We start from the raw sequence: 44,236 nt of genomic DNA on the forward strand, positions 1-44,236 counted from the left end.
CTGGGCGTGCTGCTGTTCCTGACCGGCCCGCGCCAGACCCACCAGCGGCCGCTGCTGTACGGCACGCTGGCGCTGGCGATCAACGTGCTGCGCTCGGTGCCCTTCATCATCCTGATGATCGCGATGATCCCGCTGACGCTGTGGGCGATGGGCACCTCGCTGGGCGTGCGCGGCGCGATCCTGCCGCTGGTGGTGGGCGCGGCGCCGTTCTATGCGCGGCTGGTGGAAACGGCGCTGCGCGAAGTGGACCGCGGCGTGGTCGAAGCCAGCCTGGCGATGGGCGCGACCACCTGGCAACTGGTCACGCGGGTGCTGTTGCCCGAGGCGCGGCCGGGGCTGATCGCCGGCGCTACGGTGACCACCATCGCCCTGATCGGCTTCACCGCGATGGGCGGCGCGATCGGTTCCGGCGGGCTCGGCGACCTGGCCTATCGCGACGGCTACCAACGCTCGCACGCCGACGTGGCGCTGATCACCGTGGTGGTGCTGCTGTTGCTGGTGCAGGGGCTGCAGATGCTCGGCGATCGGCTGGTCGCGCATTACAGCCGGCGCTGAGTGCGCAGTGCCTTGCATCGCTCTTCTGTAGGAGCGGCTTCAGCCGCGACCGGGTCTATCGGTGAAGCGGTCGCGGCTGAAGCCGCTCCTACAGAAAAGCCAGGCAGCCTTTTCTCCGCGCGCAGCGGCTGGGTCTGCTAGCTTGCCCGCAGTGCCGTCCGCGTCATTCTCATTCCCCACGTTTCCGGATTCCCGCCCATGACCAAACTCCCGCTTCGTCTGCTGCTCGGCGCCGCCGTGCTCGCCCTGGCCGCCTGCGGCAAGTCCACCTCCGCGACCGACACCGCGCGGCTCAGCGTCGCCGCCACCGCGGTGCCGCATGCGGAGATCCTCGAGGTGGTCAAGCCGCTGCTGGAGAAACAGGGCGTGACCCTGGACGTGCGCGTGTTCAACGACTACGTGCAGCCCAACGATCAGGTGGTGCAGAAACAGATCGACGTGAACTACTTCCAGACCGAGCCGTACCTGGATGCCTACAACCGCGATCGCAAGAGCGATCTGGTCACCGTGATCGGCGTGCACATCGAGCCGTTTGGCGCCTATTCGCGCCGCTTCAAGTCGCTGGCCGAGCTGCCGCAGGGCGCCGACGTGGTGATTCCCAACGATCCCAGCAACAACAGCCGCGCGCTGATCCTGCTCGACAAGGCCGGGGTCATCAAGCTCAAGGATCCGGGCAATGCGCTGTCCACCCAGCGCGACATCGTCGCCAACCCGAAGCAGCTGAAATTCCGCGAGCTGGATTCGGCGATGCTGCCGCGGGTGCTGGACCAGGTCGACCTGGCCCTGATCAACACCAACTACGCGCTCGACGCCGGCCTCAATCCCACCCGCGATGCGCTGGCGATCGAGAGCAAGGACTCGCCGTACGTGAACTTCCTGGTCGCGCGCGCCGACAACAAGGACGATCCGCGCGTGCAGAAGCTGGCCAAGGCGCTGACCAGCCCCGAGGTCAAGGCCTTCATCGAGCGCAAGTACCAGGGCGCGGTCCTGCCGGCGTTCTGAGCGGAGCCCGCGCATGCCGCTGTTGCTGGCCATTCCCCTGGCGATCGTGATCGCGCTGGCGGTGACCGCGGTGCTGTTGCCGTTGTCGCTGCTGCAGCGTTTCCGCTATGGCACCTCGCGGCGCCAGGCGCGGGCGTGGCTGGCCAGCGTGCAGTTCTGGTCGGCGCTGGTGTCGAGCCTCGTGTTGCTGGGCTTCGCGTTGATCGCCGCGCACTGGTGGCCCGATGCGGCGATGTATGCCTGCATCGGCTGGGTGGCGGGCCTGGGCCTGGGCGCGCTGGGCATCTGGTTGAGCCGGTTCGAACCGCTGCCGCAGGGCCTGTACTACACGCCGAACCTGTGGCTGGTGCTGGCGTTGACGCTGCTGGTGGTGGCGCGCATCGGCGCCGGTCTGCTGCAGGGCTGGCGCAGCATGAGCGAAGGCGCGGCCTGGCCGGCGCAGGGCTGGATGAGCCACGCCAGCCTGCTTGCGGCGGCGGCGCTGTTGCTCGGCTACGCGTGCGCGTATGCATGGCTGTTGCGGCGCAAGGTGCGCCATTTCGATCGCTATCGCGGCTACGACCGTTCGCCGCGCTGAGCCGCGCGCGCGCAGACGCGCGAAGCCACAAAACAAACGGGCCCGAAGGCCCGTTTGCATGTGACGCGGAGCAGGCGTGCTTAGAAGCGCGCGCCGACGCCGAAGCTGACCAGCCACGGATCCAGCTTCAGGTCCTGGCCGGTGCCGCTGCCGGCGACCTGCACTTCCGGACGCGAATGCATGTAGCGGGCATCGGCGCGGGCGAACCAGGTCGAGTTGATGTTCATGTCCACGCCGACGGTGCCGATCGCACCCTTGGCGGTGTCCAGGCCGACGTGCTGGCCGCTGGCCGACAGGCCGTCGATCTTCTCGTTGCTGAAGTTGGACTCGTAGTAACCGACGCCGACGAACGGACGGAACACGTTGTCCGCCTGGCCGAAGTGGTACTGGCCGCTCAGCGCGATCGGCTGCTGCTCGACGGTGCCGACCTTGCCCACGCCGCTGGCGCTGACGCGGTGGTTGAACTTGTCGGCGGCGCCCCACAGTTCGACGGCCCAGTTGTCGTTGATCAGCCAGCTGGCGCTGATGGTCGGGGCCGGGCCGCCGTCGACGTCGAGGCCGTTGGCCGGCTTGGAATGGGGGTCGAGCAGGGTCGCGCTGCCGACGACGGCAAAGCGCTTGCCGGATGCGGTGTCGCCGTCCTGCGCAAATGCGGCAGGCGCGAACGCAAGGGCGGAAACGACAGCCAGGCTCAGGATTTGAATGGACCGCATGGGAATCTCCTCAATCTTTTTTTTGTGGGGCCACAGGAGTGGGCGCGCACACCGTATCGATGAGAAGATGAATCGACGCCGACCTCGGCCGAGCGGATGCAGGCATCGTTCAGACACCGGCGTTGGATGCTTGAAATAACGAGGTTTTAAGACTTGGCGATGTTCACCCAGATGCGCGCGACGTGACGATGCAGGACGTGTTGCAGGGCCTGCCTGCGCAGATTCGCGACGATTGCCGGGTGCTGATTCTCGGCTCGATGCCCGGCGCGATGTCGCTGCAGCACGCGCGCTACTACGCGCATCCGCGCAATCGCCTGTGGCCGTTGCTGGGCGCGCTGTGCGGCTTCGATCCGCAACTGGACTACGCCGCGCGGTTGCAGGCGATGCAGGCCTGCGGCGCGGGCCTGTGGGACGTGATCGGCCAGTGCCGGCGCAGCGGCAGCCTGGATGCGGCGATCGTGCGCGGCAGCGAAGTGCCCAATCCCTTGCCCGCGCGCATCGCGCAGTTGCCGCAGTTGCGCGCGATCGCCTGCAACGGCGCGGCGGCGGCGCAGGCGTTCGCGCGTTTCGTGCAGCCGCAGCTGGCGCCGCGCGAACCGCCGCTGACGGTGCTGGCGCTGCCCTCGACCAGCCCGGCCAACGCCGCGTTCTCGCTGCCGCGGTTGCAGCAGGCCTGGGCGCCGCTGCAGGTCTGGCTCGCGCCGCCGTCGGCGGCGCGCTAGCGGAGGACCACTCAGTGCAGCGCGCGTCGCGCCGGCGCGCGCAGCCGTAGCCACAGGGTCTGCACCAGCAACACCGCAGCCAGCGCCAACGCCACCCACGCCGCGCTGCGTGCGCCGTCCAGGCCGCTGCCGGCCTGCTTGACGTAGACCGCGGCCAGCGCCCACAGCGCCGCCGCGACATAGGCCAAGTTGCCGCGCATCGCCCGGTTCAGGCCGAGCAGCAGCGCACCGGCCAGCGCGAACAGCACCAGGCTCCACGGCAGCATGTGTTCGGTGGACAGCCAGCGGTAGGCGACGATCACCTGCGCGGTGTTGAGGAAGGCGGCCAGCGACAGCCAGCCGGCGTGCAGCGACAGCGGCAGCCAGGCCCACAGCGCCTGCCACGGCTCGGCGCGCGGATCGCGCGACAGGCGCAGCGCGGCTAGCGCCAGGCACCCCAGCGCCGCCCAGATCACCGCCAGCGCCAGCAGGAAATGCTGCTGCGAGAACACCGGCATCCACAGCGCGGTCAGGCCGAAGCCCAGCGCCGCCGGCAGCCGCACCTGCGCCAGCGCGCTGTCGCGCCGGCGCCGCGGCGACAGCTGCCACAGGCCGAAGGCCAGGTCGAGCAGGAAGATCGGGCCCCAGATCGCGAACGCGTAGCCGGCGGCGACGATCAGGGTCGGGTAGCGGTCGGAGATCGCGCCGTTGGTCGGGCCGAACGCGCCGCGTTGCGAGAACCAGGCGACCAGCGGCATCGCCAACGACATCAACAGCACGAACGCACGCATGGCGGCACTCCGATCGGGGTGCGGCGCATGCTAGGCGCCTGCCCGTGAAGGCGGCGCGCCGCGCGTGGCGGCGATGACCCCCGGGACAATGCGCAGGCGTACAGTCCGCCGCGAACGCCGCAGACACGCGCTTCCCGGTGCCACGGCGCGCCCGCTGCGGGTTTTTTTGCCCGGCAAAGGTTGGCGCTGCGGCTGCGGGCCGCCACAATAGGGGTTTCCCCCTCATTAGTTGCCGGAGTTGCCCGCATGGCCGAAATCAAGGAAGCACTTGTCCCCGATATCGGTGACTACAGCGACGTCCCGGTAATCGAAGTGCTGGTGGCGGTCGGCGACACGGTGAAGAAGGACCAGAGCCTGGTCACCCTGGAGTCGGACAAGGCGACGATGGAAGTGCCGTCGCCGTTCGCCGGCGTGGTCAAGGAGCTGAAGGTCAAGATCGGCGACAGCCTGTCCGAAGGCAAGCTGGTGGCCTTGATCGAAGTGGCCGAGGACGGCGCCAGTGCCGCCGCACCGGCGCCGGCGGCCGCGAAGGCCGCGCCAGCGCCGGCCAAGCAGGAGCCGGCCCCGCCGGCGCCGGCCGCGCAGCAGGCGACCAAGCCGGTCCCGGCAGGGAATGCCGGCGGCGGCATCGTCGAGGCGCGCGTGCCGGACATCGGCGACTACAGCGACGTGCCGGTCATCGAAGTGCTGGTCGCGGTCGGCGACACCGTGGCCAAGGACCAGAGCCTGGTCACCCTGGAATCGGACAAGGCGACGATGGAAGTGCCTTCGTCGGTGGCCGGCGTGGTCAAGGAACTGAAGGTCAAGGTCGGCGACAGCCTGTCCGAGGGCAAGGTCGTGGCGCTGATCGAAGTGGCCGGCGCCAATGCCGACGCGCCGGCGGCAGGCGCGATCCAGCCCAGCGCCGAGACCGGCGGCGGGGTGGAGCCGGTCCCGGCTTCGGCCGCGCCGGACAAGCTCGCGCAGCGCGAGATCGCCCAGGTGCAGGGCTCGGCGCCGGCCAAGGCGGGCGCGTCCGCGCCGTCGGCCGGCACCCCGAGCAGCCCGCCGGTGGAGTTCAACGCCGACAGCGTGCTGCCGCAGAAGGTGCCCTACGCCAGCCCGGCGGTGCGCGTGTTCGCGCGCGAACTGGGCGTGGACCTGTTCCAGGTCAGCGGCACCGAGCACGGCGGCCGCATCACCAAAGACGACGTGCAGCGCTACGTCAAGGCCGCGCTGGCGGGCGGCGTGCCGGCCGCAGCGGCTGGCGGCGCGCCGTCGGCCGGCGGCGGCAACGGCCTGAACCTGCTGCCGTGGCCGAAGGTGGACTTCGCCAAGTTCGGCGAGGTCGAGGTCAAGCCGCTGTCGCGGATCAAGAAGATCTCCGGCGCCAACCTGGCGCGCAACTGGGCGATGATCCCGCACGTCACCCAGTTCGAGCAGGCCGACATCACCGACCTGGAAGCCCTGCGCGTGGCGTTGAACAAGGAGAACGAGAAGGCCGGCATCAAGCTGACCATGCTCGCCTTCCTGCTCAAGGCCAGCGCCGCGGCGCTGAAGCAGTTCCCCGACTTCAACGCCTCGCTGGATGCGGCCGGCGAGAACCTGACCCTGAAGAAGTACTTCCATATCGGTTTCGCCGCCGACACCCCGAACGGGCTGGTGGTGCCGGTGATCCGCGACGTGGACAAGAAGGGCGTGGTCGAGCTGGCGCGCGAGAGCGGCGAACTGGCCAAGAAGGCGCGCGACGGCAAGCTCGGCCCGGCCGAGATGAGCGGCGGCTGCTTCTCGATCAGCTCGCTCGGCGGCATCGGCGGCACCGCGTTCACCCCGATCGTCAATGCGCCGGAAGTGGCGATCCTGGGCGTGTCCAAGTCGGCGATCCAGCCGGTGTGGAACGGCAAGGAATTCGCGCCCAAGCTGATGCTGCCGCTGTCGCTGAGCTACGACCACCGGGTCATCGACGGCGCCGCGGCGGCGCGCTTCACCACCTACCTGAGCCAGGTGCTGGCGGACATGCGCCGCGTGCTGCTGTAAGTCCTGCCGCAACGGCGCCGCGCCCGGCGCGGCCCGTGTTTCCCCCACCCGCGCGCGCCGCGTCCATCGCGGCGCCGCCGTAGAACTGCAATCGCCCGCCGGCGTGCCGGCCGGGCCACAGGAGAAGCTGCATGGCGGTCATTGAGGTCAAGGTCCCGGATATCGGCGACTACAGCGAGGTTCCGGTCATCGAAGTGCTGGTCGCGGTCGGCGACACGGTGAAGAAGGACCAGGGCCTGCTGACCCTGGAGTCGGACAAGGCCACGCTGGAAGTGCCGTCGGCGGCGGCCGGCGTGATCAAGGAGCTGAAGGTCAAGCTCGGCGACGTTCTGTCCGAGGGCGCGGTGATCGCGCTGCTGGAGACCGAGGACGCCGGCGCTGCGCCGGCCGCCGCGCCCGCGCCGGCCAAGGCCGAGGCGCCGGCCAGCAAGCCGCCGGTGGCGCCGTCGCATCGCGCCCCGGCCGAGCCGCCGGCGCCCAAGCCGGCGCTGGCCAGCGGCAAGCCGGCCGACATCGAATGCAAGATGGTGGTGCTCGGTGCCGGCCCCGGCGGCTACACCGCCGCGTTCCGCGCCGCCGACCTGGGCCTGGACACGGTGCTGATCGAGCGCTACGCCAGCCTCGGCGGCGTCTGCCTCAACGTCGGCTGCATTCCGTCCAAGGCGCTGCTGCACGCGGCCGCGGTGATCGACGAGGTGGCCCATGCCGGCGACTTCGGCGTGACCTTCAGCGCGCCCAAGATCGCCCTGGACAAGCTGCGCGCGTACAAGGAAAGCGTGGTCGGCAAGCTCACCGGCGGCCTGGCCAGCATGGCCAAGCAGCGCAAGGTGCGCACCGTCACCGGGGTGGCGTCGTTCGTGTCGCCCAACGAGCTGGAGATCGTCGGCGCCGACGGCAAGACCCAGTTGCTGCGTTTCGAGCAGTGCATCATCGCCGCCGGTTCGCAGGCGGTGAAGCTGCCCAACTTCCCGTGGGACGACAAGCGGGTCATGGACTCCACCGACGCGCTGGAGCTGCAGGAGATCCCCAAGACCCTGCTGGTGGTCGGCGGCGGCATCATCGGCCTGGAAATGGCCACCGTGTACAGCGCGCTGGGCAGCAAGGTCACCGTGGTCGAGTTCATGGACCAGCTGATGCCGGGCGCCGACAAGGACCTGGTCAAGCCGCTGGCCGACCGGCTGAAGAAGCAGGGCGTGGAGGTCTACCTGAAGACCAAGGCCACCGAGGTCAAGGCCGACAAGAAGGGCATCACCGTGTCCTTTGAGGCCGCGGCCGAAGGCGAGCAGCCGGCGCTGGGCGCGACCAGCTACGACCGCGTGCTGGTCGCGGTGGGCCGTTCGCCGAACGGCAAGAAGATCGGCGCGGAGAAGGCCGGGGTGAACGTCACCGAGCGCGGCTTCATCCCGGTCGACCGGCAGATGCGCAGCAACGTGCCGCACATCTTCGCCATCGGCGACATCGTCGGCAATCCGATGCTGGCGCACAAGGCCACCCACGAGGGCAAGCTGGCCGCGGAAGTGGCGGCGGGCGAGAAGAAGGAGTGGGTGGCGCGGGTGATCCCGTCGGTGGCCTACACCAACCCGGAAATCGCCTGGGTCGGCGTCACCGAGACCGAGGCCAAGGCCAAGGGCCTGAAGGTGGGCGTGGCCAAGTTCCCGTGGGCGGCCAGCGGCCGCGCCATCGGCATCGGCCGCACCGAGGGCTTCACCAAGCTGATCTTCGACGAGGACACGCACCGCATCGTCGGCGGCGCCATCGTCGGCGTGCATGCCGGCGACCTGCTGGCCGAGATCGGCCTGGCGATCGAGATGGGCGCCGAGGCCGAGGACATCGGTCACACCATCCACGCGCATCCGACCCTGAGCGAGTCGGTCGGCATGGCCGCCGAGGTCTACGACGGCACCATTACCGACCTGTACATCCCGAAGAAGAAGTAAGCGGCTGGCGCACGCGCGACGCCGACGACGCCCCGTTCGCGGGGCGTCGTCCTGTCTGCGCGGCACCGCGCCGCGATTGCGGAGAATGCGATGCACACGCAGTCGTTGTGTTCCGAACTGCAGGCGCTGCTGGAGCGCGAGCTGGGCCAGGGCAACCGCATGCAGGAGCCGCCGCATCGGACCGACTGGCCCGAGTCCGGCTCGGTGTTCGTGGCCTTGCGGCACGATCTGCGCAGCGCCGTGGGCAGCCTGCCCGCGGCGGTACGCCATTCGGTGTGCCGCGATCCGCACTACGGTTGGCACGACGAGTGCTACTGCGAGATTCACCGGCACCTGCTGGTGGCGGGCGTGACCAAGCCGCCGTGAGCGGTGTCCGCCGCACCCGCGCCGGCATCGCCGTCCAGGCCGCCGCAGGATCCGACCGCCTGCCAACCGGCCCCATAAACGACAAACCCCCGCATCGCTGCGGGGGGTTGCGTTGAAGCTCTTTGCGAGTCCCGAAGGAATCAGAACGCGAAGGTCACACCGGCCACCGGGCCCTTGAACTCCTGCTTCAGGCCGACATTGGTCAGCGAGGCGGAGTTGGAGTCGGTCTCGCGGTCCACGTCCAGCTTGAACCAGTCGTAGCCGGCGAAGATGCCGAAGTTCTTGGTGAAGCGGTACTCGGCGATGGCATTGGCGCGGCTCAGGTCGCCGTCGTACTTGCCGAAATCGCCCCACTTGGTGTTGACGTACTGGCCCTGCACGCTGAACAGCCAATGCTCGTTCGGCTGCGCGGTGAAGCGCAGGCCGACCACCGGCGCGGCGCCGTCTTCGCTCTCGTCGATGAAGGTGCCCGAATACAGGTCGCCCAGGTCGGCGTAGGCATTGGCCTGGACCTTGGCCCACTCGGCGCCGATCTGCAGGCCCATGCTGAACTGCGGGGTGTCGATCACCGAGTAGTCGTACACCAGGCTGGCCACCTGGTACTTCATCTCACCCTTGACGAAGCTGCCGGCCGGCACGGTGACGCCGTCGTAGCTGAGGTTCTCGCCCAGTTCCTCGCGGCGGTCCTTGTCGTACTTGAAGTAGTCGAAGATCAGGCGCTGGCGGGTGCTGATGCGGAACACGCCGTCCACGCGCGGCTCCCATTCCTTGCCGCCGAAGTCGAAGTCCTGCGAACCGGAGATCTCGTTGCCGGCGATGGTGGTGTTGCCGCGCAGGGTGTTGTCGTTGTCCACGTTCATCGCGCCGAGGCGGATGGTGAAGCGGTCGTCGGTGTCGGCGGCGTGGGCGGGAAGGGCGTAGGCGGCGGCGAGCGCGCACGGCAACGCAAGGGCGAGCAAATGTTTCATAGGGGGCGAAGCTCCGTCATCTGGGGATGGATGCGCCGATGGCGAGCGCCACCGCGTGCCGCAACTATCCTTAAAACCGTGTCCACCATCCGTGAAGGTATGGAGGTGGCATCGGTCACGGAATCGCAGGCAAAAAGAAGAGCCCCGGTCGCCCGGGGCTCCATGGGTCCGCGCTGCAAATCGACGAGGATGGGCGCAGTCCCTGCATGATCGGACCGGAGGCGGGAAGAAAAGTTCCCACGCAAATCCCTGTTGCGATGCATCAATGCGGGCCGCGGTGCGGGTCCGCGACGTGCTATCGTTGGCGGCTTGGCTGGATCCGGGGACGGCCGCGACCTTTGGCGGTTGTCTCGCAAATTGTCCCATTGCTATAATTCCGCGGCTCGACGGACGCGAAGACGTCCTCAACCCACCACCAACTGCAGGATTTTCTGTGCTGAACTCCGTTGATGCGGGTCGGCGGCTGATGCTGCGCGCAGCGATTTACCCGCTGGTGGCGGTGGCCGTGGTTTCCCTGGCGTTCCTGCTGCTGGGGCCGAAGTACGCCATGGGCGCTGCCGCAACCGGGCTGGCGACGGTGGCGGGAGGATGGCTGGCGGCACGCACCGCGTTGAGCGGCGGCGTGCAGGCGGCTGGTGCGGCGATGGCGCGGTTGATCGTGGCCATGGTGCTGAAGTGGGTGTTGGTATTCGCGGTACTCGCGCTGGGCTTTGCCTGGTGGCGGCTGCCTCCTCTGGCCCTGTTGGCGGGTATCGCCACCGGGCTGATGTTCCAGGTTCTGGCTCTGGCCAGACGTTGATCGAATCACGATAAAGGCTCAGGACTCATGGCGGGCGAGGAAGCAACCCCTACCTCCTACATCCAGCACCACCTGCAAAACCTCACCTTCCAGGTGCAGGAGGGCGGGTTCTGGCAGGTGCACGTCGATACCCTGGTCATGTCGGTGCTGTCCGGCCTGCTGATGGTGTTCGGCTTCTGGATCGCCACGCGCAAGGCCACCGCCGGCGTGCCGGGCAAGTGGCAGGCGTTCGTGGAGATCCTGCTGGAGTTCGTCGACCGCCAGGCCAAGGACACCTACCACGGCACCAGCAAGCTGGTGACCCCGATCGCGATCACGCTGTTCTTCTGGATCCTGATGATGAACCTCATCAAGATGATCCCGGCGGACTTCATCGCCAAGCCGCTCGAATTGGCCGGCGTGCACTACTGGAAGCCGGTGCCCACCGCCGACGTCAACGCCACCCTGGGCATGTCGATCAGCGTGTTCTTCCTGATGATCTTCTTCTCGCTGCGCTCCAAGGGCGTGGGCGGGATGGCCAAGGAATTCCTGACCGCCCCGTTCGGCAAGTGGATGCTGCCGTTCAACCTGATCCTCAATGTCGTCGAGTGGCTGAGCAAGCCGATCTCGCTGGCGATGCGACTGTTCGGCAACATGTTCGGCGGCGAGATCGTGTTCCTGCTGATCTGGGTGCTGGGCGGTGCCGGCATCTTCGGCGCGCTGGCCGGCGGCGCATTCGGCTTCGGCTGGATGCTGTTCCACCTGCTGGTGATCCCGCTGCAGGCTTTCATCTTCATGATGCTGTCCATTGTGTATCTGAGCCTGGCGGAAGACAGCCACTGACGTTTCTGCTTCACGCGTTTTAAGCAACCCTTCGTTCGATTCACCATCCTCAAGCAACTTTAGTTCTCGGAGAAAACCATGTACTTCGCCGTCCTGACCAACCTCGCCCAAGTCCAGAGCTCCACCGTCCTCGCCGTCGGCATCATGATCGGCCTGGCCGCGCTGGGTGCCGGCCTCGGTCTGGCCATCATGGCCGGCAAGTTCCTGGAATCGGCCGCGCGCCAGCCGGAACTGATCCCGGTGCTGCAGGTGCGCATGTTCATCACCGCCGGCCTGATCGACGCCGCGTTCATCATCAGCGTCGCGGTCGGCCTGCTGTTCGCGTTCGCCAACCCGATGATCGGCGAGTTCGTGTCGCGCCTGCCGCAGGGCGGCTGATCCAGTAGCACCGGCGGACGGTCGCAGCGATGCGGCCGCCCCCGCTGCGGATGAAGGTTCGGACGCGCCCGCCGCGATGGCGGCGCGTCCACCCCGTCACTTTGGCTGAGCGTACCCAATGAATATCGGTCTCACCCTCTTTGCCCAGGCGCTGGCGTTTGCCGGTCTGATCTGGATCGTCGCGACCAAGATCTGGCCGCCGCTGATGCAGGCCATCGAAGAGCGCCAACAGAAGATCGCCGAAGGCCTCGCCGCCGCCGATCGCAGCCAGAAGGATCTGGCGCAGGCGCAGGAAAAGGTCAACGAAGCGCTGAAAGACGCACGCGTCAAGGCCAACGAGATCATCGATCAGGCCCACGCGCGCGCCAACCAGATCGTCGAAGCGGCCAAGAACGAGGCGATCGCCGAGGCCAACCGGCAGAAGGATCTGGCCCAGGCCGAGATCGACGCCGCGGCCAACCGTGCGCGCGAGGACCTGCGTCGCCAGGTGTCGCTGCTGGCGGTGAGCGGTGCGGAAAAGCTGCTCAAGCGCGAAATCGACGCCAACGCCCACAAGGCGCTGCTCGACGAGCTGGCGGCGGAGATCTGAGATGAGCCAGGCCCTCACACTGGCGCGTCCGTATGCCCGCGCCGCGTTCGCCGCGGCCAGCGATGCCGGCAAGCTCGCGCCATGGTCGCAGGCCTTGGCGTTCTCCGCCCAGGTCGCCGCCGATCCGCGCGTGGCGGCGTTGCTGCACAACCCGCAGCTGCAGCGCGAGCAGGCGGTGGCGCTGCTGGCGCCGCAGGTGGCCGACGAGCAGTACGCGCGCTTCCTGAGCCTGCTGGCCGAAGGGCAGCGGCTGCCGCTGCTGCCCGAGATCGCCGGGCTGTACGATCAGCTGCGTGCCGAGGCCGAATGTGTGGTCAAGGCCAACGTGACCTCGGCCACCCAGCTGAGCGACGCGGAGGTGGCCTCGTTGAAGGTGGCGTTGAAGCAGCGCTTCGGCCGCGAGGTCGAGATCACCACGGCGGTGGACGCTTCGCTGATCGGCGGCGCGGTGATCGACGCCGGCGACGTGGTCATCGACGGCTCGCTGAAAGGCAAGCTGTCGCGCCTGCAATCCGCACTGGCCCACTAAGAAGCGGGAATGGCGAATAGAGAAGAGAGAACCCGGCCCGGCGGCGACGCCACCAGCGATTCCCGATTCCCCATTCCCGATTCTCAAAGAAGCTAACCAAACGTCGCCATCCGCCTTCGCGCGGTGGACGATCCGAAGGAAACCAAGATGGCAACCACGCTCAATCCCTCCGAAATCAGCGAACTGATCAAGAACCGCATCGAGCAGGTCAAGCTGACTGCGGAGTCGCGCAACGAAGGCACGGTCACCAGCGTGTCCGACGGCATCGTGCGCATCTTCGGCCTGGCCGACGTGATGCAGGGCGAAATGATCGAACTGCCGAACGAGACCTACGCCCTGGCGCTGAACCTGGAGCGCGACTCGGTCGGCGCCGTGGTGCTCGGCGACTACGAGAACCTGCGCGAAGGCGACGTGGCCAAGACCACCGGCCGCATCCTGGAAGTGCCGGTGGGCAAGGAACTGCTCGGCCGCGTGGTCAACGCGCTGGGCGAGCCGATCGACGGCAAGGGCCCGCTGGGCACCTCGCAGACCGCGCCGGTGGAGCGCGTGGCGCCGGGCGTGATCTGGCGCAAGTCGGTCGACCAGCCGGTGCAGACCGGCTACAAGTCGGTCGACGCGATGATCCCGATCGGCCGCGGCCAGCGCGAGCTGGTCATCGGCGACCGCCAGACCGGCAAGACCGCGCTGGCGATCGATGCGGTGATCAACCAGAAGACCACCGGCATCAAGTGCGTGTACGTGGCGATCGGGCAGAAGGCCTCGACCGTGGCCAACATCGTGCGCAAGCTGGAAGAGAACGGCGCGCTGGCGCACACCATCGTGGTCGCCGCGACCGCCTCCGAATCGGCGGCGATGCAGTACATCAGCGCCTACGCCGGCTGCACCATGGGCGAGTACTTCATGGACCGCGGCGAAGACGCGCTGATCGTGTACGACGATCTGTCCAAGCAGGCCGTGGCCTACCGCCAGATCTCGCTGCTGCTGAAGCGCCCGCCGGGCCGCGAAGCGTATCCGGGCGACGTGTTCTACCTGCACAGCCGCCTGCTGGAGCGCGCCGCGCGCGTGTCCGAGGACTACGTGGAGAAGTTCACCAACGGCGAAGTGAAGGGCAAGACCGGTTCGCTGACCGCGCTGCCGATCATCGAAACCCAGGCCGGCGACGTGTCCGCGTTCGTGCCGACCAACGTGATCTCGATCACCGACGGCCAGATCTTCCTGGAAACCGACCTGTTCAACGCCGGCATCCGTCCGGCGGTGAACGCCGGCATCTCGGTGTCGCGCGTCGGCGGCGCCGCGCAGACCAAGATCATCAAGAAGCTCTCCGGCGGCATCCGCATCTCGCTGGCGCAGTACCGCGAGCTGGCGGCGTTCGCGCAGTTCGCCTCGGACCTGGACGAAGCCACCCGCAAGCAGCTCGAGCGCGGCCAGCGCGTCACCGAGCTGATGAAGCAGAAGCAGTACCTGCCGATGTCCATCGCCAACCAGGCGCTGTCGATCTACGCGGTCAACGAAGGCTTCCTGGACGACGTGCCGGTCAACAAGATCGGCGCGTTCGAGGAAGGCCTGCATGCGCACTTCGCCAACACCGCCGGCGAGCTGATCGCCAAGGTCAACGACAGCGGCGACTGGAACGGCGAGATCGAAGCGGCGTTCAAGAAGGGCATCGGCGAGTTCAAGACCACGGGCAGCTGGTAAGTCAGCAGCAGGGATTCGGGATTAGGCATTAGAGATTCGCAGGAGCGGGATACGGGGGGCTTCGGCCAATCCCGAATCCCGATTCCCGAATCCCACGAGCGGAGCGAGTAATGGCAGGCGGACGCGAAATCAAAACCAAGATCAAGAGCGTGCAGAACACCCGCAAGGTGACGCGCGCGCTCGAGATGGTCTCGGCCTCCAAGATCCGCAAGGCGCAGGATCGGATGAAGACCTCGCGCCCGTACGCGCAGGCGATGAAGCAGGTGATCGGGCATCTGGCGCAGGCCAGCACCGACTACACGCATCCGTTCCTGGTGCAGCGCGACGCGGTCAAGCGCGTCGGCTACATCGTGATCTCCTCCGATCGCGGCCTGGCCGGCGGCCTCAACAACAACCTGTTCCGCAAGATGCTGGGCGAAGTGCGCCAGTGGCAGGACAAGGGCGCCGGCATCGACGTGGTCACCATCGGCCAGAAGGCCTCGGTGTTCTTCCGCCGGCTCAAGGTCGACATGGTTGGCAGCGTCAGCCACCTCGGCGACGTGCCGCAGCTGGAACAGCTGATCGGCGTGATCAAGGTGATGCTGGATGCGTTCACCGAGGGCAAGGTCGACCGCGTCTACCTGGTCTACAACCGCTTCGTGAACACGATGACGCAGAAGGCCAGCTTCGACCAGCTGCTGCCGCTGCCGGCGGCGGAGAACCAGGTCGCGCACCACGACTGGGACTACCTGTACGAACCCGATGCCGCGACCGTGCTGGATCACGTGATGACGCGCTACATCGAGTCGCTGGTGTACCAGGCGGTGCTGGAGAACGTGGCCTCCGAGCATGCCGCGCGCATGGTCGCGATGAAGGCGGCCAGCGACAACGCCAACAAGCTGATCAGCACCTTGCAGCTGATCTACAACAAGGCGCGCCAGGCGGCGATTACCCAGGAAATTTCCGAGATCGTCGGCGGCGCAGCCGCTGTGTAGCCGGGAATGGGGAATGGAGAAACGGGAATGGTCGAAGCAGCAGCGCTTGATCTTCCCATTCCCGATTCCCCTTTCCCCATTCCCGACACCAGATTCGCATAGACATTAGTGGAGTTATCCAAATGAGTCAGGGCAAGATCGTTCAGATCATCGGCGCGGTCGTCGACGTCGAATTCGCGCGTGCCGATGTGCCGAAGATTTACGACGCACTGAAGGTCGAGGGCACGGCCATCACGCTGGAAGTCCAGCAGCAGCTGGGCGACGGCATCGTGCGCACCATCGCGCTCGGTTCCACCGACGGCCTCAAGCGCAACCTGCTGGCGACCAACACCGGCCGCGCGATCTCGGTGCCGGTCGGCCCGGGCACGCTGGGCCGGATCATGGACGTGCTGGGCCGCCCGATCGACGAGGCCGGCGACGTGCAGGCCACCGACCATTGGGAAATCCACCGCGCCGCGCCGAGCTACGAAGACCAGTCCTCGGCCACCGAACTGCTGGAAACCGGCATCAAGGTCATCGACCTGATGTGCCCGTTCGCCAAGGGCGGCAAGGTCGGCCTGTTCGGCGGCGCCGGCGTCGGCAAGACCGTCAACATGATGGAACTGATCAACAACATCGCCAAGGCGCACTCGGGTCTGTCCGTGTTCGCCGGCGTGGGCGAGCGGACCCGCGAGGGCAACGACTTCTACCACGAGATGAAGGACTCCAACGTCCTGGACAAGGTCGCGATGGTGTACGGCCAGATGAACGAGCCGCCGGGCAACCGCCTGCGCGTGGCGCTGACCGGCCTGACCATGGCCGAGTACTTCCGCGACGAGAAGGACGAGAACGGCAAGGGCAAGGACGTGCTGCTGTTCGTCGACAACATCTACCGCTACACCCTGGCCGGTACCGAAGTGTCGGCGCTGCTGGGCCGCATGCCGTCGGCGGTGGGCTACCAGCCGACCCTGGCCGAGGAAATGGGCGTGCTGCAGGAGCGCATCACCTCGACCAAGACCGGCTCGATCACCTCGATCCAGGCCGTGTACGTGCCCGCGGACGATTACACCGACCCGTCGCCGGCGACCACCTTCGCCCACCTCGACTCGACCGTCGCGCTGTCGCGCAGCATCGCCTCGCTGGGTATCTACCCGGCGGTGGATCCGCTGGATTCGACCTCGCGCATGATGGATCCGAACGTGATCGGCCACGAGCACTACGACACCGCCCGCCGCGTGCAGATGACCCTGCAGAAGTACAAGGAACTGAAGGACATCATCGCGATCCTGGGCATGGACGAGCTGTCCGAAGAAGACAAGCAGTCGGTGTCGCGCGCGCGCAAGATCGAGCGCTTCTTCAGCCAGCCGTTCCACGTGGCCGAAGTGTTCACCGGCTCGCCGGGCAAGTATGTGTCGCTGAAGGACACCATCCGCGGCTTCAAGGGCATCGTCGAAGGCGAGTACGACCACCTGCCGGAGCAGGCGTTCTACATGGTCGGCAGCATCGAAGAAGCGGTCGAGAAGGCCAAGAAGATGGCCGAGAAGGCGTAACAGCCGGGATTCGGCATTCGGGATTAGGGATACGCAAAGGCGGGTGTCGGGTTTGATGGATTCGAATGGAGGAGAAGGCGGTGACACCGCTTTGACCAATCCCGAATCCCCAATCCCCAATCCCGCCTCGCGCCAGCGAGGTAACCATGAGCACCATCCGTTGCGACATCGTCAGCGCCGAGCATGAGATCTACCACGGTGAAGCGACCCTGGTGGTCGCCACCGGCGAGCTGGGCGAGCTGGGCATCGCGCCCAAGCACGCGCCGCTGATCACCCGGCTCAAGCCCGGCAAGGTGGTGGTCACCACCGCCAGCGGCGAGCAGCTGGATTTCGCCATTTCCGGCGGCATCCTCGAGGTGCAGCCGCAGGTGGTGACCATCCTGGCCGACACCGCGATCCGCGCGCAGGACATCGACGAGGCGTCGGTGCGCAAGGCCAAGGAAGACGCCGAGCGCATGCTGGCCAACCGCGGCGAGGGCATCGACGTGGCCGAGGCGCAGGCCAAGCTGGCGGAAGTCACCGCGCAGCTGCAGGCGCTGGAACGCCTGCGCAAGAACCTCAAGCACTGAGTCTCGCGGCGCGCGCCGTCTGGCGCAGGCATGCGACGAAGACGCCGGCGGCTGCCGGCGTTTTTCGTTTGTGGGCCACGTCCGCTGTACGCCGTGCCGTTTCGCAGCGGCGAGGAGCGCAGCTGCCGTCTCGCGCGTAGCGCCGGCATCGCCGCAACAGTGACGCGGCGCACGGCGCAGGCTTTATCGCCGCTGACTCGGCGGCGCCGGCGCGCGCCAGGCGCGGCGCGATGCAATGAAAACGTCCTCCGGCTTCGGCAAGATGGCCGCCCGATCTGCGGATTCATTCCCCCACGCAGACGGTTTTTCAGGAGAGACCCGATGACCGCTTCCGTCGCTGCCACACTCCCGCGCGTGCTGAGCGCGCTGCTGGCCGGCACTGCCATGCTGGGCTGCGCGATGCCCGCGCGCAGCGCCACGCCGCTGGAACCGCTGCTCGACCGCATCGTCGAGCGCAACGCGATCGGCGACCAGGTGGCGCTGAGCAAATGGGACAGCGGCAAGCCGGTGCTGGACGCCACGCGCGAAGCCGCGGTGCTGGCCAGCGTGCGCGAGCAGGCGCCGGCGCACGGCGTGGATGCGGACGATGCGGCGCGCTTCTTCGGCATGCAGATCGAGTCCAACAAGCTGGTGCAATACCAGTTGCTGGAGCGCTGGCGGCTGCGCGGCCGTGCCCCCGACCAGCCGCGTCCGGACCTGACCGCGCTGCGCGCGCGGCTGGACCAGCTGCAGGGCGAAATGCTGGACGCCTTGCAGGCCAGCGCCGCGGCGCGGCAGGCGCCGGAGTGTCCCGCGGCGACCGCGCGCGCGGCCGAGGCCTATGCGCTGCGCTGGCAGCTGGACCAGGTCCATCGCACCGCGCTGGTGCGCAGCCTGGGCGATTTCTGCCACTGAGCGAGGCGAGCGGGGCGCAGTCGTCCCGATTGCACCGGCATGCGGCCTGCGCGGTCGAGGGCGCGCGGGCCGCGCCGTGCGCAGCGGCCTGTTTTTTGTAGGAGCGTTCAGCCGCGACGGGCGTTGCCGAGAGTGCCTGTCGCGGCTGAAGCCGCGCCTACAGGGGTGTGCTGCGTGCTGCGCCTTAGCGGTACACCACGTGCCGCCCCACGAAGAACGACAGTACCGCCAGCAGGCCTTCGACCACCGGCTTGGCCAGCCAGGCCAGGCGCAGGCCCAGCGCGTCCACGCACAGCGCCACCAGCCAGGTGCTGAGCAGGGTCATCAGGATCCACACCGCCATGAAGCGGCCGAACCGCTGCCAGCCCAGGCGCGCGCCGTCGCCGCTGGCGAAGGTGATGCGGCCGTTGAGCCAGAAGCCGAGCAGGGCGCCGCAGACGCGGCCGAGCACGTTGGCCGGGATCGGCGGCATGCCGGCGGCGGTCGCCGCGACGAACACGCTCCAGTCGATCAGCAGTTGCAGCAATCCGATCACGACGAATTGACTGCCCTGGCGCAGCAGACTCATGGAAGCCCTGGGTTGGGATCAAGCGCGCATGCTAGCGTCTGCCACGCAGATGTAAATGCCGCGGCGTCGCGACGCCGCGGGCGTTGCGGCACGCTGACGCGGCTGCCTCTAAAATCCCCGTCTGACCCGGAATGGAACTTCCCCATGAGCCTGCCCCTGCACGTCGTGATCCTTGCCGCCGGCGCGGGCAAGCGGATGAAGTCCGCCAAGCCCAAGGTGCTGCAACCCATCGCCGGCCGGCCGATGCTGGCCCACGTGATCGACACCGCGCGCCAGCTGCAGCCGGCGGCGATCCATGTGGTCTACGGCCATGGCGGCGACGCGGTGCGCGCGGCCTTCGGCGACCAGCCGGATCTGCTGTGGGCCGAGCAGGCGCAGCAGCTGGGCACCGGACATGCGGTGCAGCAGGCGATGGCCGAGGTGCCGGATGCGGCCACGGTGCTGGTGCTGTACGGCGACGTGCCGCTGATCCGCGCCGACACCTTGTTGCGCCTGCTGCACTCGCCGGGGCGGCTGGCGGTGCTGGTGGCCGAACCCGACGACCCCAGCGGCTACGGCCGCATCGTGCGCGACGCGGCAGGCAAGGTCGCGGCGATCGTGGAGCACAAGGATGCCGACGACGATCAGCGCCGCATCCGCGCCATCAACACCGGCATCGTCACCGCCGAATCCACCGCGCTCAAGCGCTGGCTGGCGCAATTGCGCAGCGACAACGCGCAGGGCGAGTATTACCTGACCGACGTGTTCGCCGCCGCCGCCGCCGAATTCACCCCGGCGGAGATGGTGCTGGTGGCCGATCCGATCGAGACCGAGGGCGCCAACGACCCGTGGCAGCTGGCGCAGCTGGAGCGCGCCTGGCAGCTGCGCGCGGCGCGTGCGCTGTGCGAGCAGGGGGCGCACCTGCTCGATCCGAACCGGCTGGACCAGCGCGGCCGCGTGCGCGTGGGCCGCGACGTGTGCATCGACGTGAACGTGGTGCTGGAAGGCGAGGTGGAACTGGGCGACGGGGTCAGCATCGGCCCGTTCGTGCGGCTGAAGGACGTGGTGCTGGGGCCGGGTACCGAAGTGCGCGCGCACTGCGACCTGGAAGGCGTGGTCACCGAGGGCGCGGTGATGATCGGCCCGTTCGCGCGGCTGCGGCCGGGCACGGTGCTGGCCGACGGTGTGCACATCGGCAACTTCGTCGAGACCAAGAAGGCGGTGCTCGGCGTCGGCAGCAAGGCCAATCATCTAAGCTATCTGGGCGATGCGACGATCGGCAGCGGGGTCAACATCGGTGCCGGCACCATCACCTGCAACTACGACGGCGTGAACAAGTCGCAGACCATGATCGGCGACGACGTCTTCGTCGGCTCCAACAGCGCGCTGGTGGCGCCGCTGACGATCGGTGCCGGGGCGACCATAGGCGCCGGGTCGGTGATCACGCGCGACGCGCCGGCCGGCCAGCTCACCGTGGCGCGGGCGCGGCAGGCGACGCACGAAGACTGGAAGCGGCCGAAGAAGAAATAGCCGCCAGCGCGCGCCGGGCGGCGCGTGACAGGCATCGCAGCCGCACGCGCGGAGCCGCGCTAAGGTGGCGCGGCTGGCCGGATCCGGCGCCAGCGTCGCAACGCTCCATGGAGGTGTTCGATGTCGGTACGACGCATGCGCTGGTGGGTCCTGGTGTTGCTGGTGGCGGCGAGCGTCGTGCACGCGCAGACCTTCCGCCTGTACCTGGCGCCCGACGGCGACGATGCCGCGGCCGGGACCAGCGCCGCGACCGCCTTGAAGACATTGAGCGCCGCGCAGCAACGGTTGCTGGCGCAGCCGCCGCCGGCCGCGGTGGAAATCGTGGTCGCGCCCGGGACCTATCTGGGCCAGTCGGTACGCTGGACGTTCCGCAACGGCGCGCCGCTGCGCATCGTCGCCGCCTCCGGTGCAGGCACGATGCCGCACTTCGACGGACGCGGCGGCGGCACCTGGTTCACCCTGCGCGGCGGCGGCAACCAGCGCACCCAATTGCAGTTCGTCGGCCTGGAGGTCAGCGACTACTGGATGGCGATGGATCTGGGCAGCAGCAACGCGGCCGCCGACGGCAACGCCGGCAACGAGATCCGCGACATGCGCTTCACCCGCATCGGCGGCATCCACGGCCAGGGCGATCCGGCGTACTCGTATGCGGCGATCCGCTTGCAGAACTCGCGCGACAACGTCATCGCCGACAATCAGTTCAGCGCGATCGAGAACAGCAAGGAAACCTCCGGCTACATCCATGCGCTGTATCTGGCGCGGCATTCGACCGGCAATACCGTCGAGGGCAACAGTTTCACCGACGTCAACGGCGACGTGGTGCGCACCCGCGATGCGTCCGACGATACCCAGGTGCGCGGCAACCATTTCGTGCGCGCCGGCAAGTACGCCGCGTTCTCCGACTGGTTCGATCCGGAGCAGGGCGAATGTCCGTCGCAGGGCGGGCGCTTCGTCGACAACACGGTCGGCGCGGGCTATTACGGCGCGATACCCGCGACCGCCACCACCGGAGCCGACGACGCCTGCGGCGCGCTGGGCACACCGCGCATCGTCGAGAGCGGCACCGTGCACGAGTGAAACTGCGTGCCGCAACGGCCAATCTGCGGCGTGCAGCGCGATGAGGGAATTTGTGGGAGCGACTCCAGTCGCGACGGGCGTTACCGGTAGAGCCCGTCGCGACTGAAGTCGCTCCTACAGTGGCAACATCACGTGGCATCGCCTGGATCGAAATGCGCTAGCTCGCCGATGCCAGCGGCAACGGCACCGCCACTCCGGCGCGATTCCCGCCAGCGCCACGGCCGGCGCCGACGCCGTGCATCGTCGAGCGGCACCGGACACGATTGAGCACGTGTGCACCCTTGTAGGAGCGGCTTCAGCCGCGACAGGCTCTACCGGAAATGTCCGTCGCGGCTGAAGCCGCTCCTACAGGGATGCGTGAGGCGTCATCAGCCCGCCGACGCCAGCGGCAACTGCACCGCCACGCACAGCCCGCCTTCGTCGCGGTTCTGCAGCGACAGGCGGCCGCCGTGCGCTTCGACGATCTCGCGGGTCAGCGCCAGGCCCAGGCCGGTGCCGTTGCGCTTGGTCGAATAGAACGGCATCAGCGCGTTGTGCAGCACGGCTTCGTTCATGCCGCTGCCGCGGTCCAGCACCTCGATGCGCAGCCATTCGGGGCGGGTGGAGACGCGGATGCGCACGCTGTCGGCCGGCGCCAGGCCCTCGGGACTGGACTCGTGCGCGTTCTTGACCAGGTTCAGCAGCGCCTGCTGCAGCTGCGCCGGGTCGACCCGGCTGTGCAGGTCGGGCGCTTCCAGTTCCAGCGCGAACGGGATCTGCTGCTGCAGCCCACTCAGGAACTGCGCCCAGTGCACGGTCTGCAACTGCGGCTGCGGCAGCTTGGCGAAGCGCGCGTAGCCGCGGATGAAGCCTTCCAGGTGCCGCGCGCGCTCTTCGATGGTGCCGAAGACTTCCTCCAGCCGCTCCACCTTCTGCCGCCGCACCAGCTCGGCGCCGGAGTGCGCCAGCGAGGCGATCGGCGCCAGCGAGTTGTTCAATTCGTGGCTGATCACCCGGATCACCTTCTTCCAGGTATGCACTTCCTGGCGGCGCAGTTCGGCGGTGAGCAGGCGGATCAGCAGCAGTTCGTGCGGGCGGCCGTTGAGGCGGAAGCGGCGCCGCGACAGATGGTAGACCTGCTCCTCTTCCGGATCCTCGTCGTCGTCGATGGTGAACAGGCTGTCGCCGCCGCGCGCCACGGCCTCGCGCAGCGCCGGCGGCATGCCCAGCAGCAGGTCGTCCAGGCGCTGGCCTTCCAGCTTCCAGCCGCCGTGCAGCAGCTTGCGCGCGGCCAGGTTGGAGAACACCACGCGGCGCAGGCCGTCGCCGCCGTTGGAGGTCAGCAGCATCGCCACCGGCGTGTTCTGCACCATGGTGTCGAGCATCAGTTCGCGCTGCGCCAGGCCCTGGCGTTGCTCGCGCAGGATCTCGCCCAGCTGCCGGTGCGCGGCGACCATCTCGCCCAGTTCGTCGTCGCCGCGCCAGTGCACGCCGAAGTTGTATTCTCCGTCGCGGTAGCTGCTGACGGTCCCGGCCAGGGCGCGGAACAGCGAGCGCATCGGCGCGGTGGCGCGGCGCAGCGTCCACCACATCAGCACCAGCAGCGACAGCGCCGAGAAGGTCACCACTTCCCAGCCGCGGTCCATCCAGTACGCCAGCAGCCACGGCATCGCCGCGGCCAGCGCCAGCACCGGCAACAGGCGCAGGAACAGGCCGACGGTGAACGAGCGGCGCAGTTTCATTCGCGCGGGATTCCGTAGCGGTCCATGCGCCGGTACAGCGCCTGCCGGCTCATGCCCAGTTCGGCCGCGGCCTGGGCGATGACGCCGTTGGCGCGGCCGAGCACCGCGACGATGCGCTCGCGGTCCGGTTCGGCGCCGGGTGCGGCACGCTGCGCTGCGGGCTTGGGCAGGTTGAGGTCGGCGGCCTCGATCACGCGGCCGCCGGCCAGCAGTTCGGCGCGCTGGACGACGTTGCGCAGCTCGCGCACGTTGCCCGGCCAGGCGTGCCGCTGCAGCGCCTGGGCGGCGCCGGCCGACAGCGGCTTGGCGCCGGACAGGAAGTGCTCGGCCAGCGGCAGGATGTCGCCGGGCCGGTCGGCCAGCGCCGGCAGCGACAGCTCCACCGCGTTGAGCCGGTAGTACAGATCCTCGCGAAACGTGCCGTCGCGGATCATCGCGGTCAGGTCGGCATTGGTGGCGCTGATCACCCGCACCTTGACCTGGCGCTCGCGGTTGGAGCCCAGCCGTTCGAAACGCCCGGTCTCCAGCACGCGCAGCAGCTTCATCTGCCCGGCCAGCGACAGGTTGCCGATCTCGTCCAGGAACAGGGTGCCGCCGTCGGCGGCCTCGAACTTGCCTTCGCGGACCTTGTTGGCGCCGGTGTAGGCGCCGGCCTCGGCGCCGAACAATTCCGCTTCGATCAGCTCGGCCGGAATCGCGCCGCAGTTCAGCGCCACGAACGGACCCTGCCGCATCGGCGAGTTGGCCTGGACGATCTCGGCGATCTTCTCCTTGCCGCTGCCGTTGGGGCCGGTGATCAGTACCGGCAGTTCCGAGCGCGCGACCTGGCAGGCCAGGGCGATGGCACGCTCGCTGGCCGGGTCGGCGAACACCGCGCCGCGCAGGTCGTAGCGCTGCGCCAGCTGCTGGCGATGGCGGCGTTCGCCGTCGCGGCGCCGTTCCAGTTCGCGCCGCGCTTCGGACAGCTCCAGCAGGTTGTTGACCGTGGTCAGCAGCTTGCGGTCGTCCCAGGGCTTGGCCAGGTAGTCGGCGGCGCCGGCCTTGACCAGTTCCACGGCGCTGCTGAGCTGGGTCCAGGCGGTCAGCAGGATCACCGGCAGGTCCGGGTGGCGCGCGCGGATCGCATCGAACAGCGCCACGCCTTCCTCGCCCGAGGTGGTGTCGGCGGTGAAGTTCATGTCCTGCAGCACCAGGTCGATATCGCCCTCGGCCAGGCGCTGCAGGCCGGCATCCGGACTGTCTGCATGCACCGTCTCGATGTCGTGCAGCGAGAACAGCACTTCCAGCGCGGTGGCGACGGCGGGGTTGTCGTCGATGATCAGGATGCAGGGCATCGGGAACCTTGTCGGATGGCTTGGGCGGAACGGGCGAATGCCGGACGAAGCGGCATCATCGCAGTCCCGGTGTGGCTTGTCGTGTGCGCCAGCGGCCATCGGCGTGCGGCCGATGCCATCGCGGGCGCAGGGGATGTGGCGACTACGCGCATGCCCATCACCGATACGCCGCAGGCGACAGCCGCGCCGCGCGAACGGCCGGTCCGCGCATCGCCAGCCAGCCGGCAGCGAGCAACAGCGACGCGATGGCCAGGGCGGGCAGTGGCGGCGGCGACAGCGCTGCGGCATCCGGCAGGACCCGGCGCAGCAGCGCGGCGACGCCCGCGCCGATGGCGACGCCCAGGCCGCACAGCAGCAGGTTTTCCTGATGCAGCTGCCGGCGGATCTGCGCCGCGCGCGCGCCCAGCGCGCGACGCAACGCGATCTGCCGGTAACGCTGGCGCACCATCAGCTCGCTGATGGCGTAGACCGTCGCGGTCGTGGCGAGCAGCCACAGCGCCGCACCTGCCGCCAGCAGCATCAGCCGCTGGCGATGCAGGCGCCGTTGCTGCGAGCGCAGTTCGCCGGCGCTGCCCAGTTCGTGCATCCGTCCCGCTGCGATCCGCTGCGCATCCGATCCCAGGCGCGCGCGGAGCTGCGTCGGATCGCCGTGCGCGATGCGCAGCACATACAGCGCGTCGCCGTCGTCGCGCAGGCGCAGCGCCAGGATGGCGCCGTCCTCGTCGCCGGTGCCCGGCGCGCGCAGCCGCTCGACGATGCCGACCACCCGTGCCGGCGGCCGGCCGCCCAGATACACCGCCTGTCCCACCGCGTCGCGGCCGGGGAACAGCCTCGCTGCCAGCGACTGGGTCAGGATCACCCGCTGCGCCAGGTCCAGCGCGGTGGGCGAGGCGAGGTCGCGGTACTCGTCGCTGGCGAAATCGCGGCCGCGCTGCAGGCGCAGGCCCAGCGCCGCCACGAGTCCGGGACCGCCGAGGTAGGTGGTCACGCGGAACTGTCCGCCGGCGCCGTCGGCGCGCGGTCCCATCAGCGTGCTCCAGTGCTCGGGTCCGAACGGCAGCTGATTGATCGCCGCCACGTGCAGGACGCCGGGGATCGCGCGCAGTGCCGCCGCCTGGCGCTGCGCTTGCGCGGCGGACACGCGGCCGTTGAGCCGCAGCGTCAGCAGATGCGCATCGTCGTCGATGCCGCTGGAGGCGTGCATCCGCGCATGCGCCTGCGACGCCAGCGTGCCCATGGCGAGCAGCACCGGATAGCCGAGCGCCATCTGCAGCACGATCAGCATCGCCAGCAGCGGGTGCCTGTACGGCGAGATCAGCAATCGATCCATGATCCGACGCGATCCGCTCAGGCGCTGCGTGTTGCGACCGCGGGCGGCACGGCGGCGGCGCGTTGTGCCGGCCACAGCACCGCCAGCTGGCCGAGCGCAAGCAAGGCCATGGCCGCCGCCGGCAGGTAGCCCGGCGGCAGGCGCGACAGGTCGTAGTGGCGCATCAGCGCCTGGTTGAGCAGCACTGCCAGCGCCATGCCCAGCACGCTGCCGCTGCCGACGATCAGCAGGTTCTCGGTCTGGAAGTAGCGCAGGATGTCGCGGCGGGTCGCGCCGATGGCGCGGCGAATGCCGATCTGGCGCGTGCGCTGCTGGACCCAGAAGCTGGCCAGCCCACCGATGCCCAGGGCTGTGACGAACAGCAGGCCCGTGGTCGCCGCGAGCAGCAGCCCGATCATGGTGGCATCGCGCTGGAAGTAGCGCTGCCGCACCTGCGCGAAACTGCGCCGCCCCTCGTTCGGAATCAGCCGCAGCGGGCCGGCCTTGGCCAGCACGCCGGCCGCGGCGGCCAACACCCGGTCGCGGTCTTGCGGGGCGCTGCGCAGCAGGTATTGCGTCTGCGAGCCCATGGGACGCTGTGGCGACAGCGCGACCAGGCGATCGACCGCGGCGCCGCGCAGCATCGGGCGCAGCAGGTCGTCGACCACGCCGACGACGGTGCTCTGGCTGTCGCCGTAGAGCGTCTTGCCGACGGCCGGCTGGTCCGGCCACAGCCGTTGCGCCAGCGCGCGGGTGACGATCAGCGCGCTGGGGGACGCGGTGGAGTATTCGTCGGCATGGAAATCGCGGCCGGCGACCAGGTGCGCGCCCATGGCCTGCACGAAACCTGGCGAGCCGACGTAATACGTGGCCTGGATGCAACCGGAAACGTCCATCGATCGCTGCGCGTTCGCACGTTCCAGCGCTTCCCGGTCGGCGCAGCCGCCATAGTCGTTGGCGCCGCCGGACAGCGGCATGCTGGCGCCGAACGCGGTCGCCGCCTTGACCCCGGGAATGCTGCGCAGCGCCAGCAGGTCGGCTTGCTGCTGGGCCTGCGCATTGTCGCTGCCCTGCAGGCCACGCACCGAGATCAGCGAGAGTTCGTCCTCGGGCAGGCCGCTCGGGGTCCGCAACCGTTCGATCCGGCCGCCGATCAGGAACACCGCGTTGGCGACGAAGGCGCAGGTCAGCGCGACCTGCAGCGTCAGCAGCGCGGCGGTGAGGCGATGGTGATGCAGGCTGGAGAGGATGGGGCGGATCGGCAGGTTCATGTCAGATGTCCTTGATCTGCAGGGCGGGGTTGATCCGGCTGGCCCGCCAGGCCGGCAGCAGGCCCGCCAGCAGCGCGGCGACCACCGCCAGGGCCACGGTGGCCAGCAGCATCTGCAGGTCCATCCGCGCGATCCTGGCGTAGTCGTCCGGGCGCTGGCGCACGCTCCACAATCCCAGTTCGGCGATCGCGGTTCCCAGTGCGCCGCCGAGCAGCCCGATCAGCGCGGCTTCGCTGCCGAACTGCAGGAGCATGTGGCCGCGCCGGGCGCCGAGCGCGCGGCGCACGCCGATCTCGCTGCCGCGGCGCAGGAACTTCGCCAGCAGCAGGGCGATGACGTTGACCAGGCAGATCCACAGGAAGCCCAACGCCAGCAGCGTCTGCAGGCGCACGTCGTCGGGCACCATCCGCAGGTGGCGCAGCCAGTCCATCAACGCATACAGCCGGGCACGCTGCGGCGGGCGCTGGAAGCGTCCGCTGGCGTGCTGGGTCGCGGCATAGTCGTAGAGGAAGCGCTGGTAGGCGGCTACCTGCTGCGGCGTATCCAGCTGCACCCAGAACTGCAGCCAAGTGGTGGAAGGGTCCTTGAGGCGCGCCTGGTCGCTGCCACTGAACGCATCCCAGCCGCTGACGCTGCTGCTGGTGTCCAGCCCCAGTTCCATCGCGGTGGCCAGCGGGAGGAAGAAGTCGTCCTGCTGACCGAAGCCGCCCTTGCTGTTCGGGTCGGCATAGAACAGCGGTTGCGGATTCCAGTGTCCGGCCACGCCGATCACCTGGAAGCCGATCCGCTGTTCGCCGAGCGCAACCCTCTGGCCGATCGGATCGCGTGCGCCGAACAGGGTGTCGGCCAGTGTGCGGCTCAGCACGATGACGCGGGCATGGTTCTGGTCGTCGCTTGCGTTCCAGCCGTGTCCGCGTTGCAGCGGTATGCCGAACAGGGCGAAGAATTCGGCGGTGGCGTAGCGGCCGCTCAAGTCGAGCGGCGGACTGGTTGCGCGCTGCGGCCACAGCAGCGCCTGCCCGCCCGCCATTGCCGCCTGGTGGGTAGCGCGGTTTGCCCGCAGCAAGGCCATTGCGTCGGGCCAGGTGAGGTTGTCCGAAGGGTTGCCCCATTCCTGGCTCTCGGGGTAGCTGGCCGGCAATGGATCCAGGTGTGGGGCGTAGAGCGCGCCGCTCCTGCCCGGCAACGGATCGCGCGACATCACGTGCAGCACCGTCAGCATGGTCATGCTCGCGCCGATGCCCAGGCCGATCGCCAGCACCATCAATGCGGTGGCGATCGGCGTGCGCAGCAGACTGCGCCAGGCCATCGTCAGGGAGTAGTACAGCATCCGGACGTTCCTCGGTTGCGTGTCGTCGTCTGCGATAGGTCAGGCGCTGCGCGTGGCCACCGCCGGCGCCACGCGGGTGGCGCGGCGCGCCGGTCCGAGCACCGCGAGCTGGCCGAGCAGCCACAGCGCCAGCGCGCCGACCGGCAGATACCACAGCGGCAGCCGCGGCAGTTCGTAGGCGCTCATCAGATACAGGTTGGCGGCATAGGCCAGCAGCATGCCCAGGCCGATCCCGGCGCTGGCGAGCAGGAAGTTCTCCAACTGGAAATAGCGCAGCACCTGGCCGCGCGTGGCGCCGAGCGCGCGGCGCACGCCGATCTGCTTGGTGCGCTGCTGCACCCAGAAGCTGGCCAGGCCGACGATGCCCAGCGCGGTGATCAGCAGCAGCATCGCGCACACCCCGACCAGCAGCCAGGCCATCGCGCGGTCGTTGCGGTAGTAAGTGGCGCGCGCCTGCTCCGCGGTCATGGTGCCCTTGTCCTGGATCATGCGCCTGGGTCCGTGCGCCAACAGGACCTTGCGCGCCTGCTGCAGCACCGCTTCGCGCTGCGCGGGATCGTTCACCCGCAGCAGGTAGGTGCCGCTGGTGTAGGGAATGTTGACCGGGAGCAGCATCGCGTCCTGGTAGTCGGCCGGCGTGCCGAAGTCGCGCGGCTGCACCAGGCGTTGCACGATGCCCACGATGCGGTGCTCGCCGAACACATGGATGGTGCGGCCCAGCGCGGTGCCGTCCGGGAACAGGCGTTGCGCCAGCGCCTGGCTCACGATCACCGACGGCAGCGTGCCGGTGTCGTTGGGATCCTGCAGCCGCGCATAGTCGAGGAACTCGTCGGGGTGGAAACGGCGGCCGGCGACCAGGGTCAGTCCCAGCGTGTCCAGCAACTGCATGTCGCCCATGTAGTTGGTCGCGCGCATCGTGCTGCGCTGCTGGTCGGCGCTGAGCGAAATGCCGCTGAACGTGACCGTCGTTCCGAACAGCGGCTGGTTGATCGCACTGGCGTTGCTTACGCCGGGGATCCGGCGCAGCGCATCCAGATCCTCGCGGGTCAGCGCGGCGCTGTCGTCGTTCCCGGCCACGCTGCGGATGCGCACTTGCACGATCTGCTGCTCGGCCGCGCCGCTGGGGCGCTGCATGCGTTCCAGGCGCTGGTCGATCAGGAACAGCGCATTGCACACCACCGCGCAGCTGAAGGCGATCTCCAGCACGATGAGCAGTGCGGCGATCTTGTGTTTGCGCAGGCTGGAGAGGATGGGGCGGATATGCACGGGATTGTTCCTGGCGGGAATGAGGACGCGCGTCGCGTCATTGCGACTTGAGTTGCAGCGCGGTCTGTACGCGCATGGCCTGCCACGCCGGCAGCGCGCCGGCCAGCAGGCTGCTGACCAGGGCCAGGACGAGCGTGCCGAGCAGCATGCTGCCGTCCATGTGCGCCAGCCCGGCATAGTCGGCAGGCTGCCGCCGGACCAGCCATAGGCCGATCCAGGCGAACAGCAGGCCGAGCGTTCCGCCGGCCGCGCCGATCATTCCTGCTTCCACCAGGTGCTGGGCGAAGATCGCTCGCCGCGACGCGCCCAGCGCGCGGCGCACGCCGATCTCGCCGCCATGGCGCATGAACTTGGCCAGCATCAGGCCGACGGTGTTGAGCAGGCAGATGCCCAGGAACACCAGCGCCAGCCACAGTTGCAGGCGCACGTCGGCAGGCACCGCGTGATTCCTGTCCAGCCAGGTCATCACGTCGCTCAGGCGGATGTCCGCCGGATGGCTGAAGCGGCCGGCATCGTGCTGCTGGCGCGCGTAGCTGTCGAGATAGTCGCGGTAGGCGGCCTGCTTGCCGACATCGCCCAGTTCAACCCAATACTGGATCCACACGCAGGGGGCGTTCTCGCCGGTCGGGCCATTGGGACTGTCGCTCCAACAATCCATCGTGCCTCTGGTGCTCAGTTCCAGATCGCGCGAAGTGGAGAACGGAACGAACACGTCCTCGCTGTCGGCGTAGGTCTCGTTGGTCATGTCGTAGAAGCGCGGGTTCATGCTCCAGTCGTCGATCACGCCGACGATGCGCAGCACCGTGTCGCCGATCTGCAGATCCTTGCCGACGCTGTCGATGTCGCCGAACACCTGCTCGTTCAGATGCCGCGAGATCACCGCGATCCGCGCGCGCCGTCCGTCGTCCTCGGCGGTCCAGGCACGGCCATAGCGCATCGGCACGGCGAACATCGGGAAGAAATCGGCGCTGGTGTAGCGCGCCTCCACCGAGAACGGGGTTTGCTCCGCGCGTGCCGGCACCACGGTGACGCCGCCGGCGGACATCATCGCCTGGCGATCGCCGCGCTTGTCGCGCAACAGCGCTTCGGCGTCGCGGCGGGTCAGCTGCAGCGGTTCGGTCGTGCCCGGTTCGTACTTCTCGTCCGGATAGACGTTCATCTCCACGTAGAACAGTTGCGCGCTCCTGCCCGGGATCGGGTCGGCGGCCAGCACGTGGAACACGGTCAGCGTGGTCATCGACGCGCCGATGCCGACCGCGATGGCCAGCACCATCAACGCGGTCAGCAGCCGGTTGCGGCCGAAGCTGTGCAACGCCAGTTTGCAGTAGTAGCCGAACATGGGAAGTCCTGGAAAAAAGGGCCGGCATGACGCCGGCCAAGGGGACGCTTCAAGCGCTGCGCGTGGCCACCGCCGGCGGCACCGCCGCGGCGCGGCGCGCCGGCGCGAACACCGCGATCTGGCCGAGCAGCCACAGGGTCAGCGCGCCGAACGGCAGGTAGTACAGCGGCAGCCGCGGCAGTTCGTACTTCCCCATCAGCCACTGGTTGATCGCGTAGGCCAGCAACATGCCGAGCACGATGCCGGTGCTGGCCAGCAGGAAGTTCTCGGTCTGGAAGTAGCGCAGGATCTGCCCGCGGGTGGCGCCGAGCGCGCGGCGGATGCCGATCTGCTTGGTGCGCTGCTGCACCCAGAAACTGGCCAGGCCGACGATGCCCAGCGCGGTCACGATCAGCAACGCGATGCACACTGCGCCCAGCAGCCAGACCATCGCGCGGTCGCCCTGGAAGTATTCGTCGCGGATCTCGGCGTAGGTCTGCTGTTTCAGCACAAGGCGGCTGTTGTCCACCTTCATCAGCGCCGCGACCGCCGAGGCCAGCACTTCCTGGCGCCGCGCCGGGTCGGTGACGCGCAGCACGTACAGGCCCTTGGTGTAGTTCAGGCGCAGCGGCAGCAGCATCGCGTAGTCGATCTCGGCCAGGCCGCTGGTCGCGGCCGGCCGCGCCAGCGTGTCGACGATGCCGACCACGCGCACCGGGATCGGTCCGGTGTAGAGGGTCTTGCCGAGGGCATTCTGTCCGGGGAACATCTTCTCCGCGGTGGCGCGATTGAGAATGATGGCGGTACCTTTTTTCTGCGCGTCCCTGTCGGTTTGCGCGATTTCCAGATCGAGGTATTCGTCGGGCGTGAAGTCGCGCCCGGCCACCAACTGCAGCCCCAGGGTCTGCAGCGTGCCTTCCTCGGCCATGTACTGCGCCGCGTTGAGGGTGGGCCGCTCCTGGTCCGGGGTCAGCGCCAGGCTGGTGTTCCAGGAGTAGTGCACGAACGGCACCTGGTTGAGCACGGTCGCATTGCGCACGCCGGGTACGGCGCGCAACGCGGCCAGGTCCTCGCGGGTCCTCGCGGCGGCGTTGACCTGCTGGCCGATGCCGCCCAGCGAGATCGTCACCAGTTCCGACTCGGCGATGCCGCTGGGCCGGTGCAGGGTCTCGATGCGGTTGCCGATCAGGAACAGCGCGTTGCACACGATGGCGCAGGCAAGCGCGATCTCCAGCACGATCAGCGTGGCGGCGGTCTTGTGCCGGCGCAGGGTGGAGAGGATGGGGCGGATGTCCATGGCGATAACCTTGTGAGGGACCTTCGTTGGCGGTCTGCCCGCCGCCGTGCGGCGGGGGCGATGGTCAGGACGATTTGAGCTGCAGCGCCGGCGCCACCTGGATCGCGCGCCAGGCCGGCAGCAGGCCGGCCAGCAGACTGGCGGCCAGGGCCAGGGCGAAGGTCAGTGCCAGCATCGTGGGGTCCAGATGGGCGAGCTTGGCGTAGTCGGAGGGCTGCTGGCGCACGGCCCACAGGCCGAGCACGGCCAGGCCGAGACCGGCGATACCGCCGGCCAGGCCGATGGTGCCGGCTTCGACCAGACACTGCGCGAAGATCGCGCGGCGCGAGGCGCCCAGCGCGCGGCGCACGCCGATCTCGCCGCTGCGGCGCAGGAACTTGGCCAGCAGCAGGCCGACGGTGTTGAGCAGGCATACCAAAAGAAAACCCATCGCCAGCCACAGCTGCAGGCGCACATCGCCCGGCACCACTTCGTTGTGGTCCAGCCACTGCATCACGTTGCGCAGGCGCACGTTGTTCGGACGCTGGAAGCGGCCGGCGGCGCGCTGCTGGTTGGAGTAGTTCTCGAGGTAGGCCTTGTAATCGGCGGTCTGCGCCGGGCTCTCCAGTTCCGCCCAGTACTGCATCCAGGTGCAAGGCGCATTGAGCGAGGTCTGATCGCCGTTGCTGTCGCCGAAGCAGTTCATGTTGCCGTTGCGGTCTATCTTCAGGTCCATCGCGACCGAGAACGGCAGGTAGGCCTGTTCGTCCGAACCGTAGGTGTTGGTGATGTCGTAGAAGCGCGGATTGGGGGCCCAGGTATCCAGCACGCCGACGATGCGGAACGTGTTCTGGTCCATGCGCAGTTCGCGGCCGACGCTGTTGGTACCGTCGTACAGTTTCTCGTTGAGCTTCTTGCTGATGACCGCCACGCGCTCGTGGCGTTCGTCTTCCGTACCGGTCCAGCCGTGGCCGTACAGGAACGGCGTGTCGAACATCGGGAAGAAATCCGCCGAGGTAAGCCGTACTTCCGACTTGAACGGTTTCAGCCCGCTCTTGAGCGGCTCGATCGCCGCCGACCCACCGGTCATGATCGCCTGCCGCTTGGCGCGTTTCTCGCGCAGCAGCGTTTCGGCGTCGTAGCGCGTGTTCTGAAAGTCCGGCTCCTCGCCGGGCTGGAAGCCGGCTTTCGGCTGCGCATCGACCTGCACGTAGAACAGCTTGTCGCTCTTCTGCGGGATCGGGTCGCCGGAGAGCACGTAGAACACGGTCAGCGTGGTCATGCTGGCGCCGATGCCCAGCGCGATGGCCAGCACCATCAGCGCGGTGAGGACCTTGTTGCGGCGGAAGCTGCGCAAGGCGAGGCGGAAGTAATAGCCGAACATGGGTGGCTCCGGGTCAGGCGCTACGGGTGGCGGTGGCGGGTGGGACGGCGGCGGCGCGTAGCGCGGGGCCGAGGACGGCGAGCTGGCCGAGCGCGCACAGCAACGCGGCACCGGCCGGCAGGTAGATGGCCGGCAGCCGTTCCAGTTCGAAGAAGCGCATCAGCAGGACGTTGCCGGCGTAGGCCAGCAGCATGCCCAGCGCCACGCCGGCGCCGACGATGAGCAGGTTCTCGGTATGGAAGTGCTGCAGGATGTCGTGGCGGGTGGCGCCCAGCGCGCGGCGGATGCCGATCTGCCGGGTGCGCTGCTGCACCCAGAAACTGGCCAGGCCGACGATGCCCAGCGCGGTCACCAGCAGCATCGCGGCGATGACCGCCACCAGCAGCTTGGCCATGGCCCGGTCGCTCTGGAAGTAGCGTTGGCGCAGGTCGTTCAACGGCCTGCTGTACTCGCCATCCAGGACCGCGTCGGGCACCGCGCGCGCCACCGCGGTGCGTGCCTGTTCGACCACGCGCGGCAGTTCGCGCGGATCGGCGCACAGCACGTAGACGCCGGATTGCGAGGCCTCGCGCACCGGGATGAGCACCGACCAGTCGCTGCCGATCGCGCCATCCTCGCTGCGGCCGGGATCGGGCCGGGCCAGGTGCGGGAGGGTGCCGACCACACGATAGTGGCCGCCGGCCCAGAATTCCCGGCCCAGCGGATCCTGGCCACGCCACAGGTGGTCGGCCAGGGTGCGGGTGATCCACACGTCGGCCGTGTCCGGAGCGAAGTGCTCGAACGGCTGGTAGTCGGCGTCGGTGAACGCGCGGCCGCTGTCCGGCTTGAGGCCCAGGGCGGCAACGGCGCCGGGGCTGGCCGTATAGAAATGCGGCACGCCGCCGACCGCGGTGCAGGCCTGGTCCAGGCAAATACCGCTGTTGCCTGCGGCCGGAGCGAACGGAACGGTGTTGATGGTGCCTGCCGCGCGCACCCCGGGAATGCGGCGCACGGCATCGAGCACGCGCGCATTGAGATCGGCATTGTTGCAGCCGTCGCAGCCGGACAAGGACACCAGGCCCAGCGCGGCTTCGTCGACGCCGCTGTCCAGGTGCATCAGATCCAGCCGGTTGCCGATCAGGAAGAACGCATTGCACAGCACCGCGCAGGCCAGCGCGACCTCCAGCGCGATCAGCGTCGCGGCGATGCGGTGGCGCGACAGGGCGCGCAGGATGGGGGCGATCTGCATCATGGAGGGGTCCCGGTCACAGGCTCTTGAGCTGCAGCGCCGGCGCGATCCGGCTGGCGCGCAAGGCCGGGAACAGGCCGGCCGCCACGCTGCAGCCGACGGCCAGCACGAAGGTGCCGGCGAATGCCAGCAGGTCCAGGCGCGCCAGATCGGCGTAGGCGGCGGGCTGCTGGCGCACGCTCCACAGGCCGAGCAGGGTCAGCAGCCAGCCGCCGATGCCGCCGATCAACCCGATGACGCTGGCTTCGGTCAGGCACTGGGCGAAGATCGCGCGCCTGGACGCGCCCAGGGCGCGGCGCACGCCGATCTCGCCGCCGCGGCGCAGGAACTTGGCCAGCAGCAGGCCGACGCTGTTGAACAGGCACAGGCCCAGGAACGCCAGCGCCAGCCAGCTCTGCAGCCGCACGTCGCCAGGCACGACCCGGTTGTGGTCCAGCCACTGCGGCAAGGACAGCAGGCGCGCCGTGTCCTTGCGGCCGATGCGGCCGGCCGCCTGCTGCTGGGCGGCGTAATCGGCCAGCAGGCGGCGGTAGTCGGCCACCTTGGCTGGCGTATCCAGCTGCACCCACAACTGCACCCACACGCACGGTGCGATGCGCAGGTCCAGCGGCTGGGCTGGCGTGCCGAAGCAGGTCCACGGCTCGATGTGGCCGTCGTTGATCTCCAGGCTGGTGGACAGCGGCGCGAACACGTCCTGCGGCTTGCCATAGAAGCTGCCGGTATCGCCATGGGAAAAGCTGCCGCCGGCCAGCGTGTAGAACTGCGGCGACGGCCGCCAGGGGGCCAGTACGCCGACGATGCGGACCGCATTGCCGCGCACCAGCAGGCTGCGTCCGACGCTGTTGCGGCCCTCGAACAGCTTGTTGTTGAGATCGGCCGAGATCACCGCCACCCGTGCACGGTCCTGGTCGTCGCGCGCACGCCAGCCGCTGCCGTAGGCGAACGGCACCTGGAACATCGGAAAGAAATCGGCCTGGGTGGACAGCATCTGCGCCATGAACGCCGGACCGTCGCGTTCGGGCGCGCGCAGCTTGATCTGGCTTTCGGCCACGATGGCCTGGCGATCGGCGCGCCCGGTCTTCCACAGGTCCATTGCGCTGGGATAGTCGAGCTTGTCGAACGGCTGCTGGCCGGTGCTGCCGGCAGGGCGCGGATCGAGCTGCGGGTAGAAGATCCGCTGGCTGCGCCCGGGCAACGGATCGCCGGACAGCAGCCGCATCACCGTCAGCGTGGTCATCGCCGCGCCGATGCCGACGGCGATGGACAGCACCATCAACGCGCTCAACACCGGACTGCGGCGCAGGCTGCGTAGCGCAAGTTGAAGGTAGTAGCCGAACATGCCGTCTCCGTTTGCCGTCGCCGGACCGTCAGCCGTTGGCCGCGGCGCCGTGGCCGACATGCCCCAGCACCGGCTCGCGCTGCAGGTCGGTGGCCTGGCCATCGACGATGTGCACGTTGCGCTGCGCGCGCGCGGCCAGTTCCGGATCGTGGGTGACCATGACGATGGTCGAGCCCTGCGCGTTGATCTCTTCCAGCAGTTCCATCACCCCGCGCGCCATCTGCGAGTCCAGGTTGCCGGTCGGTTCGTCGGCCAGCAGCAGGCGCGGGCTGCCGGCCAGCGCGCGCGCGATCGCCGCGCGCTGTTGCTGGCCGCCGGACAGCTCGGACGGATAATGCTTCATCCGCGAACCCAGCCCGACCCGGCCCAGCGCCTCTTCGATGCGCTGCTTGCGCTCGGCCGCGGCCATGCCGCGGTAGCGCAGCGGCACGTCGACGTTGTCGAACAGGTTGAGGTCGGGAATCAGGTTGAAGCCCTGGAAGATGAAACCGATCTTCTGGTTGCGCATGCGCGAGCGCGCGTCGTCGTTGAGGTTGCTGACGTCCTGGCCGTCGAGCAGGTACTGGCCGCTGGTGAAGGTCTCCAGCAGGCCGGCGATGTTGAGGAAGGTGGTCTTGCCGGAGCCGGACGGCCCGGTGACGGCGACGAATTCGCCTTCGCGCACATGCAGATCCAGCGAACGCAACGCGTGCGTCTCGACCTGTTCGGTACGGAAGACCTTGGAGACGGAGCGCATTTCGAGCATGACGTGGTTCCTTGGTGGTTGAGCGGGGAATGGGAGAGATCGAGATTCGGAATCAGCGGGCGGAAAAGGAAAACGGCAGGGGCCTACGAATCCCCACTCCCGAATCCCCAATCCCAGCTTCTAATGCACCGTCACCTGCGGCGCCTCGCCGAACAGGTCGCTGCCGGAGACCACGACGCGGTCGCCCGGTTGCAGGCCCGAGCGCACCTCGACTTCGCCCAGGCTGGTGACGCCGAGCTCCACCGGGCGGCGGATCGCCGAGTTGCCGTCCATCACGTAGGCGTAGCGGCCGCCGGATTGTTCGACGAACGGGCCGCGCTCGAGCTTGAGCACGTTCTTGCGGGTATCCAGCAGCACCCGCGCGCTCATGCGCTGGCTCTGGCGCAGGCCCGGCGGCTGCTTGTCGGTGAAGCGGATGCGCGCGTTGACCTCGCCGTTGACCACTTCCGGCGACACCGCCGAGATCGCGCCGGCGAACGGTTCGCCGGCGCCGCTGGTCAGCTGCGCCGGCATGCCGATCGCCAGGTCGCGGGCGAAGCTCTCCGGCACCTTGATCTCCAGTTCGAACTTGGACAGGTCGACCACGCTCAGCACCGGCGCATTGGCGGCGACGTTGGTGTGCTGCGACACCTGCACCTGGCCGACCTGGCCGTCGAACGGCGAGCGCAGGGTGAGCAGATCGACCTGTCGCTTCACCTCGGTGACCACCGCGCGCTGGCGCTCGGCGAGCAGACGCTTGTTGCGCGCGTCCAGGCCCGCGCCCTGGGTCTGCAGGCCGGAGTCCTTCTGCGCATGGCTCATCGCGATGTCGGCCTTCTTCAGCGAATCCTGCGCCTTGGCCAGTTCGACCGCCGGCACCGCGCCGCCGTCGTAGCCGCGCTGGTAGCGCTCCAGGTCGCGGCTGGCCGCCTGCCGTTCGATCTGCGCCTGGTCCACCAGCTTGCTGGCGTTGGCGCGCGCCAGCACCGCATCCAGGTCGGCGCGGCCGGCTTCGGCTTCCAGGCCGGCCAGCGTGGCCTCTTCCTGGGCGAGCTTGCTGCGCAGTTCGGGGCTGTCGATCTCGGCCAGCTCCTGGCCTTGCTTGACCACGTCGCCGGCGACCACCTTCAAGGTCACGGTGCCGCCGGAGATCGCGTACAGGGTGGGGCTGTTGGCGGCGATCAGGCGCCCGTCGGCGGAGATGTCGCGGACCAGGTCGCCGCGGCTGACCGTGGCGATGCGCACGCGCTGCGCGTCGAACGAACGGCTGCCGGCGATCCAGCCGCGCGCGGCGAAGGCAATGCCGAGCAGCACCGCCAACCCGATCAGTGCGGGCCAGAACCAGCGGCGCCAGGCGGCGGCGGAGCGGGGGCGGGCGAGAACCTGGTCCTGGGCGGAAGTGTCGCGGATCATCGGTCGGGTCGGCGCAGTGAGAATGAACGAATCCAAAGCACGTCGCGTGCCAATCGCAAGTGTTTGAAAAGATGGTGGTTCCATTGCAACGGACGGCTGTCCGCGTGTCCGCGGACACGTTCGCGGACACCGTGTCCGCGGCCGGGCCGGACGGTCGGGACAGGCCGCGCTGCCGCGATCCACGTCTGGATCGTGTACGGCGCCGGGCACGGCGGTCCCCCCCGCTCGGTCGCGCCACGCGCGGACGCGTCGTGCCGGTCCCTGCTACCCGAGCCTTACCGCCAGGGCATGCGATGGCGCATCCAAGTCGCGTCGGCGGGTCCTATAGGACATTCAGCGGACAAAGCTAGAATGGCGATCTTTCGATGCAGGGTGCGGCTATGTGCGGGATCGTGGGTGCGATTGCGGAACGGGACGTGGTGCCGGTGCTGATCGAAGGCCTGAAGCGGCTGGAGTACCGCGGCTACGACTCCTCCGGCATCGCCGTGGTCGCCGGCGACGGCGTGCGCCGGGTGCGCCGCACCGGGCGCGTGGCGGAGATGGAAAGCGCCGCGCTGGCCGAGGACCTGCACGCCACGCTCGGCATCGGCCACACCCGCTGGGCCACCCATGGCGGCGTCACCGAGGCCAACGCGCATCCGCACGTCAGCCACGGCGACCTGGCGCTGGTGCACAACGGCATCATCGAGAACCACGAGCAGCAGCGCGAGCGGCTGCGCGCGCTGGGCTACGTGTTCGAGTCGCAGACCGACACCGAGGTCATCGCGCACCTGATCCACCACCACGCCGCGCAGGGGCTTTCGCTGCTGGCGGCGCTGCAGGCTGCGGTGAAGGAACTGACCGGCGCCTATGCGCTGGCCGCGGTCAGCAAGTCGCGCCCGGACGTGCTGGTGTGCGCGCGCATGGGCTGCCCGCTGCTGGTCGGCCTGGGCGAGGGCGAGAACTTCATCGCCTCCGACGTGTCGGCGGTGATCCAGGCCACGCGCCGGGTGATCTTCCTGGAAGAGGGCGACACCGCCGAGTTGAGCCGGACCGGCGTGCAGGTCTACGACGCCGAGGACCGGCCGGCGCAGCGCGAGGTGCACATGTCCGAGGTCTCGCTGGCCTCGCTGGAACTGGGCCCGTACCGCCACTTCATGCAGAAGGAGATCCACGAGCAGCCGCGCGCGCTGGCCGACACGCTGGAAGCGCTGTTCGACGCCGGCGGTTTCGACACCACGCTGTTCGGCCGCAACGCACATGCGTTGGCCGACATCGACGGCGTGCAGATCCTCGCTTGCGGCACCAGCTACTACGCCGGGCTGACCGCACGCTACTGGATCGAGGCGATCGCCGGCCTGCCGTGCAGCGTGGAGATCGCCAGCGAATACCGCTACCGCGCCGCCTACGCCAACCCGCGCCAGCTGATCGTCACCATTTCCCAGTCCGGCGAGACTCTGGACACGATGGAGGCGCTGAAGTACGCCAAGTCGCTGGGCCACGCCAAGACCCTGTCGATCTGCAACGTGCCGGAAAGCGCGATCCCGCGCGCCAGCGCGCTGGTGCTGTACACGCGTGCCGGCGCCGAGATCGGCGTGGCCTCCACCAAGGCCTTCACCACCCAGTTGGCGGCGCTGTTCCAGCTGACCTGCGTGCTGGCCAAGCTGCGCGGGCGCCTGAGCGAAGCGCAGGAAGCCGAGTACCTGGAACAGCTGCGCTACCTGCCGGGCAGCGTGCAACACGCCTTGAACCTGGAACCGCAGATCGCGGTGTGGGCCGAGCGTTTCGCCGACAAGCACAACGCGCTGTTCCTGGGCCGCGGCCTGCACTATCCGATCGCGCTGGAAGGCGCGCTCAAGCTCAAGGAAATCACCTACATCCACGCCGAAGGCTACCCGGCCGGCGAGCTCAAGCACGGCCCGCTGGCGCTGGTGGATGCGAACATGCCGGTGGTGGTGATCGCGCCCAACGATGCGCTGCTGGAGAAGGTGAAATCCAATATGCAGGAAGTGCGCGCGCGCGGCGGCGAGCTGTTCGTGTTCGCCGACCAGGACAGCCACTTCAGCGAATCCGAAGGCGTGCACGTGATCCGCACCCCGCGCAATGCCGGCCTGCTCAGCCCGGTGGTGCACACCATCCCGGTGCAGCTGCTCGCCTACCACACCGCGCTGGCGCGCGGCACCGACGTGGACAAGCCGCGCAACCTGGCCAAGTCGGTGACGGTGGAGTAGGTGCGGGCGTGCGTCGCCCGGGCCGGCCTGCGTGCCTTCGCAGGCCAGCCCGCACCGCGCATGCAGATCGCCGGTACAGCGCTGGTTCGTGACGGCCGCAGCCCATGGCCGCGGCCGGCACGGCCGGGTCGGCGCGATGCGGCACGGCGGCTTCTGCGTAACCGATTCGGCTACCCGGCAACGCTGTCGAAGAACGCGACCAGGCCCTGCGGCGTATCGGCGTCGAAGAACATCGTCAGATTCTGCGCCGACTCTTCGGCAAAGGCCGCGCTGCGCGGGAACAGCTCGCTCTCGTACGCGGCCAGCGCGGCGTCGATCTCGCCCGGATTGGCAACGATGGCCTTGCCGAGTTCGGCGCCGTCGTAGAGCGCGAGGTTGGCGCCTTCGCCGGCGAACGGCGACATCAGGTGCGCCGCATCGCCGAGCAAGGTCACGCCGGGCGTTCGCGCCCAGCGGTGCTCGATCGGCAACGCATGGATCGGGCGAAGCACGGGGGCGGTGTCGCCGTCGGTGACGAGGGCCGTCAACGCCGGGGCCCAGCCAGCGAATTCCGCGGCGACGCGGGCCAGCGCGGCCGCCGGGTCGGCGAAGTCGAGGCGGGCGAACCAGTCCTGCGGCCGGTTCAGCGACACGTAGGTCTGCAGGGTGCCATCGGCATGGCGGTGGGCGAGGATGCCCTTGCCGGGCGCGACCGCCATCAGCGTGCCGCCGCCGATCACCTGCGCGCTGGCGGGGTGGCGCGTGTCGCCGTCGAACAGGCAGGTCTCGATGAACGAGGTGCCGGCGTAGGCAGGTACTGCGGCGGACAGCAATGGGCGTACGCGCGACCAGGCGCCGTCCGCACCCACGAGCAGATCGGTGGTCGCGCTCGCGCCGTCGGCGAAGCGCAGCAGATGCCGCCCGTCGGCGAGCGGGGCCGCCGTGGCCAGCTTGCATCCCCAGCGGACGGTGCCCGCGGGAAGCGCGTCGAGCAGGAGCCGGCGCAGGTTTCCGCGATCCACCTCGGGCCTGGCGCCGCTGCCCACGTCGGGTCTGTCGATCAGGATGGCGCCTTGGCTGTCGACGATCCGCTTTGCGTCCGCACCGGGAAGCACCAGGCCGAGGAACGCGTCGTAGAGGCCAGCGGCCTTGACCGCGCGCTGGCCGTTGTAGGTGTGGATATCGAGCAAGCCTCCCTGCGGGCGGGCATCCGCCGAGACCTCGGCTTCGTAGAGCGTTGCGGCGATGCCGTGCACGTGCAGCACGCGGGCAAGCATGAGCCCGCCGAGCCCGGCGCCGATGATCGCGATGGGGGTGTGCATCTGAATCCTTGGTCGAGTGGATGCGCCGGGACGGGCGCGAGTGCTGATGGAACGTCGTTCCACATGTTGGAATGGCGTTCCATTCGTGTCAAGATGAGGCATGGCCAAGACAACGCGCGGCACCCCGCGACGCGAGGCATCGCTCTCGCGCGAACAGATCGTGGAAGCGTCGATCGCGCTGTTGGACAGCGGCGGCGAGGGCGGCCTGACCTTCCGCGCGCTGTCCGAACGGCTCGCCACCGGCCCCGGTGCGCTCTATTGGCATGTCGCGGACAAGCGCGATCTGCTGACCGCCGCCTGCGACGCCATCGTCGCGCGCACCTTGCATGCGCCCTCCGCCGATGCCACGCCGGAGGCGGCGATACGCGCGCTGGCGCTGGGCATGTTCGACGCGATCGATGCGCACCCGTGGATGGGGTCGGCGCTCAACCGCGCGCCCGGCGAGTCGCCGATCGTGCGCATCGTCGAGCGCATCGGCCAGCAGCTGCGCGCGCTCGGCGTGCCGGACCACGAGCAGTGGGCCGCGGTCTCCGCGTTGTTGAGCTACATCCTCGGCGTTGCCGGGCAGAACGCGGCCAACACGCAGCTCGCGCGCACGCGCGGCATCGTCAGGTCCGATTTCCTGGATGCGGTGGCGACCGCGTGGTCGCGGCTGGATGCGGACGCGTACCCGTTCGTGCGCGGCATGGCCGGACAGCTGCGCACGCATGACGACCGGATGGATTTCCTGGCCGGCATCGACCTGATCCTGCACGGCGTGGCGGCACGGCGCGCCCAGGCGCAGCCGGCCATCGCAGCGGCCCGCAGGATCGCCACCAAGAAGAAATAGCGGGGTTGCGGTCGCGTCGCGGTGCCGGCGCGGCGCGCGCAGCGGACCGGTGCTGGTCAACATGCTGGCGCCATGTGACGTCGTTACGGTCGCGAGCCTCTCTAGTTGCCGGACCGCCGCTGGTCGTCGGTGCATGCCGCACCGCTTTCAGGCGCGGATGTTCGGTGATTGCGACGCCGCACGGCATCCGCGTATCCGCCGGGCTTCCGCGGCGTTCGCCGTGCACGCAGGCCGGATTGGCAGCCGCCGCGGTCGGCTGCCAACGCAGTGGCCCGGGTTATGCATAAGCTCCTGGCGAGGGTTCCCACCACGCAGGAGGACGCATGTACGAGTCTTTCAGACAGGGGGCGCCGGCCGAGCTGTGGCAGGCGCTGGTGCACGAGGCAGGGCAGCGGCTGGGCCGGCCGCTGGACGAATCGCGCGAGAGCTATCTGGTGTTCGTGTTGTTGCGCTACCAGGCCGACGGACACCTGTTGTCGCGTACCCAGGCGCTGGCCTGGCTGCATGCGCAGGAGCAGGTCGGGCGCGCCCGCGCCGACGCGCTGCGCGAGGTCGGCGACGGCTGCCTGCTGATCGCCGGCCTGTTTCCCGGTGTGGCCGCGCGGCGCCGGGTCAGCGTGGACTACTTCATCGACCTGGGCCGCGGCGCCTACTACGAAGTGGCCGAGACCCGCGCCAGCGACGCGGGCCTGTTCGGGCAGCTGGCACGTAGTTACCAGGAGCTGGTGCGCACGCTGGGCGCGCTGCGTCCGCCGCGTGCTTGGCAGATCGGGGAGGATGGTTCGTTGCGCGCTTGAGCGGCGGAAACCCCACGACGAAGTGTTCGTGGGTCGCCGCGGCGTCGCGTGCTGCAATTGATGCCAATACAGTGGAGGCGGTGTTGTAGGAGCGGCTTCAGTCGCGACAGGATCCATCGGGAAGGCCTGTCGCGGCTGAAGCCGCTCCTACAGGATTCAGGCGCTCGAACGGCCGCTCAGAACCAGACGCGTACGCCGGCGACGACGCCCGTCTCGCGTGCGGCTTCTCCCGCGTCGCGGCGATAGTCCGCCTGCAATTGATGCCAATACAGTGGGGTGGTGTTGTAGGAGCGGCTTCAGCCGCGACAGGATCCATCGGGAAGGCCCGTCGCGGCTGAAGCCGCTCCTGCAGGGTTCAGGAGCGCTCGAACGGCCGCTCAGAACCAGACGCGTACGCCGGCCACGACGCGCGTCTCGCGTGCGGCTTCTCCCGCGTCGCGGCGATAGTCCGCCTGCAATTGATGCCAATACAGCGGAGGTGCTGTTGTAGGAGCGGCTTCAGCCGCGACAGGATCCATCGGGAAGGCCTGTCGCGGCTGAAGCCGCTCCTACAGGGTTCAGGAGCGCTCGAACGGCCGCTCAGAACCAGACGCGTACGCCGGCCACGACGCGCGTCTCGCGTGCGGCT

At 68.8% G+C, this 44,236-nt stretch carries 40 protein-coding genes (1 of these 40 only partly in view); 22 read left to right on the plus strand and 18 right to left on the minus strand.

Features of this window, described 5'->3' with window-relative positions; translation table 11 throughout:
- The 3 genes from JR064_RS16405 to JR064_RS16415 form a co-directional block, all read left to right on the plus strand.
- On the plus strand, window positions 1-555 hold the 3' portion of the coding sequence (locus JR064_RS16405) for a methionine ABC transporter permease (protein WP_191825374.1). Its footprint begins 141 nt before the window's first position; only the last 555 of its 696 coding nucleotides appear in the window; its start codon lies off the left edge, out of view; the stop codon is at window positions 553-555.
- 198 nt (window positions 556-753) lie between these two features.
- Window positions 754-1,557 carry a MetQ/NlpA family ABC transporter substrate-binding protein gene (locus JR064_RS16410; RefSeq protein WP_179568790.1) on the plus strand — a complete coding sequence of 268 codons (804 nt, stop codon included), beginning with the start codon at window positions 754-756 and terminating at the stop codon, window positions 1,555-1,557.
- Window positions 1,558-1,570: 13 nt separating this feature from the next.
- Window positions 1,571-2,134 (plus strand): CcdC protein domain-containing protein, encoded by a 564-nt coding sequence (locus tag JR064_RS16415; protein WP_179568788.1) that lies wholly within the window; start codon window positions 1,571-1,573, stop codon window positions 2,132-2,134.
- Between the two features lie 80 nt (window positions 2,135-2,214).
- Here the strand turns inward: JR064_RS16415 and JR064_RS16420 are convergent, their stop codons facing one another.
- Window positions 2,215-2,847, minus strand: a complete 633-nt coding sequence (locus JR064_RS16420) for an OmpW/AlkL family protein (RefSeq protein WP_179568786.1) — start codon at window positions 2,845-2,847, stop codon at window positions 2,215-2,217.
- Window positions 2,848-3,035: 188 nt separating this feature from the next.
- Here JR064_RS16420 and JR064_RS16425 point away from each other — a divergent pair, with 188 nt between their 5' ends.
- On the plus strand, window positions 3,036-3,569 hold the full coding sequence (locus tag JR064_RS16425) for a DNA-deoxyinosine glycosylase (RefSeq protein WP_179569430.1): 534 nt from the start codon (window positions 3,036-3,038) through the stop codon (window positions 3,567-3,569).
- Window positions 3,570-3,580: 11 nt separating this feature from the next.
- Here the strand turns inward: JR064_RS16425 and JR064_RS16430 are convergent, their stop codons facing one another.
- Window positions 3,581-4,339 carry a hypothetical protein gene (locus tag JR064_RS16430; RefSeq protein ID WP_206230459.1) on the minus strand — a complete coding sequence of 253 codons (759 nt, stop codon included), beginning with the start codon at window positions 4,337-4,339 and terminating at the stop codon, window positions 3,581-3,583.
- 246 nt (window positions 4,340-4,585) lie between these two features.
- Between JR064_RS16430 and aceF the strand changes: the two genes are divergently transcribed.
- The 3 genes from aceF to JR064_RS16445 all read left to right on the plus strand — a co-directional run bounded on the left by aceF (window position 4,586) and on the right by JR064_RS16445 (window position 8,658).
- The gene (aceF, locus tag JR064_RS16435; RefSeq protein WP_206230460.1) at window positions 4,586-6,355 is read left to right on the plus strand and encodes a dihydrolipoyllysine-residue acetyltransferase; all 1,770 of its coding nucleotides are present in this window, start codon (window positions 4,586-4,588) and stop codon (window positions 6,353-6,355) included.
- Between the two features lie 131 nt (window positions 6,356-6,486).
- Window positions 6,487-8,292, plus strand: a complete 1,806-nt coding sequence (gene lpdA / locus JR064_RS16440) for a dihydrolipoyl dehydrogenase (protein ID WP_206230461.1) — start codon at window positions 6,487-6,489, stop codon at window positions 8,290-8,292.
- A 90-nt stretch (window positions 8,293-8,382) separates the two neighbouring features.
- Window positions 8,383-8,658 (plus strand): hypothetical protein, encoded by a 276-nt coding sequence (locus JR064_RS16445; protein ID WP_179568778.1) that lies wholly within the window; start codon window positions 8,383-8,385, stop codon window positions 8,656-8,658.
- Window positions 8,659-8,798: 140 nt separating this feature from the next.
- Here JR064_RS16445 and JR064_RS16450 read toward each other — a convergent pair whose 3' ends face one another.
- Entirely contained in the window at window positions 8,799-9,626 is an 828-nt protein-coding gene (locus JR064_RS16450) for a hypothetical protein (protein WP_179568776.1), read from the minus strand.
- Window positions 9,627-10,059: 433 nt separating this feature from the next.
- Here JR064_RS16450 and JR064_RS16455 point away from each other — a divergent pair, with 433 nt between their 5' ends.
- The 10 genes from JR064_RS16455 to JR064_RS16500 all read left to right on the plus strand — a co-directional run bounded on the left by JR064_RS16455 (window position 10,060) and on the right by JR064_RS16500 (window position 18,404).
- The gene (locus JR064_RS16455) at window positions 10,060-10,425 is read left to right on the plus strand and encodes an ATP synthase subunit I (RefSeq protein ID WP_179568774.1); all 366 of its coding nucleotides are present in this window, start codon (window positions 10,060-10,062) and stop codon (window positions 10,423-10,425) included.
- A 27-nt stretch (window positions 10,426-10,452) separates the two neighbouring features.
- Window positions 10,453-11,247: a F0F1 ATP synthase subunit A gene (atpB, locus tag JR064_RS16460; protein ID WP_206230462.1), complete on the plus strand. Its 795-nt coding sequence runs from the start codon at window positions 10,453-10,455 to the stop codon at window positions 11,245-11,247.
- A 78-nt stretch (window positions 11,248-11,325) separates the two neighbouring features.
- Window positions 11,326-11,625, plus strand: coding sequence for a F0F1 ATP synthase subunit C (gene atpE, locus JR064_RS16465; protein ID WP_046978353.1), 300 nt, complete (start codon window positions 11,326-11,328; stop codon window positions 11,623-11,625).
- A 118-nt stretch (window positions 11,626-11,743) separates the two neighbouring features.
- Complete coding sequence (locus JR064_RS16470) at window positions 11,744-12,214, plus strand: F0F1 ATP synthase subunit B (protein WP_179568770.1); 471 nt, start codon at window positions 11,744-11,746, stop codon at window positions 12,212-12,214.
- Window position 12,215: 1 nt separating this feature from the next.
- Window positions 12,216-12,743: a F0F1 ATP synthase subunit delta gene (locus JR064_RS16475; protein ID WP_179568768.1), complete on the plus strand. Its 528-nt coding sequence runs from the start codon at window positions 12,216-12,218 to the stop codon at window positions 12,741-12,743.
- 147 nt (window positions 12,744-12,890) lie between these two features.
- On the plus strand, window positions 12,891-14,438 hold the full coding sequence (gene atpA, locus JR064_RS16480) for a F0F1 ATP synthase subunit alpha (protein ID WP_179568766.1): 1,548 nt from the start codon (window positions 12,891-12,893) through the stop codon (window positions 14,436-14,438).
- 110 nt (window positions 14,439-14,548) lie between these two features.
- Complete coding sequence (gene atpG, locus JR064_RS16485; protein WP_206230463.1) at window positions 14,549-15,412, plus strand: F0F1 ATP synthase subunit gamma; 864 nt, start codon at window positions 14,549-14,551, stop codon at window positions 15,410-15,412.
- A gap of 122 nt (window positions 15,413-15,534) precedes the next feature.
- The gene (gene atpD, locus JR064_RS16490) at window positions 15,535-16,941 is read left to right on the plus strand and encodes a F0F1 ATP synthase subunit beta (protein ID WP_179568762.1); all 1,407 of its coding nucleotides are present in this window, start codon (window positions 15,535-15,537) and stop codon (window positions 16,939-16,941) included.
- A gap of 146 nt (window positions 16,942-17,087) precedes the next feature.
- Entirely contained in the window at window positions 17,088-17,510 is a 423-nt protein-coding gene (locus JR064_RS16495) for a F0F1 ATP synthase subunit epsilon (RefSeq protein WP_179568760.1), read from the plus strand.
- Window positions 17,511-17,831: 321 nt separating this feature from the next.
- A complete protein-coding gene (locus tag JR064_RS16500; protein ID WP_179568758.1) occupies window positions 17,832-18,404 on the plus strand; it encodes a chorismate mutase in 573 nt (190 codons plus the stop codon).
- A 184-nt stretch (window positions 18,405-18,588) separates the two neighbouring features.
- Here the strand turns inward: JR064_RS16500 and JR064_RS16505 are convergent, their stop codons facing one another.
- Window positions 18,589-18,972, minus strand: coding sequence for a GtrA family protein (locus JR064_RS16505; protein ID WP_179568756.1), 384 nt, complete (start codon window positions 18,970-18,972; stop codon window positions 18,589-18,591).
- Window positions 18,973-19,116: 144 nt separating this feature from the next.
- Here JR064_RS16505 and glmU point away from each other — a divergent pair, with 144 nt between their 5' ends.
- Entirely contained in the window at window positions 19,117-20,481 is a 1,365-nt protein-coding gene (gene glmU, locus JR064_RS16510; protein WP_206230464.1) for a bifunctional UDP-N-acetylglucosamine diphosphorylase/glucosamine-1-phosphate N-acetyltransferase GlmU, read from the plus strand.
- Between the two features lie 120 nt (window positions 20,482-20,601).
- Window positions 20,602-21,558 carry a right-handed parallel beta-helix repeat-containing protein gene (locus JR064_RS16515; protein WP_206230465.1) on the plus strand — a complete coding sequence of 319 codons (957 nt, stop codon included), beginning with the start codon at window positions 20,602-20,604 and terminating at the stop codon, window positions 21,556-21,558.
- A 368-nt stretch (window positions 21,559-21,926) separates the two neighbouring features.
- On the opposite strand, the gene JR064_RS16520 is transcribed toward JR064_RS16515, so the two are convergent.
- The 13 genes from JR064_RS16520 to JR064_RS16580 form a co-directional block, all read right to left on the minus strand.
- Entirely contained in the window at window positions 21,927-23,279 is a 1,353-nt protein-coding gene (locus JR064_RS16520) for a sensor histidine kinase (protein WP_206230466.1), read from the minus strand.
- Window positions 23,276-24,613, minus strand: coding sequence for a sigma-54-dependent transcriptional regulator (locus JR064_RS16525; protein ID WP_206230467.1), 1,338 nt, complete (start codon window positions 24,611-24,613; stop codon window positions 23,276-23,278). Before JR064_RS16525 ends, JR064_RS16520 begins: the two co-directional genes overlap by 4 nt.
- 157 nt (window positions 24,614-24,770) lie before the next feature.
- Window positions 24,771-25,943: an ABC transporter permease gene (locus JR064_RS16530; protein WP_206230468.1), complete on the minus strand. Its 1,173-nt coding sequence runs from the start codon at window positions 25,941-25,943 to the stop codon at window positions 24,771-24,773.
- A 17-nt stretch (window positions 25,944-25,960) separates the two neighbouring features.
- Entirely contained in the window at window positions 25,961-27,193 is a 1,233-nt protein-coding gene (locus JR064_RS16535) for an ABC transporter permease (protein ID WP_206230469.1), read from the minus strand.
- 1 nt (window position 27,194) lies between these two features.
- A complete protein-coding gene (locus tag JR064_RS16540) occupies window positions 27,195-28,523 on the minus strand; it encodes an ABC transporter permease (protein ID WP_206230470.1) in 1,329 nt (442 codons plus the stop codon).
- A gap of 39 nt (window positions 28,524-28,562) precedes the next feature.
- Entirely contained in the window at window positions 28,563-29,789 is a 1,227-nt protein-coding gene (locus JR064_RS16545) for an FtsX-like permease family protein (RefSeq protein ID WP_206230471.1), read from the minus strand.
- Between the two features lie 37 nt (window positions 29,790-29,826).
- Window positions 29,827-31,128: an ABC transporter permease gene (locus JR064_RS16550; RefSeq protein WP_206230472.1), complete on the minus strand. Its 1,302-nt coding sequence runs from the start codon at window positions 31,126-31,128 to the stop codon at window positions 29,827-29,829.
- 49 nt (window positions 31,129-31,177) lie between these two features.
- A complete protein-coding gene (locus JR064_RS16555; protein WP_206230473.1) occupies window positions 31,178-32,404 on the minus strand; it encodes an ABC transporter permease in 1,227 nt (408 codons plus the stop codon).
- A gap of 64 nt (window positions 32,405-32,468) precedes the next feature.
- Window positions 32,469-33,767: an ABC transporter permease gene (locus JR064_RS16560; RefSeq protein ID WP_206230474.1), complete on the minus strand. Its 1,299-nt coding sequence runs from the start codon at window positions 33,765-33,767 to the stop codon at window positions 32,469-32,471.
- Window positions 33,768-33,780: 13 nt separating this feature from the next.
- A complete protein-coding gene (locus tag JR064_RS16565; RefSeq protein ID WP_206230475.1) occupies window positions 33,781-34,995 on the minus strand; it encodes an ABC transporter permease in 1,215 nt (404 codons plus the stop codon).
- Window positions 34,996-35,011: 16 nt separating this feature from the next.
- Window positions 35,012-36,334 (minus strand): ABC transporter permease, encoded by a 1,323-nt coding sequence (locus JR064_RS16570; RefSeq protein ID WP_206230476.1) that lies wholly within the window; start codon window positions 36,332-36,334, stop codon window positions 35,012-35,014.
- A gap of 28 nt (window positions 36,335-36,362) precedes the next feature.
- Window positions 36,363-37,079, minus strand: coding sequence for an ABC transporter ATP-binding protein (locus JR064_RS16575; RefSeq protein WP_191825392.1), 717 nt, complete (start codon window positions 37,077-37,079; stop codon window positions 36,363-36,365).
- A gap of 120 nt (window positions 37,080-37,199) precedes the next feature.
- The gene (locus JR064_RS16580; RefSeq protein WP_179568723.1) at window positions 37,200-38,471 is read right to left on the minus strand and encodes an efflux RND transporter periplasmic adaptor subunit; all 1,272 of its coding nucleotides are present in this window, start codon (window positions 38,469-38,471) and stop codon (window positions 37,200-37,202) included.
- A 380-nt stretch (window positions 38,472-38,851) separates the two neighbouring features.
- On the opposite strand from JR064_RS16580, the gene glmS reads away from it, so the two are divergent.
- Complete coding sequence (gene glmS, locus JR064_RS16585; RefSeq protein ID WP_179568721.1) at window positions 38,852-40,681, plus strand: glutamine--fructose-6-phosphate transaminase (isomerizing); 1,830 nt, start codon at window positions 38,852-38,854, stop codon at window positions 40,679-40,681.
- Between the two features lie 170 nt (window positions 40,682-40,851).
- On the opposite strand, the gene JR064_RS16590 is transcribed toward glmS, so the two are convergent.
- Window positions 40,852-41,982: an FAD-dependent oxidoreductase gene (locus JR064_RS16590; RefSeq protein ID WP_206230477.1), complete on the minus strand. Its 1,131-nt coding sequence runs from the start codon at window positions 41,980-41,982 to the stop codon at window positions 40,852-40,854.
- A gap of 100 nt (window positions 41,983-42,082) precedes the next feature.
- Here JR064_RS16590 and JR064_RS16595 point away from each other — a divergent pair, with 100 nt between their 5' ends.
- Together JR064_RS16595 and JR064_RS16600 are read left to right on the plus strand one after the other, a co-directional pair.
- Complete coding sequence (locus JR064_RS16595; protein WP_206230478.1) at window positions 42,083-42,811, plus strand: TetR/AcrR family transcriptional regulator; 729 nt, start codon at window positions 42,083-42,085, stop codon at window positions 42,809-42,811.
- Between the two features lie 323 nt (window positions 42,812-43,134).
- A complete protein-coding gene (locus tag JR064_RS16600) occupies window positions 43,135-43,608 on the plus strand; it encodes a hypothetical protein (RefSeq protein ID WP_191825396.1) in 474 nt (157 codons plus the stop codon).
- Window positions 43,609-44,236: the final 628 nt, after the last annotated feature.

Source organism: Xanthomonas bonasiae, assembly GCF_017163705.1.
In the GTDB taxonomy this organism is placed as follows: Bacteria; Pseudomonadota; Gammaproteobacteria; order Xanthomonadales; family Xanthomonadaceae; genus Xanthomonas_A; species Xanthomonas_A bonasiae.

Coding starts and splice junctions, on each gene's coding strand:
- JR064_RS16410 (WP_179568790.1), top strand. CDS start 754: ATGACCAAACTCCCGCTTCGTCTGCTGCTCGGCGCCGCCGTGCTCGCC.
- JR064_RS16415 (WP_179568788.1), top strand. CDS start 1,571: ATGCCGCTGTTGCTGGCCATTCCCCTGGCGATCGTGATCGCGCTGGCG.
- JR064_RS16420 (WP_179568786.1), bottom strand. CDS start 2,847: ATGCGGTCCATTCAAATCCTGAGCCTGGCTGTCGTTTCCGCCCTTGCG.
- JR064_RS16425 (WP_179569430.1), top strand. CDS start 3,036: ATGCAGGACGTGTTGCAGGGCCTGCCTGCGCAGATTCGCGACGATTGC.
- JR064_RS16430 (WP_206230459.1), bottom strand. CDS start 4,339: ATGCGTGCGTTCGTGCTGTTGATGTCGTTGGCGATGCCGCTGGTCGCC.
- aceF (WP_206230460.1), top strand. CDS start 4,586: ATGGCCGAAATCAAGGAAGCACTTGTCCCCGATATCGGTGACTACAGC.
- lpdA (WP_206230461.1), top strand. CDS start 6,487: ATGGCGGTCATTGAGGTCAAGGTCCCGGATATCGGCGACTACAGCGAG.
- JR064_RS16445 (WP_179568778.1), top strand. CDS start 8,383: ATGCACACGCAGTCGTTGTGTTCCGAACTGCAGGCGCTGCTGGAGCGC.
- JR064_RS16450 (WP_179568776.1), bottom strand. CDS start 9,626: ATGAAACATTTGCTCGCCCTTGCGTTGCCGTGCGCGCTCGCCGCCGCC.
- atpB (WP_206230462.1), top strand. CDS start 10,453: ATGGCGGGCGAGGAAGCAACCCCTACCTCCTACATCCAGCACCACCTG.
- atpE (WP_046978353.1), top strand. CDS start 11,326: ATGTACTTCGCCGTCCTGACCAACCTCGCCCAAGTCCAGAGCTCCACC.
- JR064_RS16470 (WP_179568770.1), top strand. CDS start 11,744: ATGAATATCGGTCTCACCCTCTTTGCCCAGGCGCTGGCGTTTGCCGGT.
- JR064_RS16475 (WP_179568768.1), top strand. CDS start 12,216: ATGAGCCAGGCCCTCACACTGGCGCGTCCGTATGCCCGCGCCGCGTTC.
- atpA (WP_179568766.1), top strand. CDS start 12,891: ATGGCAACCACGCTCAATCCCTCCGAAATCAGCGAACTGATCAAGAAC.
- atpG (WP_206230463.1), top strand. CDS start 14,549: ATGGCAGGCGGACGCGAAATCAAAACCAAGATCAAGAGCGTGCAGAAC.
- atpD (WP_179568762.1), top strand. CDS start 15,535: ATGAGTCAGGGCAAGATCGTTCAGATCATCGGCGCGGTCGTCGACGTC.
- JR064_RS16495 (WP_179568760.1), top strand. CDS start 17,088: ATGAGCACCATCCGTTGCGACATCGTCAGCGCCGAGCATGAGATCTAC.
- JR064_RS16500 (WP_179568758.1), top strand. CDS start 17,832: ATGACCGCTTCCGTCGCTGCCACACTCCCGCGCGTGCTGAGCGCGCTG.
- JR064_RS16505 (WP_179568756.1), bottom strand. CDS start 18,972: ATGAGTCTGCTGCGCCAGGGCAGTCAATTCGTCGTGATCGGATTGCTG.
- glmU (WP_206230464.1), top strand. CDS start 19,117: ATGAGCCTGCCCCTGCACGTCGTGATCCTTGCCGCCGGCGCGGGCAAG.
- JR064_RS16515 (WP_206230465.1), top strand. CDS start 20,602: ATGTCGGTACGACGCATGCGCTGGTGGGTCCTGGTGTTGCTGGTGGCG.
- JR064_RS16520 (WP_206230466.1), bottom strand. CDS start 23,279: ATGAAACTGCGCCGCTCGTTCACCGTCGGCCTGTTCCTGCGCCTGTTG.
- JR064_RS16525 (WP_206230467.1), bottom strand. CDS start 24,613: ATGCCCTGCATCCTGATCATCGACGACAACCCCGCCGTCGCCACCGCG.
- JR064_RS16530 (WP_206230468.1), bottom strand. CDS start 25,943: ATGGATCGATTGCTGATCTCGCCGTACAGGCACCCGCTGCTGGCGATG.
- JR064_RS16535 (WP_206230469.1), bottom strand. CDS start 27,193: ATGAACCTGCCGATCCGCCCCATCCTCTCCAGCCTGCATCACCATCGC.
- JR064_RS16540 (WP_206230470.1), bottom strand. CDS start 28,523: ATGCTGTACTACTCCCTGACGATGGCCTGGCGCAGTCTGCTGCGCACG.
- JR064_RS16550 (WP_206230472.1), bottom strand. CDS start 31,128: ATGTTCGGCTACTACTGCAAACTGGCGTTGCACAGCTTCGGCCGCAAC.
- JR064_RS16555 (WP_206230473.1), bottom strand. CDS start 32,404: ATGGACATCCGCCCCATCCTCTCCACCCTGCGCCGGCACAAGACCGCC.
- JR064_RS16560 (WP_206230474.1), bottom strand. CDS start 33,767: ATGTTCGGCTATTACTTCCGCCTCGCCTTGCGCAGCTTCCGCCGCAAC.
- JR064_RS16565 (WP_206230475.1), bottom strand. CDS start 34,995: ATGCAGATCGCCCCCATCCTGCGCGCCCTGTCGCGCCACCGCATCGCC.
- JR064_RS16570 (WP_206230476.1), bottom strand. CDS start 36,334: ATGTTCGGCTACTACCTTCAACTTGCGCTACGCAGCCTGCGCCGCAGT.
- JR064_RS16575 (WP_191825392.1), bottom strand. CDS start 37,079: ATGCTCGAAATGCGCTCCGTCTCCAAGGTCTTCCGTACCGAACAGGTC.
- JR064_RS16580 (WP_179568723.1), bottom strand. CDS start 38,471: ATGATCCGCGACACTTCCGCCCAGGACCAGGTTCTCGCCCGCCCCCGC.
- glmS (WP_179568721.1), top strand. CDS start 38,852: ATGTGCGGGATCGTGGGTGCGATTGCGGAACGGGACGTGGTGCCGGTG.
- JR064_RS16590 (WP_206230477.1), bottom strand. CDS start 41,982: ATGCACACCCCCATCGCGATCATCGGCGCCGGGCTCGGCGGGCTCATG.
- JR064_RS16595 (WP_206230478.1), top strand. CDS start 42,083: ATGGCCAAGACAACGCGCGGCACCCCGCGACGCGAGGCATCGCTCTCG.
- JR064_RS16600 (WP_191825396.1), top strand. CDS start 43,135: ATGTACGAGTCTTTCAGACAGGGGGCGCCGGCCGAGCTGTGGCAGGCG.